This is a genomic window from Pseudomonas sp. KB_15 (genome assembly GCF_052114525.1).
Classification (GTDB): domain Bacteria; phylum Pseudomonadota; class Gammaproteobacteria; order Pseudomonadales; family Pseudomonadaceae; genus Aquipseudomonas.
This window is the reverse complement of record NZ_JBFREX010000002.1, coordinates 1-57,377: the sequence shown is the minus strand read 5'-3', so window position 1 is coordinate 57,377 and position 57,377 is coordinate 1. Positions and strand designations below refer to the sequence as shown.

Genomic DNA, 57,377 nt, shown 5'->3' with positions numbered 1-57,377 from the left:
CGCGAATGGCCGGCAGATCGGCATGCACGGCATCGCGAATGTGGTAAGTCATGGCGCGACCTCAGGCGATGGGTTGGTGGACGGTGACCAGTTTGGTGCCGTCGGGGAAGGTGGCCTCGACCTGGATTTCCGGGATCATTTCCGGGATGCCTTCCATCACCTGTTCGCGGGTCAGCAGGGTGGTGCCCAGGTGCATCAGGTCGGCCACGGTCTGGCCGTCGCGGGCGCCTTCAAGCAGCGCGGCGGAGATGTAGGCCATGGCCTCCGGGTAATTGAGCTTCACACCGCGAGCCAAACGCCGTTCGGCCACCAGGCCGGCAGTGAAGATCAGCAGCTTGTCTTTTTCGCGTGGGGTCAGGTCCATCGTAGACATCCATAATCGGCAGTTAAAAGGTGTTGGATTTGTAAATACAAATCCCCTGTAGGAGCGAGCCTGCTCGCGATGGCGTCGGCACAGTCAACATTCATGGCGCCTGACACACCGCAATCGCGAGCAAGCTCGCTCCCACAAAAAAGCAATTCAGGTGCTCCATATTCTGGGTGATACGGCCTCGCGACCCAGAAGGGCAGGACGTAACAACTTCCAAAGTTCAATCAGCCATCCCCGCGCCAACAACGCTTCACTGGCCAGACACCGTGCAACCAGCAACCCAGGCAGTTGGGTCAGATCCCCGCGCACGTCGTTGGGCAGCGAGCGGCAGGTTTCCAGCAAGTCGCCATCGATTTCCTCGGTCACCAACAATGTCGCAAACACCGGCTGCCCATCCAGCCCGATGGGCGAATCAAGCAAACCGTCCGCCCCGACAATGCGCTGGCGCTCATGCCAGAGCAACTGACCGTTGCGACGGATATCCAGTTGCGCCTGGAAGTGTCCAAGGTCGAAGCGCTCGCCACTGGCCGGACGCCCCAGGGCCACGACGTCCCAGTAGAACAGCCGCGCATCGCCTTCAAGGTCAATAGTGGTGCTGAGTTCAGCCTGGGCAGCGCTGAAAATGATCGTCTCCTGGGGTAGCCATTCCAGTGTCGCACCGGCCGCCACCTTCAACTTTAGTTGCTGCCGGGCGGGGCCGGCGGCGCGATACCACTTGGCCGCACCGGGGCTGGTGATCTGTGCCCAGGCATCGCGTTCGACGCTGGCCGAGATGTCCAGCCGATCACCGCCGGCAATCCCGCCGGGTGGGTGGACGATGATGTGCTGGCAGACTTCCGGTCCTTCGGCATACAGGTGTTTTTGTACCCGCAGCGGACCTTTATGCCGGCGCAGAACCGGGCGCGAGGTCTCGCCGAACCGGGCATAACCCAGTTCGAGCTCGGCATGCCAACTGGGCGTGAACAAAAGGGAGGCAGGTAGATTCATGGTTTCTAATTATCGTTAGGATGCTACAGATTAGATCGAACCTTAGATGGTAACCAGGCCGCGCACACCTTCGGCTTCCATATTCTCGCCGCGACCCTGTTGCACGATTTCGCCCCGGGACATCACCAGGTATTGATCGGCCAGTTCGGCGGCGAAGTCGTAGAACTGCTCGACCAGTAGAATTGCCATGTCGCCCCGGGCGGCGAGTTTTTTGATCACTGCACCGATTTCCTTGATCACCGACGGCTGGATGCCTTCGGTGGGCTCATCGAGGATCAGCAGGCGAGGGCGACTGGCCAACGCACGGCCGATGGCCAGTTGTTGTTGCTGGCCGCCGGACAGGTCGCCCCCCCGGCGTTGCTTCATTTGCAGCAGCACCGGGAACAGCTCGTAGATGAACGCCGGCACTTCCCTGGCTTCGCTACCGGGGAAACGCGACAGCCCCATCAGCAGGTTTTCTTCCACGGTGAGGCGGCCAAAGATCTCCCTACCTTGCGGCACGTAGGCAATGCCGGCATGCACGCGCTGGTGCGGCTTGAACGTGGTGACCGGTTTGCCTTCCCACTTCACCGCACCCTCCTTGGCGGGCAGCAGGCCCATCAGGCATTTGAGCAGGGTGGTCTTGCCCACGCCGTTGCGCCCGAGCAGGCAGGTGACCTCGCCGACCTTCACGTCGAATGTCAGGCCGCGCAGGATGTGGCTACCGCCGTAGTACTGGTGCAGTTTGTCGACTTGCAGCATGTTCAAAATCTCCTCAAGTCCCCTGTGGGAGCGAGCCTGCTCGCGATGACGTCGGCACATTCAACTTTGTTGGTGGCTGACACACCGCTATCGCGAGCAGGCTCGCTCCCACAGGTCATGTATTTGCAGGTTTAGCGACCGAGATACACCTCGATCACCCGCTCGTTGTCCTGCACCTGTTCCAGCGATCCTTCGGCCAGCACGCTGCCCTGATGCAACACGGTGACGTGGTCGGCGATGGAGCCGACGAAACCCATGTCGTGTTCCACCACCATCAGCGAATGCTTGCCGGCCAGGCTCTTGAACAGCTCGGCGGTGAACTCGGTTTCGGCGTCGGTCATGCCCGCCACCGGTTCGTCGAGCAGCAGCAATTGCGGGTCCTGAATCAGCAGCATGCCGATCTCCAGGAACTGCTTCTGGCCGTGGGACAGCAGGCCGGCCGGGCGATTGACCGAGCTGGTCAGGCGAATGGTCTCCAGCACTTCGGCGATGCGATCTCTTTGTTCACCGTTCAAGCGCGCCCGCAGGCTGGCCCATACCGACTTGTCGGTTTTCTGGGCCAGTTCCAGGTTCTCGAACACGCTCAAGGCTTCGAACACCGTCGGCTTCTGGAACTTGCGGCCGATACCGGCCTGGGCTATCTGCACTTCGCTCATCTGCGTCAGGTCCAGGGTTTCGCCGAACCAGGCCTTGCCGTGACTGGGCCTGGTCTTGCCGGTGATCACGTCCATCAGCGTGGTCTTGCCCGCGCCGTTGGGACCGATGATGCAGCGCAACTCACCGACGCCGATGTACAGGTTCAGATTGTTCAGCGCGCGGAAGCCGTCGAAGCTGACGCTGATGTCTTCCAGGGTCAGGATGGTGCCGTGGCGTGTGTTCAGGCCTTTGCCGGCACGTTGGCCGAGACCGATGGCGTCACGGCTGCTGCCGGCGTCCTTGTTTGGTTCTACGGGGAAAAACGCCGGTTCGAGCATGAATTCAGCGGTTGCCGTGACTCTCATGATTCACCTCTTTTCTTCAGCAGACCGATCACGCCTTTGGGCAAATACAGGGTCACGACGATGAACAACGCGCCGAGGAAGAACAGCCAGTACTCGGGGAACGCCACGGTGAACCAGCTCTTCATGCCGTTGACCACACCGGCACCGAGCAATGGGCCGATCAAGGTGCCGCGACCGCCAAGGGCCACCCACACCGCCGCTTCAATCGAGTTGGTCGGCGACATCTCGCTCGGGTTGATGATGCCGACTTGCGGCACGTACAGCGCACCGGCCAGCCCACACAACACCGCGCTCAACACCCAGACGAACAGCTTGAACCCGCGCGGATCGTAGCCGCAGAACATCAGGCGGTTCTCCGCGTCACGCAGGGCGGTCAGCACCCGGCCGAACTTGCTCTGCGCCAGGCGCCAGCCGATGTACAGGCTCGCCACCAGCAACAGCACCGTGGCGAAAAACAGCACCGCGCGGGTGCCCGGTTCGGTGATGCCGAAGCCAAGAATGGTGCGGAAGTTGGTGAAGCCGTTGTTGCCGCCAAAACCGGTTTCATTGCGGAAAAACAGCAGCATGCCGGCGAAGGTCAGGGCCTGGGTCATGATCGAGAAGTACACGCCCTTGATCCGCGAACGGAAGGCGAAGAAGCCGAACACCAGCGCCAGCAGCCCCGGTGCCAGTATCACCAGGCACAGGGTCCAGAGGAAGCTGCTGGTGCCGGTCCAGAACCAGGGCATTTCGGTCCACGACAGGAACGTCATGAACGCCGGCAGGCCATCGCCCGAGGCCTGGCGCATCAGGTACATGCCCATCGCGTAACCGCCGAGGGCGAAGAACAGGCTATGGCCGAGGGACAGCAGACCGGCGTAGCCCCAGACCAGATCGAGCGCCAGGGCGACAATGGCGTAACAGAGAATTTTGCCCACCAGGGTCAGCGTGTAGGCGGAGACGTGCAGCGTGCTGTCCGCCGGCAACAGCGACAGCAGCGGCAATGCCAACAGCAGCGCGAGGATCACCGCACCGACGGCAATCGTGACTTTCGGGCCGGCCTTTTGTGTGGCCTTGAGCATCAGGGGCTGGTTCATCAGTCGATCACCCGTCCTTTGAGTGCGAAGAGACCTTGCGGACGTTTCTGGATGAACAGAATGATCAGCGCGAGGATGAGGATCTTGCCGAGCACGGCACCGATCTGCGGTTCGAGAATCTTGTTGGCTATCCCTAAGCCGAATGCGGCCAAAACACTGCCGGCCAACTGGCCGACACCACCAAGCACCACCACCAGGAACGAATCGATGATGTAGCTCTGGCCAAGGTCCGGGCCGACGTTACCGATCTGGCTCAGGGCCACGCCACCGAGGCCGGCGATGCCCGAGCCGAGGCCGAAGGCGAGCATGTCCACGCGCCCGGTGGGTACGCCGCAGCAGGCGGCCATGTTGCGGTTCTGGGTGACAGCGCGCACGTTCAGGCCCAGGCGTGTCTTGTTCAGCAACAGCCAGGTCAGCACCACCACGAACAGCGCAAAGGCAATGATGACGATGCGGTTGTACGGCAGCACCAGGTTCGGCATCACTTGAATCCCGCCCGACAGCCACGCCGGGTTAGCCACTTCGACGTTCTGCGCGCCGAACAGCAACCGAACCAGCTGAATCAACATGAGGCTGATGCCCCAGGTGGCGAGCAGGGTTTCCAGCGGGCGGCCATAGAGGTGGCGAATCACCGTACGCTCCAGCGCCATGCCGATGGCCGCGGTGACGAAAAACGCCACCGGCAATGCGATCAATGGATAGAACTCGATGGCCTGCGGGGCGAAGCGCTGGAACATCAGTTGCACCACATAGGTCGAGTAGGCGCCGAGCATCAGCATCTCGCCGTGGGCCATGTTGATCACGCCGAGCAGGCCGAAGGTGATCGCCAGACCGAGGGCGGCGAGCAGCAGTATCGATCCCAGTGACATGCCGCTGAATGCCTGGCCGAGTATCTCGCCGACCAGCAGTTTGCGTTTGACTTGAGCGAGGCTGGTTTCAGCGGCGGTACGCACATTCGCGTCGGTTTCAACACCCGGCTCCAGCAGGCTTTCGAGGCGGGTGCGGGCCAGCGGGTCGCCGGTTTCGCCGAGCAAACGCACCGCGGCGAGGCGCACGGCCGGGTCAGCGTCCACCAATTGCAGATTGGCCAGGGCGAGGCTGAGGGCGGCGTGAACGCTCTCGTCCTTTTCGCCCGCCAGTTGCTGGTCGAGGAATTTCAACTGTGCCGGCCTGGCGCTTTTCTGCAATTGCTGCGCGGCGGCCAGACGGGTTTTGGCGTCGGCAGCGAGCAATTGATGGCCGGCCAGGGCCGTGTCGATCAGACCCCGCAGGCGATTGTTCAGGCGCAGGGTTTTCGGTTGGCCGTCGACGGTCAGCTCGCCTTGTTGCAGGGCGTTGATCAGCTCGATGCGGGCCGGATCGGGTTGCGCGGCCCAGGCTTCCAGAAGTTTTGCCTGCTGCACGGGATTGGCGGCGACGAAGTCGTCGGCGTCACCGGCGTGGGCGGCCATCGGCAGCAACAGTGTGATGGCGAGAATGAAGCGGTAAAGGGCGGTGGGCATGTCTTTGGCCTTACGCGATCAATGTGGGAGCGAGCTTGCTCGCGATAGCGGACTGACATTCACCATCAATATCGACTGTCATGGCCCCATCGCGAGCAAGCTCGCTCCCACAGGGAGTTGTGTTGGGCCTGAACAATCGTCAGGCCCAGTGGCTTAGTTGCTCTTCACCGCATACTCCGGTTTCTTGTCGTTGCCCGGGATGAACGGGCTCCACGGCTGGGCGCGGATCGGTCCTTCGGTCTGCCATACCACGTTGAACTGACCGTCAGACTGGATCTCGCCGATCATCACTGGCTTGTGCAGGTGGTGATTGGTCTTGTCCATGGTCAGCGTATAGCCGGACGGTGCGCCAAAGGTCTGGCCGGCCAGGGCTTCGCGGACTTTGTCGACGTCGGTGGATTTGGCTTTTTCCGCGGCTTGCGCCCACATGTGGATGCCGACGTAGGTGGCTTCCATCGGATCATTGGTCACCGCTTTGTCGGCGCCCGGCAGGTTGTGTTTCTTCGCGTAGGCCTTCCAGTCATCGACGAACTTCTTGTTCACCGGGTTCTCGACCGATTCGAAGTAGTTCCACGCCGCCAGGTTACCCACCAGCGGTTTGGTGTCGATGCCACGCAGTTCTTCTTCGCCCACCGAGAACGCCACGACCGGAACGTCGGTGGCTTTCAGGCCCTGGTTGGCCAGCTCTTTATAGAACGGCACGTTGGAGTCGCCGTTGACGGTGGAGATAACGGCAGTCTTGCCGCCCGCCGAGAACTTCTTGATGTTGGCGACGATGGTCTGGTAGTCGCTGTGACCGAACGGGGTGTAGACCTCTTCGATGTCCTTGTCGGCCACGCCTTTGGAGTGCAGGAACGAACGCAGGATCTTGTTGGTGGTGCGCGGGTAGACATAGTCGGTGCCGAGCAGGAAGTAACGCTTGGCGCTGCCGCCCTCTTCGCTCATCAGGTATTCAACGGCAGGGATCGCCTGCTGGTTCGGCGCGGCGCCGGTGTAGAACACGTTCGGCGACATTTCTTCGCCTTCGTACTGCACCGGGTAGAACAGCAGGCCATTGAGCTCTTCGAACACCGGCAATACCGATTTGCGCGACACGGAAGTCCAGCAGCCAAACACCACGGCGACCTTATCCTGGGTCAGCAACTGACGACCCTTCTCGGCGAACAGTGGCCAGTTCGACGCAGGGTCGACGACCACCGGTTCCAGCATCTTGCCGTTCACGCCGCCCTTGGCGTTGATCTCGTCGATGGTCATCAGCGCCATGTCTTTCAACGACGTTTCGGAGATCGCCATGGTCCCGGACAACGAATGCAGAATACCGACCTTGATGGTCTCGGCGGCCTGGACGGTCCAGGTCATGCCCATTGCGGCAATGGATGCCGAGAGAGTGAAAGCCTTGATCAAACTGCGACGCTTCATTGTGCGATCTCCATGAACTTATGAGTTTTCTTGGTTGGCAGATGCGGACTACTGAAGGTGTGTTTTGCAAGGGCTGTGCCCAGTCGGCAAAAGGCAGGGAAATGTCGTTTTAGAGCGGTTGCACGGTTTGATGGCGCACCATGAAGGATCGCGTCTGGTGTGTTGGTGCGAAGAGCTGCGCCAGATTGGGGCGGGTAGCATCGATCAATTGTGGGAGCGAGCCTGCTCGCGATAGCGCTGGGTCAGACAACATCGGTATTAACTGAAATACCGCCATCGCGAGCAGGCTCGCTCCCACAGATTTCAACGATGGCGTATCAGCTTCGTCAACGACAAATGTCAGCTTTTAATGCAGGTTTCAAAACCATGTCCGCCACCTTCGTACTCCGGGCCGTAATAGTACTTGGTGAATGAAGTTTTCCCGTCAGGAGTTGAAGCAATTTTCGCAATCCCGACGCCGTAATCCTTGAGCGACGGATCCGTGTGAGCAAAGTAAATCGCCAGCGAATTCAAGTTGGCGGCAGCAAACCCGTCATATCGTGAATTGTCGAGCAACGTCAGGGTAAAACCGTAGGCTCCATGTTCGCCGGTACTTTGTTCGGCATTGAGCTTCATGTCGACAACACCTTCAAACGCACCGATATGGCTGTCCATGCCGGTACATTGGTATCGGCCGCTGTAGTCAACGCCAGTAAAGGGGGGCTGGGCTGCCCATGCGGGCGCTGAAACAAGTGCAATGGATGCGATGAACTTCTTGAACATGTTTACCTCTTTCCGCTCTTGTAGGGGTTGTGACGATTAAAGTGTAGGAATAATCGCCATTGAAGTTCGCGAGTATTTTTTATTATTCAACTCGCGGGAGCGAAGTATGAGCGTGGTAATGGATTTGTTAAGTGCTAACTCAATACGAGGTTTTTCCAGGCATACATGCAGTTTTGAAGTTTATTTTAATTAAACATGGCGTTAACGACGTCGCATCAAGCCTATGAAGAACAACCCGCCAATCGCCGCCGTGGCAACCCCGATAGGCAAGTCTTCGGGCGCGATCATCGTCCGGGCCGCGACGTCCACCCACACCAGGAAACCGCTGCCGAGCAACACACACACCGGTAGTAACCGGCGATGCTCGGCTCCGACCAGACGTCGCGCAATATGCGGCACCATCAGTCCGACAAAACCGATCGAGCCGCTGATCGACACCAGCACCCCGGTCATCAATGACGCAATCAAAAACACCCGCAGGCGCACGGTGCGCGCATTCAGGCCCAGGGTCACCGCGGTCTGTTCGCCGGCCATCAGCGCATTCAGCGGTCGCGCCATGCCCAGCAGCAAAATCAGCCCGAGCAGTACACTGGCTGTCGGCACCGCCAGCAGTTCCCAGCGTGCCAGCCCAAGTCCGCCGAGCATCCAGAACATCACCGCCGAACTGGCTCGATGATCGCCGAGAAACAGCAGCAAATTGGCAATCGCCATCATCACGAACGACACCGCCACACCACACAGCAGCAAGCGGTCACTGTCGAGTCGACCGTTGCGGTTGGCGATCATCAGCACCACCAGCATGCTCAGCAATGCACCGATGAATGCCGCGATCGGCAAGGTCAGCAGGCCAACGATTTCTCCCACATGCAGCACCACGATCACGGCACCCAACGTCGCGCCGGACGTGACGCCGAGCAAGTGCGGGTCGGCCAACGGGTTGCGCGTCACCGCTTGCAGCACCGCGCCGATCAGTGCCAGCCCGGCGCCCACCAACGCGCCGAGCAGCATGCGCGGAACGCGGATCAGCCAGACGATATGTTCCTGCCCAGGACTCCAGTCCGGTACACCGAAGCCGAACAGTTTGTGCAACAGGATGCGCCACACCACGTCCACCGGCACCCGCGCAGGGCCGAAACCCAGGGACACCACGCACGACACCAGCAACAGCGCACCGAGGGCGATCAGTAACAGGGCATAGCGACGGTTGATCATTCGCCGTGGAAACCCTTGGCCAGGGTTGCGACCGCCAGCACATTGTCGATCCCCGGCGTGGCCTGCACGTACGGGATGACGATGAAGCGCCGGTTCTTGATCGCGTCCACCGATTGCAGGGCTTTGTTGCCCAGCAGGAATTGAATCTTCTGTTCGGCGGTGATTTCGCTGTAGTCGACGATCACGATCACCTGCGGATTGCGCTCGACCACGTTCTCCCAGTTGACCCGGGTCCAGCTCGCGTCGACATCCTCCAGGATATTGCGCCCGCCAGCGGCATCGATCAGCGCTTGCGGCATGCCCAGGCGGCCTGAGGTCATGGCCCGGTCTTCACCGCTGTCGTACAGGAAGACCCGTGGTTTTGCCGCGGGCAGGTCTTTGCGAATGTCCGTCACTTGCGCCTGCATGTTGGCGATCAGGGCATTGGCGCGGTCCTGCACGTCGAAGATCCTGCCGAGGTTACGCAGGTCGTTGTAGGTGTCTTCGAGGCTGGCCGGCGGGCGCTTCATCACGAAGGCGCAGGATTCGGTCAGCTCATACACATTGATGCCCAGCGGTTGCAGGGTTTGCGGCGTGAGGTCGCCGCCCACGCGCATGCCGTAGTCCCATCCGGCGAAGAAGAAGTCGACGTTGGCATCGAGCAGGGTTTCCACCGACGGGTACTTGGCCGCCAGCTCCGGCAGACCATCGAGCAGCGACTGCATGTCGGGTGTCACGGCCTTCCATCCACTGACGCCGCTATAGCCAGCCATTCGTGGCTTGAGGCCGAGGGCGAGCATCATCTGGGTCATGTTGATGTCGTGGCTGAGGGCGTGCTGTGGTGCCTGCCTGAAGGTCACTTCGCGGTTGCAACTGTGGATCGTCAGCGGGTAACGGGTGGCTTCGGCAAACGCCTGGGCGCTGCCCGACAGCATCGCGAGGGAGAGGCTGCAGCGCAGCAGGGAACGCAAAGTCATGGTTGGGTTATCCAGGTGATTCGTGGGTAGCCGTGCAAGGGATGCTCATCGATCAGGGCTTCGACGCCGAACACATTGCGCAGCAGCGCAGCCGTCAGGACTTCTTTCGGCGTGCCGCTGGCGACGATGCGGCCGTGGTTGATCACGTACAGCCGATCACAAAAAGCCGCAGCCAGATTGAGGTCGTGGATGCTCGCCAGGGTGCCGATGTCCAGGCGCTTGACCAACTTCAAAAGCTCAAGCTGATAGCGCGGATCGAGGTGGTTGGTCGGCTCGTCGAGGATCAGCAACTGTGGCTGCTGGACCAGGGCGCGGGCCAGGATGACCCGCTGTTTTTCGCCACCGGAGAGGGTGGCGAACCCGTGGTCTTCGAACCCCTTGAGACCGACCGACACCAGGGCTTGATTGATGAGATTCGAGTCTTCAAGCGTGTCGCCATCGAACAAGCCTTTGTGCGGCGTGCGGCCCATGGCGACCACCTCAAAGACGGTCAGGCCGAAGGTATCCGGGAACTCCTGCAACACCACGGCGATGCGTTGCGCGCACCAGCGCGAGGATTGCTTCCAGACATTCTGATGATCAAGCCTGACCTCGCCGCTTTCCGGTTTGCTGAAGCGCCAGGCACAACGCAACAGGCTGGTCTTGCCACTGCCGTTGGGACCGATCAACCCGACGAACTCACCGGCGGCCACGTGCACAGAGGCATCACGCAGCTGGAATTGGTGATGGCACTGACCGTGACCCAGGGGCGTCCAGGAAATGTTTGCGAGGTTCAGCGAGGTCATGCAGTGGCTCTTGAGGTGATGCTGATGGCCTCTTCGCGAGCAAGCTCGCTCCCACAGAAATTGCGTGAATCCTGTGGGAGCGGGCTTGCTCGCGAAGAGGCCCGAAAGGACACCCTGAATGCGAGAGGGTGACGCGCGGGGGAGTTTACAGCCCATTGAGCCCCGCGCATCTCAGGTGTTTCATGATGAAGATGAGGCGCCCTCAGTCTGCCGGGTAAAACGCGACAGCAGCAGGCGATCCAGCACCCACACCACCACCAGCGAAGCACCCACCAACGGAAAGGCTACGGCCAGGGCAAACATGATCACCATCGCGGTTTTCCATTTCGGCAGATCGTGGCGCAGCGGCGGCACGCCGAGTTTTCCTTGCGGGCGACGCTTCCACCAGATCACTACGCCGCTGACGGCGCTGAGCAAAATCATCAGGCAGATCAGCAACACTACGATCTGGTTGAACATGCCAAACATCTTGCCTTCGTGCAGCATCACGCCGATTTCCGTGGCGCGGGCGACGCTGCCGTAGTGTTCGAAACGCACGTCGGCCAGAACCTTGCCGGTGTATTGGTCGATGTGCAACGTGGCGTCATTACGCGGGTCGTCGGCGAACACCGAGATGGTGAACACCCCGGTCGCGGATTTCGGCAAAGTGATGCTGTAGCCCGGTTCGACCTTACTCTGCGTGGCGATGTTTTGTACGTCTTGCAGGCTGATAGTCGGCGCTGCCGGGCCGGCGTGCGCACCGTCGTGGGCCATGTGTTCGGCATGGTCGCCGGACATCGGCATCGGCGTATTTTCCATGGCCCATGGCACGGTCTGGCGGGTCGCGGTGTTGAGGCTGCGCGCCTCGACATCGGACTTCGGTACGTCATCCCACATCGTCGCCGGAAAGACATTCCATACCGCCGCGTACTGCTGGCCCCAGAACCCGGTCCAGGTCATGCCGCTGAGCAGCATCACCAGCAACAGGGACGCGCCCCAGAATCCGGTGACCGCGTGCAGGTCACGCCACAATACGCGCCCGCGACTGTTCAGACGCGGCCACAAAATGCCTGCCGCCTGACCGCGCGGCCACCACAGGAAAATGCCGGACACCACCAGCACGACGCTCCAACCGGCGGCCAGTTCGATCAGCCGATCGCCAACGGTGCCGATCATCAACTCGCCGTGAATCGCGCGTGCTATGGCTTGCAGATTGTTCTTGGCGTCTTGCTCGCCGAGGATGTCGCCGTGGTACGGGTCGACAAATACATTCAGCTCGTTGCCGCCATTGAGCACGACAAACTGGGCGCTGCGTTCGGCGTTGGCCGGTGGCAGGTACTGCTTGATCGTCGCTTGGGGATACGCGTCTTTCACACGCTTGAGCAGGTCGTCGGCCGGGACGGTGTGATGACCGGCCGGGACGTTGAGCAGGCTGCTGTACATCAGCGAATCGAGCTGCGGTTTGAACAGATAAATGGTGCCGGTCAGGGCCAGCATCACCATGAATGGCGCAACGAACAATCCGGCATAGAAATGCCAGCGCCACGCCAGGTTGTAGAAATTCACTTTGGGCTGTTTCATCACGTGTGCTCCGCTTGGCTGGATCTTTTAGTTGTTTGTTTTGCGGTTGCTGCGCAACCGATCGCGGGCAAGCCCGCTCCCACAGAGGGAGCGGGGCCCTCAAGGGTTAGAAACTCATGTCCACCTTGGTCCAGAGCGTTCGCCCCGGTTCCTTGATGGCTTGCGGGTCATTGGCCGGGTAGCCGAAGCCGGCGTTGCCGGCCAGGTTCAAGTGCTCGGCGTAAGCCTTGCCGAACAGGTTGTCGACGCCGCTGCTGACCTTCCAGTTGCTGTTGATCCGATAGGCACCGTTAAGGGAGAACACGCCGAAGCCCGGCGTCTTGCCGAAATCCTTGCCGACCACGTTGCCCTTGTTCTGGTCGATGCGGTTTTGCGCGGCAACCACTCTCCACAGTGCGCCGGCGCTCCAGTTGTCTTCGCTGTAGGTCAGGCCGAAACGGGCATCCAGCGGCGGCATCTGCGGCAAGGCAGTGTCGTCGCTGCTGTTCTTGCCCCAGGCGTAGGCCAGGGTCGCGTCGGCTTTCCAGTTTTCGGTGAAGTTGTAAGCGGCGCCCAGCTCGCCACCCATGATTCGCGCGTCGATGTTTTCGGCTTGCGAGGTCATGCCCATCATCCCGGGCGTATAGCTGAACAGGATGTAATCGCGCACCTGGCCGACGTAGCCCGAGGCCCAGGCTTCGAGTGCTTCGGTCTTGTATTGCAGGCCGAAATCGAGCTGGGTGGTTTTTTCCGGTTTGATCGAATCGAAGGCATTCACCGAACCGGCGGGGCCGGATTTGGGTGAAAACAGCTCCCAGTAATCCGGGAACCGCTGGGTGTGACCGAGGCCGGCATACAAGGTGGTCGGGCTGTCAGCCAGGTCATGCTCGTAGCGGATGAAACCGCTCGGCAGGCTATCGGCGCGGGTGTCGTCGGCGGTCGGATTCGGGCGGGTCATCATGCCCGAGCCGATGGTCTGCCGATAATCCTTGGCCGAGGCGCGGTCCAGGCGTGCGCCGCTGATCAGGCGGTCGCGGTCGGCGGCGTACCAGGTCAGTTCGCCGAACACACCGTAGTTATGGAAGTCGGCATCCTTGGTGTACGGCAGGTCCTTGTAGGTGTCGACGCCCATGGCGCCGCGCTGGCGATGCTCGTTGGTCTGCGCGTCGATGCCGCTGATCAGTTGCACATCGGCCCAGCGCCAGGTGGCCTTGACCCGGGCGCCGAGGGTACGGCGGTCGACGTTGGAGGCCATCGGGCCGGCCATCTTGCCGGTGCCGGACGGCGTGCGCAGGGTGTAGTTGTCCATCACGTGGTCGGCGTAGTTGTAGTAGACCTGGGCTTCGAGCTTTTCCAGTACGTCGCTGATGTTGGATTTCTCAAAGCGCAAGCCGAGGCTTTCGCGCAGGAATTGCGAGCCGTCCATGCTGCGCCCGGCGTAGCGCGCCTCACCGTCACCCTTGCCAGCGGTCAGCTCCAGCAGGGTATCGGCATCCGGGGTCCAGCCGAGTGCGACGTCGCCGTTCCATTTGTCGTAGCGCGATGGGACGGTGTCGTTGTTGCCATCCTGGTAGTCGTCTGCATGTGCGGTGTTGCCGATCACCCGTACGTAGCCCAGTGAACCGCCGGCAGCGGCGTCCACCAATTTGTCGAAACGCCCGTTGGAGCCGGCCAGCACGCTGGCATTCACCCTCGTGCCGAGTTCGCCGAAGCTTTCCGGTTCGCGGTCGAACAGGATGGTGCCAGCCGAAGCGCCCGGCCCCCAGAGCACGGTTTGCGGGCCTTTGATCACCGTCAGCTTGTCGTAGGTTTCCGGGGAGATGTAGGAGGTCGGCGCATCCATCCGGCCCGGGCAGGCGCCGAGCATCATGCCGCCGTTGGTGAGAATGTTCAGCCGCGAACCGAACATGCCGCGCAGCACCGGGTCGCCATTGGTGCCGCCATTGCGAACCATGGCAAAGCCCGGGATGGTTTTCAGGTAATCGGCGCCATCGCTGGCCGGTACCGGTTGGCGCGGGTCCTTGGGGTTGGTGACGATGGTCAGTGGCGAACTGGGTGCAACGGCGGTAATCACCGTCGGGCTCAGTTCTTCACTGTGACCGGAATGTTCATCGGCGAGCGCAGAGGGCGCCAGCAAAGCACCGCACAGGATCGCGGTGGCGTGCCTGAAACGAATGCAAGACTCGTTCAGGGCAAAAGAGGCTTGGGCAGTGCTCAAGCACGGGACAGCAGAAAACCTGGACATGACAACTTCCATCGAACAGTCGTAAACGACACGGCCGACAGCCTGCGCAATCCCTGTGGGCACACCGCTTTCGCGAGCAAGCCCGCTCCCACAGGTTGCTATGGCTGTCTTGCGAACCGTGTGAAATCAGAAGTGAGTGTTTACGCGACGATGAAGGGCGGGGCGCGGGTGCGGGCGCCGGGGAAGAAGGTTTGCCGGGCATGGCCCAGGCGCGGAGAGGGTGTGGTGAAGGTGTTGACGGGCGGGATGACGAAGTTGGCGAAAGACACGCCACCGGTCAGCGCCGGGCAATTGAACAACAGGCTGCAATAGCCGCACTTTTCCCACAGCACATGCTGACCCGGGGCAGGCGGGCAATGCTCGGCGGAGGTTTGCGTGCCGTGGTCGGCATGCTCCATCGCCGCCATGCTCATGTCCATGCTCATACCCGCAGGCATGCTCATCGACATGGCGCGCGAATCCATCGGCATCGACTGAGAAATCAGCGGACCGATAAAGATCATCAGCATGGCGAACAGGCTGATCCAGCTGCCGCGTGTCAGGCTCGATGCCTGATTGCGTGGCCTGGATGACCTGGCGCTAAGCGGGCGCATGGGCGTTTTCAGCTCGGGCGATTACGGATTGTGCACGTGCGCTTGCATGCTGTCCGGCGCCTGTTTCTGTACCGCGACTTCGACCGTCACGTCACCGGACTTCTCGAAGTGCAGCGTCATGGGGAAGCGTTTGCCGTCTGTGAGCAGGCTGCGGTCCTTGAGGCCCAGCAACATCACGTGATAGGCCATTGGCGCAAAAGTGACCTGGCCACCAGCGGGCACTTCCACGCTCGGTACGTGCTGCATTTTCATCATGTCGCCTTGCATCACGTGCTCATGCAATTGCGCTTCGCCCGCGATGGGGGTGTCGACGCTGAGCAGGCGGTCGGCGGTCTGGCCTTCATTATTGATCACGAAATACGCCGCAACGTTGGGCGCATTGGGTGGCAACTCCTGGGACCACGGATGAGCGATTTCCAGTGCGCCGACCTTGTATTCGTGGGCATTGGCAAAGCAGGCAGGCAGCAGCAACGCGGCCAGAACGATGAGTTTGTTCAACATGGCAGTTCTCCGGAACGATTTAAACGCAGGTCAATTGCGAGAAAAATCACACCAGAGGGGAGGCGCGGGGGTTGAGGCTCGGCCATTGCTGGCGCGGTGACGGGCTTTCGAGAGAGGTGGCAGGCAGGCTTCGGTTGGACTCGAAGTGCGCGAAATACAGCTGTGGCGTATGCCCCGGCAACGCCACCAATGGCGCAGAGCCCGAGCAGCACCAGCAATGCTGCATGTTGGAGTGATCGTCGCTTTGCGGGGCTTTCTGTTCGAGGTCGCCGATGGAAATTGCTACCATCCTGGTGCCGCTGGAGCTGCAGAAACTACCCCACAACAGTTGTTCGGCGGGTGACTTCGCCGTCTGTGCCATCGCTCCGGACATCGGCATGGCGAGCAAATTGAACAGCACTGCGAAGCAGGCTATCCAGGCAATTGCGAGCCGTTGTCGGGACATGGGACAAAATCCGTTTGGGTGGGCGATCAGGCGCGGGCTATTTAGCCTGATCAGGGCCGATAAGTAAAAAAGCGGCGTGCGGTTTGGTGTCGCAGCGCGTTGCGTTCATTGATTTCATCATAGCCGCGAATTCCAGAATGCCAGCACCGCTTAAACATTGTTCAGAATCTCAAGAGAGTCAGTCGTTCCTTAAAGATTTGTACGTAAAGTCTGAGTGACTGGCAGGTTCCAGCCTTTGCGTTACCACTGATGACGCTTTCGCGGGCAAGCCCGCTCCCACAGGTTTCTTTGTCTAGCCCTGGATTTGTGCTCAGTGAGGTCAACTGTGGGAGCGGGCTTGCCCGCGATGGCGTCCTGACGTGTTCGCAAAACTCAGATCAATTGCTGCTCTGCCATTACCTGCAGTATCTCGGCCACCGCCGCAAACTCCCGTTCAACCCCAGGCAACACCGGCCGCTGCAAAACAATCACCGGCACCCCACGCTCACGCGCGACTTCCAGCTTCGGCTCGGTCGCCGTGCTGCCGCTATTCTTGCTGATCAACACGTCGATGTTTCGCCGCTCGAACAACGCACGTTCATCGTCGATCAGGAAGGGCCCACGTGCGCCGATCACTTCGCAGCGCGCGTTGCCCGGATAGACGTCCAGTGCGCGCAGGGTCCAGAATTGCTTCGCAGGAATTTCATCCAGGTGTTGCAGGGGCTCTCGACCGAGGGTGAACAGTGGTCGACGGAAGGGCTTCAGGGCTTCGATCAGTTCGGTCCAATCGGAAACTTCCCGCCAGTCATCACCCGCCCGGGCTTGCCAGGCCGGACGCCGTAGCGCCCAGCAGGGGATGCCGCTCAAGCGCGCTGCGGTCGCGGCGTTCTGGCTGATCCGGGCGGCGTAGGGGTGAGTGGCGTCGAGCAGCAGATCGATGCCTTCATCGCCAATGAATTGCGCCAGGCCTTCGGCGCCGCCGTAGCCACCCACGCGAACCTGACATTGCAGATCCGTCGGTACCCGACCGACACCGGCCAGGCTGTAGATATGTTGCGGTCCCAGCGTGCGGGCAATGGCCAGGGCTTCGGTCACGCCGCCGAGCAACAGAATGCGCTTCATTGAAAAGCTCCTGCATGGCCAACGATCCCGCCCTGGCGATCGATGGCAAAGACTTCCACTTGAACCTGCGCCGGCACCACGCTGCGGGCAAAGTCCAGGGCGTGCTGACAGACGGCATCACCCAGGGCGACTCCGGCTGCGGCGGCCATGGCCAGTGCCTGCTGGCTGGTGTTGGCCTCGCGGATACGCTGCTGCAACGCCGCATCGGCGCCGACCTGCGCCGCCCATAGCGCGAGTTGCGGCAGGTCAATGCTCGAATGACGGCTGTGCAAATCCATGTGCCCGGCCGCCAGTTTGCTGATCTTGCCGAAACCACCGCACAGGCTGAGTTTATCCACCGGTACTTTGCGCAGGTGCTTGAGCACGGCGCCAACGAAGTCGCCCATTTCGATCAGGGCGATTTCCGGCAGGTTGTAGACCCGGCGCATGGTGTCTTCGCTGGCGTTGCCGGTGCAGGCGGCGATGTGCAGGTAACCGTTGGTTTTCGCCACGTCGATGCCCTGGTGGATCGAGGCGATGTAGGCCGCACAGGAAAACGGCCGGACGATGCCGCTGGTGCCGAGGATCGACAGACCGCCAAGAATGCCCAGGCGCGGGTTCATGGTTTTCAGTGCCAGCGCCTCGCCGTTCTCGACATTGACCGTGACCTCGAAACCGCCGTTGTAGCCGAGTTCGTCGGCCAGTCGGGCCAGGTGTTCGCTGATCATTTTGCGTGGCACCGGGTTGATCGCGGGCTCGCCGACACCCAGCACCAACCCGGGCCGGGTCACTGTCCCGACACCGCGACCGGCCTTGAAACGAGTCCCCGGTTCGGCGCTCAGGCGCACCTGGGAGTAGAGCAGGGCGCCGTGGGTCACGTCCGGATCGTCGCCGGCGTCCTTGAGGGTTCCCGATTCGGCGCCGTCCTCGGTGAGGCGGCAGAACTCCAGGCGCATCTGCACCTGCTTGCCCTTGGGCAGCACGATTTCCACCGCATCGGCCGATGTGCCATCCAGCAGCAGACGCGCGGCGGCGAGGCTGGTGGCCGTGGCGCAACTGCCGGTGGTCAGGCCACTGCGCAGTGGTGCGGGTTGTTCGGCGGTTTCGTCACGCATCGAAGGGTTTCGTCACGTCCAGCAAGGTAATCGGAAGGGCCTGGCGCCAGGTGTCGAAATCGCCCAGCGGTTGTGCTTGCGCGATATGGATGCGGGTCAGCTCACCGCCGTGTTGCTCGCGCCAGGCCATCAGGGTCATTTCACTTTGCAGGGTGACCGCGTTGGCAATCAGCCGGCCACCGGGCTTGAGTTCGGCCCAGCAAGTATCGAGCACGCCTTCGCGGGTGACACCGCCGCCAATGAAAACCGCATCCGGTCGCTCCAGCCCGGCCAGGGCCTGCGGCGCACTGCCGCGAATCAATTGCAGGCCGGGAACGCCGAGGGCATCGCGGTTGTGTTCGATCAACGTTTGTCGGCCGTCATCCGCCTCGATGGCCAGGGCGCGGCAACTGGGGTGGGCGCGCATCCATTCGATGCCGATCGAGCCGCTGCCGGCGCCGACGTCCCACAACAGTTCGCCGGGGATCGGGGCCAGGCGTGCGAGGGTGATGGCGCGCACATCGCGTTTGGTCAGTTGGCCGTCATGCTGGAAGGCCGAGTCTGGCAGGCCGGCCAGTCGTGACAGGCGCGGTGTATCCGGCTCTGCGATGCAGTCAATGGCAATCAGGTTCAGGTCGGCGATCGGCGGATCGTTCCAGTCGCTGGCGATACCGTCGACACGCCGCTCGGCTTCACTGCCAAGGTGTTCCAGCACGCTGAGACGGCTGGGGCCGAAGCCACGTTCGCGCAACAGTGCCGCGATGGCGGCGGGGCTGCGGCCATCGTTGCTCAATACCAGCAAGCGCACGCCGCTGAATAATTGCGCGTTGAGTGCGGCGACAGGCCGGGCCACCACCGAGAGTGTGACCACATCCTGCAAGGGCCAACCCATTCGCGCAGCGGCCAGCGAGCAGGAAGACGGCGCAGGAAGCGTCAGCATCTCGGCCGCGGGGAGTTGCCGGGCGAGGCTGGCGCCGACGCCAAAGAACATGGGGTCGCCACTGGCCAGGACGCAAACGGGTTCGCCACGCAGTGACAGCAGCGACTCAAGGCAGAAGGGACTCGGCCACGGCTGGCGCTCGCCGCGTATGCACGGCGGGAGCAGATCCAGATGCCGCTGGCCGCCAAAGATCTTCGATGCGCGCAACAATGCATGCCGGGCGTTCTTGCCCAGGCCCTTGAATCCGTCTTCGCCGATGCCTACTACCGTCAGCCAGGGTGTCATGCCGTTCCTCAATCCCGCGTTCAACGTTGTTGGGCGGCATGATAGCGCGGGTTCCTTGAGCTGACTGCCTTCTCTTCCCGACCGGAGTCTTTTCATGCAGCGAAGTAAAGCAGGCATAATACCGCGCACTTTCGCCGTGAATCGCCTCGCCACCTGAACGGGTCCACCTTGAACGAACGTCCGCTGTCCGCTGCCTTACGCCCCTCGGCTTGCCCGGGGTTGCTGCGTATTGTGTCGGCGCTGGATGGCGGGATCTGCCGGATCAAGTTGAACGGTGGTTCGATCAGCAGCGCTCAAGCCGAGGCCGTGGCGACTGCAGCCGAGCGTTACGCCAGCGGGACGATCGAGGCGACCAATCGGGCCAACCTGCAGATCCGCGGGATTGGCCATGAGCAAACGGCGTTGATCGACAGCCTGCTGGCCGCCGATCTGGGGCCACGCACGGCGGCTGGCGACGATGTGCGCAACCTGATGCTCAGCCCCGGCGCCGGGATCGATCGGTGCATGCTGTTCGACACACGCCCGCTGGCCGGGCAGATCCTCGCCACATTGCAAAACCACGAAAGTTTCCACGATCTCAGTGCCAAGTTCGCCGTGCAACTCGATGGTGGTGAAGACCTGACGATGCTCGAACATCCCCATGACCTGTGGCTGTCGGCGTTTGAGCAAGACGGCGAGCGACGACTGGCGTTCGGTCTGGCGGGATGCCCGACGGACCAGCCCGCCGGTTCGGTAGCACTGGACGACGGGCACGCGCTGGTGGTCGCGGTCCTTGAGTTGTTCCTTGAACTGGCGCGCCCCGAGCAGACGCGGATGCGCCATTTGCTGGCCGACTACTCGGTCGAGGCCGTACGGCTTCGGCTGGCTGAGCGAGTTCCGATGCAAGCCGTTGTCGGTTGGCAGCGGCTTTCTGCTGGCAGTGATTTGCATATGGGCGCCCATCCCCAGGCCGAATCCGGTGTTGTCTATGTGGGGGCTGTCCCACCGCTGGGGCGGCTCGATCCGGCGATGCTGCGGGGTGTGGCACAACTGGCACGGGAGTCCGGTGATGGCTGTCTGCGCTTCACGCCCTGGCAAAGCCTGCTATTGCCCAATGTCCTCGCGGAAAACGCCGCTGAGGTCATTCGGCAATTGCAATGTCTGGGCTTGCACTGCGAAGCCGATCAGCCATTGTCCCGGTTGATCGCCTGCACCGGCTCAAACGGCTGCGGTAAAAGCCTGGCCGAGACCAAGGGCGATGCCCTGCAACTGGCTGCATTGCTGCAACGTCACGGACAAACGCCGAGTGTGCATTTGAGCGGGTGCGCGCGTTCCTGCGCCGCGGCACATACGGCGCCCGTCACATTGCTGGCCGTCGCCCCCGGTTACTACGATCTCTATTTTCGCGATGCAGAGCAGCCGGGTTTCGGCGCGCTGCACGCACGCAACCTTACTATTGAAGCGGTCGCGACCCTGCTCGACGCCCGCTCACGGAGCCCCATTGATGCTTGATTACATCCGCGACGGTCAGGAGATCTATCGCAACTCCTTCGCGATCATTCGCGCCGAGGCCAACCTCGACAGGATTCCGGCCGATCTGGAGAAACTTGCGGTTCGGGTGATTCACGCCTGCGGCATGGTCGAGGCCATCGACGGTTTGCAGTTTTCCGAAGGCGCAGGCAAGGCCGGGCGTGATGCGCTGGCGGCCGGCGCGCCGATCCTGTGTGATGCGCGAATGGTCTCCGAGGGCGTGACCCGCGCGCGGTTGCCTGCGAACAATCAGGTGATCTGCACTCTGCGCGATGAAAGCGTTCCGGACCTCGCCCGTGAGTTGGGCAACACCCGTTCCGCTGCCGCACTGGAGCTGTGGCGCCCGCATCTGGAAGGCAGCGTGGTGGTGATCGGCAACGCGCCGACTGCGCTGTTTTACCTGCTGGAAATGCTGGATGCCGGCGCACCGAAACCGGCACTGATCCTCGGCTTCCCGGTAGGCTTCGTTGGTGCCGCAGAATCCAAGGCAGCGTTGGCGGCGGATAGCCGTGGCGTGCCTTTCGTCATCATGCAGGGTCGGCTGGGCGGTAGCGCCATGGCCGCCGCCGCCGTCAATGCACTCGCCACGGAGATCGAATGATGCAGCAACCTGGACGTTTGATCGGCCTCGGCGTCGGTCCCGGTGATCCGGAACTGATTACCGTCAAGGCCCTGCGTTTGCTGCGCGAATCCCCGGTGGTGGCGTACTTCGTGGCCAAGGGCAAGAAGGGCAATGCCTTCGGCATCATCGAAGCGCACCTGCAGGCTGCCCAGAATTTGTTGCCGCTGGTGTACCCGGTGACCACTGAAGCCTTGCCGGCGCCGTTGTCCTACGAGCAAGTGATCAGCGACTTTTACGATGACGCTGCCGAAGAACTGGCCACGCATCTCGATGCGGGTCGTGATGTGGCGGTGATCTGTGAAGGTGATCCGTTTTTCTACGGCTCCTACATGTACCTGCATGACCGGCTCGCCGAACGCTATCAGGCCGAAGTCGTGCCCGGTGTGTGCTCGATGCTCGGCGGTGCCTCGGTGCTCGGTGCACCGCTGGTGTATCGCAATCAGAGTCTGTCGGTGTTGTCCGGTGTGCTGCCGCACGACGAACTCAAGCGTCGCCTGGCCGATGCCGATGCAGCGGTGATCATGAAACTGGGGCGCAACTTTCCCAAGGTTCGCCAGGTGCTGGAAGAACTCGGTCTGGCCGAGCGTGCGTTGTACGTCGAGCGGGCGACCATGGCCAATCAGAAGATCGTGCCGCTGGATCAGGTCGAGCCGATGTCCTCGCCGTACTTCTCGTTGATCATCGTTCCCGGTGAAAGGTGGCAAGGCTGATGACCCGTCCAGTTCCGGCGATTGTCATTCTTGGCAATGGCAGCCTCGCTACCGCACGCAGCATTCAGCAAGTGTACCCCGAAGCCCTGATCCATGGCCTGGCCGAACGGGTCGAAGGCGCGGATCGGGTTTATCACGAGTTCGGTGCGACCCTGCGCGAGCTTTATCAACGGGGCACTCCGATCATTGCCCTGTGCGCGGCCGGGATCGTGATCCGCACGCTGGCACCCTTGTTGCTGGAAAAGGGCGCCGAGCCACCGGTTTTGGTGGTGGCCGAAGACGGCAGTGCCGTGGTTCCACTGCTGGGCGGTCTCGGCGGGGTGAATGTAATGGCGCGGGAGATTGCCGCCGCGCTTGAAGTCGCGGCGGCGATCACCACCAGCGGCGAGTTGCGTTTTGGCACTTGCCTGCTCAACCCGCCCAGCGGTTATGCCCTTGGCGATCTGGAACTGGGCAAGCGTTTCGTTTCCGATTTGCTCGCCGGTGAAACGGTGCGCATTGAGGGTGAGGCCCCGTGGCTGGCGCAGGCGCAGTTGCCCGAAGATGCACAGGCCCGATTGGCGGTGCATGTCAGTCATGCCGAGCGGACACCTGCGGCCAACGAATTGTTGATCTACCCGCGCAATGTGGTGGTCGCTGTGGACGCTGGTCTGGTGAACGTCGCGGGAGCGGTGCGCGAGGCGTTGCATCAGGCAAGAATCGCCCTGCAGTCGCTGGCCTGCCTGTTGGCTCCCGACACCGAAATTGCCTGCCCGGGGTTGCGCGAAGCGGCGCTTGAATTGGGCGTGCCGCTGCGTTTTGCCAGCGCTGAGAAGGTGCTTGGCGAACGTCTGGGTACTGCCATAGGCCAGCCCGTTTCCATGCTGGGTAGCGACACCGTTGCCATTGCAGTGGCAGAGCAGCCGCTGGACCCGTTGCAGATCGGCCGCCCGCGTGGACGGCTGGCGGTGATCGGCCTCGGGCCGGGCGCCGCCGAATTGATGGTGCCGGCCGTGAAGGCGGAACTGGCCCGCGCAACCGACGTGCTGGGTTACGAAACCTACGTGCGCATGGCCGGGCCGTTTCGCGCCGATCAGGTGCTGCATTGCACCGACAACCGCGAAGAGATGCAACGCGCCCGCCACGCCTTCGAACTGGCAGCCCAGGGGCGTTCGGTGGTGGTGGTTTCTTCGGGGGATCCGGGGGTTTTTGCCATGGCTGCGGCGGTGCTGGAAGCGCTGCATGAATCCACCGACGTCCATTGGCATAACGTTGATCTCGAGATTCTGCCGGGGGTTTCCGCCTCGCTGGCGACGGCCGCCCAGGCCGGCGCACCGCTGGGGCATGATTTCTGCGTGCTGTCGCTGTCGGATAACCTCAAGCCTTGGGCAATCATCGAAAAACGCCTGGACCTGGCCGCTCAAGCCGATCTGGCCCTGGCGTTCTACAACCCGATTTCCCGTTCGCGGCCATGGCAACTGGGCCAGGCGCTTGAAATCGTCGCCCGGCACCGTATGCCGCAAACACCTGTCGTGTTGGGGCGGGACATTGGCCGGCCGGGTCAGAAACTGCGCGTCACGACCCTCGGCCAATTGACCCCAGACCAGGTCGATATGCGCACGATGGTATTGATCGGCTCATCCCTGACCTGTGTTTTTCCGCGGGTCGGCGGCGGTGATTGGGTTTACACGCCGCGCTGGTACCCAAGCAAGCCAGCCACCTGAGTGAAAGCGGCTTTGTTCAAAGGTCGCTGATGTTCAAGGCAATAACTGACGATAGGGCCTGCGATTGACGAAAGTTGTCGCGGGCCTTTTTATTTTCTAATAACTCCTGAAATAAGTTCTGAGTGTTTTTATTTTGACCGACTCAACTCCGCGCTTTAGTTTTCAGCTGGTCGCATGAGGCGGCTTATTGATTAAATGGAGGTTTAAATGGTCGATATAAAAGATTGCTCAGTAGCTCAAGTCGCATTTGATGATGCCATGCAGGATAAGTATTTCGAAGGCATTGCGGCAGAACTTAAAAACGTTGTGCCACGGGCGCGAACCAAGCGTTCCACCTCGATCCTGGGCGCAGTATCGAGTGATTCGTCAGCGCAAGGTGTGGGGGATTCGGTAGTAGGGCCCTCGCTGGTGGTGTTCGACCAGGCGCTTTCGGAGGACGACAGGCAGGATGCGCTGGACTGCCAGCAGTTTGCCGAAGCGGTGGTCCGGCGCCTGCCCAACGGAACCAGCAACGAAGACCGCTACTTGAAGTACAACGAGGCATTGTTGGCGGTGGGCTGGGTGACGGGAAGCTTCACCTACAAGAAATACGTCAGCAAACAGCTCACCATCACGATGAATGAAGCGATTTTGCAAGTGCTTGAGACGGTTGTTTCCGGTGGAGCAAGCAGCGTCCTGAACCTGGTGGCGTCGGGTTTCAGCAAGCTCAAGGGCGATAAGGACGCACTGAAGATTGTCGATGCCGGCAGCAAGAAAAACGACGTCGTCAGCTTCAAGGCTGTGCCTTGCATTACGACGCCAAGCGGCGGCATGTCCATGTTGATGGGAGGCCTGGACTTGGTGGACAAGGAATACAACGGCAACTTTCTATTTGTGACTTACAAGACCCAGGGTTTGCAGATTTTCCAGGGTGCCGGTGTGCGCAATTTCAATCGACGTGCATTCGAACGAAAGAAAAATATGATGTATGCCTACAACGACCAATTTGCCGATGGTCTTTTCAAGCAATTGACTGGTCAATAAGGCGGGCAGGCTTTGATCGATGTAACCGATTAAAGCACTGACTGTATGGGGTAAATATGCCTGCGTCTGTTAATGCTGTTGTAGTGGGTGGTTGTCTGTTGTCCTTTACCCAACAGGTAAACTCGCAAGACCAAGAGGATATACAGGACTGCCTGTTGTACGCGGAACTGGCGGCCAATGAGAAATACCCGGACCAAGTGTCGAGGAAGGTCTGGTTCGATTATTTTCAAGGGCGATTGCTCAAGGCGGGATGCAGGCTCAAGACCATCGTTCCGGCCGAGCCGATCCGGGTCACGAGTGTCCGACAATTGCTTGGCGCCAGTTACAGCGTGATTGGCCGCTTGGGCGTGGAGCGCTTGAGCCAGCTCCTCGAGGACACCTATCAGGCGTTGCGGCTGGATGAGTTTGCCTGGGACTTCTTTCGCGGCAATGTTGCCAATGGCGGCTCGGGTATCCTCAAGTGCGCGCCTTGCGAGCGGCTCGCTTCGGGTGAGGTGGTCGTCTGCCTGCTGGGCTTGCGCTACAGCGCGACCGTGATTGAAAGCGACTTTTTCCTGTGGCGCGAATTCGATCGAGAGCTGGCGATCATTCCCGATGGCGGGGTGTTTGTGTTCGACCGACGGGCGTTTGAAAACTACCGTAAACGGGTCCACGAGAAAATCGAAGCTTATTCAAACAAGGTGTTCGTGCGCAAACTCCAGTCCTGACTGAAAGGCTTTGCACGCCATAAACGACAAGGCCCTGTGATCGATGCGCAGGGCCTTGTTTTCGGGTTCGGACAAGCCGCCGCTTCAAGGCACCAGGTAGCCCCTGACCCCGGTGAAGATAATCTGCGCCGCCAGTGCACACACGAACAGCCCCATCAAGCGGCTGACAATCTGCAAGCCCTGGTCGCCGAGTATGCGTTCGATGCGGCTGGACAGATAAAGCACCACCCCCACGGTGAAGCTGGCCAGGGCAATGCTGACAATGGCGGTGAGCTTGTCGTCCCAGTGCGGCTGGCTCACGCCCATCACGAGCAAGGCACCTATGGTGCCGGGGCCGACGGTCAGCGGGATGGTCAGCGGGACGATAGTGACATCCTGCTGCACGTTGTCGGTCTGTACCGCCGATTTGCCTTGTGCCATCCCCAGCGCCGAGATGAACAGGACGCTACCGGCGCCAATGCGGAATGCGTCCACGGTAATGCCGAAAACACTGAAAATCACTCGGCCGAACAAGTACAGCAGAACGCTGGAGACCAGGGTGGCGACCGCTACTTTCCAGGCCAGCCGCCGCTGTTCCTTGCGCGAATAACCACGGGTCAGGCTGATGAAGCAGGACAACACGAAGAATGGGCTGTAGAGCACCAGCATCTTCAGGTAAACGCTGAACAACTCATGGAGCATGGTGCCGGGCTCACTGGCGAGGGAAGTCGAGGGGGAGTCTATCAGGGGTTGCGCAGTCTGTCGGCTCAGGACGTTTGGGTCGTTGCGCGATTCTGCTGGTCACGCTGGGCGACCCAGTGTTCGATCAATTCGCGCAACTGCGACAGTTCGACCGGCTTGGCCATGTGTCCGTCCATGCCGGCCTGACGCGCACGCTCTTTGTGTTCGGCCAGGATATGGGCGGTCAATGCCACCACGGGGGTACGGACCCGCTGGTTGCTGACTTCCCAGGCACGCAATTGCTGGGTGGCCGAGAAGCCGTCGAGGATCGGCATTTCGCAGTCCATCAGCACCAGGTCGTAGCGCTGGGCCTTCATCGCCTGCAAGGCTTCTTCGCCGTTGCAGGCGGTATCCGGTTGCAGGTTGAGCTTGCTCAGCATGCCGCGGATCACCTTGGTCGAAATGCTGTTGTCTTCGGCCACCAGAATGCGGAAGTCGCAGGGGACCTTGATCGGCAGAGCCGGGCCGCTTTGCACTGGGTGGGTGGCGACGAGACCTTTGTTGCGTTGGGTCAGTTCGTCGGCCAGGGTGGTCTTGAGGGTGTAGCCGGCCACCGGTTTGGCGAGGATGCGCTTGATCCCGGAGTTGCGCGCGATGATCTTGCTCGGCGCATTGCTGATGCCGGTGAGCATGATCAGCAGGATGTCATGGTTCAGGCTCGGATCTTCCTTGATTTTGGCCGCCAGTTGCATGCCGGTCATGCCGGGCATGTTCTGGTCCAGCAGGACCACATCGAAGTAATCGCGCAAATGAGCCTTGGTGCGCAGCAGTGCCAGCGCTTCCTTGCCGGAAGGCGCGGCGCTGACGTTCAGGCCCCAGGCGCTGCATTGCTGCACCAGCACCTTGCGGCAGGTGTCGTTGTCGTCCACCACCAATACCCGAGCACCTTGCAGCGGGCCGTCGAGATCGGAGGTCGGGTGTTCGAGGCGATCCGGGTCCAGTGGCAGGGTCAACCACAGAGTGCTGCCCTGGTTGCTGCCACTCTTGATCCCGAATTCTCCCTGCATCAAGCGGATCAGTTGGCGGGCAATCACCAGCCCCAGGTTGCCGCCCAGGTGGGTGGCCGAAAGAAAATGCCGGCTGTGCAGTTCGGCGTGCATCAGGGCGTCGCGCTCTTCAGCTTCCATGGGCTCGCCACTGTCCTGCACGGCGATACGCAGGCGTGGTTTGGTGTCGCGCTCGTCGAGCGCCACGACGATCAGGATTTCGCCTTCATCGGTTTTTTTCAGGGCGTTTTCAAGCAGGCTCAACAGCGTCTGGCGCAGACGTGTCGGATCACCGCTGATCACCCGCGGCACCTGTGGCTGGATGAAGCTGATCAACTCGACGTTTTGCTGCTCGGCCTTGGCGCGGAAGATACTCAGGCAGTCTTCGATCAGCGCGTTGAGGTCGAACTGCACATCGTCCAGTTCGATCTGCCCGGACTCGAGTCTGGAAATGTCGAGAATTTCGTTGATCAGTGTCAGCAGCTCGTTGCCGGCGCTGTGGATTGTCTGCACATAGTCGCGTTGCTTGACCGAAAGCGGCGTGCCCAGCAGCAGCTCGGTCATGCCGAGGACGCCGTTCATCGGGGTGCGGATCTCATGGCTGATCTTTGCCAGGAACTCGGCCTTGGCGTTGATCTCGGCGTTGCTGGCCGCCAGGTCGCGACTGATGCTGAAACGGTCTTCCATGATGCGGCGCTGGCGCTCGCTCAACGCAATGCTCATCAGCAGGCCGCTGATGCAGATGAGCACCAGCAATGTAGTGATCAGACCATGGGGTTCGATCAGGGTCAGCCCCAACAGGGCGGGCAGGATGACCAGTGTCCCGAGGTTGAACACCACCATGGCTGCCACGAAGAGGCGAGCCGGGCGATAACCTTTTTGCCAGTGATAGGCGCTGATGAACAGCATGGTCAGGCCTGCCAGGGCCACCAGGCCGTAGGTAATGAAGTTCAGCGGCAAGGTATTGACGAACAGCAGCATCAGGCCGCAAGCGGTGATGAGCAGGACCTCGCCGAGCAGCAACCGGTTCAGCGGATGTGGCCCGAGCGGGGAGAAGAAGCGATAGGCAAGCATCAGGCCGCCGGGCGCAGTCAGCAGCAATGCCAGGTAAGCCCCCGGCGTTTGCACTGCGTGCCAGTCCGGTAGCAAAGGGCCGGCGAGGTTCAGCAACAGCAGCAGGCTGAGCATCAACAGCCCTTCGCACGCTGCCAGCCAGAGGGCGCTGTGCGAGCGGGTGTAGGCGTAGCGGATGAGATTGTGCAGGATCAGCATGGCGATGCAACCGAACAGCAGGCCATAGATCAGCGTCTGGTTCTGGTTGGCAGCCGCGATGACCGCCGATTGCAGGGTGATGTAGGGCCGTAACTGGTGGTCGGAGGCCAGTCGCAGGTAGACGTCCAGGGGGCTGTCGCTTTGCGGCAGGGCCAGCATGAGGTCGCTGCCGGGTAATGGACGCTCGGATTGGGGCTGTTCGTTGCCTGTGCTGGATTGCTCGATCAGCCTGTCGCCGTCCAGTACGTACATGTTGAACTGGCGCAGGTCAGGCGCGAACACCCGCAGCAATTGTTCGTGTTTGCCGGGTGCAAGCCTGAATCGCAGCCATAACGCGCCATCGGGTTCGGCCGCGGTAATGCGGTCGAGTTCGATGGGGCTGAATTGATTGGTGTAACGAGCGGAACGGATATCGCTCAGTTGCAGGTCGCCCTGTTCGTCAAGCAATACCGCCCAGCCACTGCCTTGCGCGGCCTGGGCCGGTAGCATGCAGAGCAAGGTCAACAGCGTGACGGTTAAGCTTATGGCAATCCTGAGCCAGCGCACGGCGAAATCCCTTCTTAGGTTGATGCCAGAATATAACGATGCGCGGCGCCGGAATAGCCAGGCAAGGAATCGCGATCCCTGCCTGGCGTGGTGTTTACCTTATTCCTGACTTTCGCCGCGCTCGCGGGCAATGGCGCGGTAGCCAATGTCCTTGCGATAGAAACAGCCTTCCCAGTCAATCGTAGCCGCCAGCTTGTAGGCCTGCTGCTGTGCAGCGTCGACGCTGGCACCCATGGCTGTGGCGCACAACACCCGACCACCGGCCGTTACGACTTGACCGTCCTTGAGCGCAGTGCCGGCGTGGAAAACCTTGCCTTCCAGTGCGGCGGCTGCATCCAGCCCCTTGATGGCTGCGCCTTTGGCGTAGTCACCAGGATAGCCGCCAGCGGCCAGGACGATACCGACGCTAGGGCGTGGATCCCATTGTGCTTCTACTTTGTCCAGCGCCTGGGCCAGGGCGGCCTCGACCAGCAGCACCAGGCTCGACTGCAGGCGCAGCATTACCGGCTGGGTCTCAGGGTCGCCGAAGCGGCAGTTGAACTCGATGACTTTTGGGTTACCAGCCTTGTCGATCATCAGGCCGGCGTACAGGAAACCAGTATAGACGTTGCCTTCCTCGGCCATGCCGCGCACGGTCGGCCAGATCACCAGGTCCATGACGCGCTTGTGCACTTCGGCGGTGACCACTGGCGCCGGGGAGTAAGCACCCATGCCGCCGGTGTTCGGGCCGGTGTCGCCGTCACCGACGCGTTTGTGGTCCTGGCTGGTGGCCATCGGCAGCACGTTCTTGCCGTCGACCATGACGATGAAGCTGGCTTCTTCGCCGTCCAGGAACTCTTCGATGACCACACGCGAACCCGCATCGCCAAAGGCATTGCCCGCCAGCATGTCGCGCACGGCGTCTTCGGCTTCGGCCAGGGTCATGGCGACGATCACGCCTTTACCGGCGGCCAGGCCATCGGCCTTGATCACGATCGGAGCGCCTTTTTCACGCAGGTAAGCGAGGGCCGGTTCGATTTCGGTGAAATTCTGGTAGTCGGCAGTCGGGATCTTGTGGCGAGCCAGGAAGTCCTTGGTGAAGGCTTTCGAACCTTCAAGCTGTGCCGCGCCAGCGGTCGGACCGAAGCAATCGAGGCCACGGCTGCGGAACAGATCCACAACACCGGCAACCAGCGGCACTTCAGGGCCAACGATGGTCAGGGAAACGTTTTTCTCGGCAAAGTCTGCCAGTTGCTCAAGCGCCAGTACGTCGATGGCGACGTTCTCGCACTTGGCTTCGATGGCGGTACCGGCGTTGCCCGGAGCCACGAACACCTTCTGTACGCGCGGATCCTGAGCCACTTTCCAGGCCAGTGCGTGTTCACGGCCACCGCTGCCAATGATCAAAACATTCATTTCAAAAACCTCGGATGACGCTAATTCTGTTTTAGAGCCTAAAGCGCTTCACGCTATAGGAGGTCGCAATGAAGCCGGTAGATGCAAGGCGGAGTCGGCCTCGATGAGCGGAGTTGCCTTTTGGCAATGAGCATCATCGAGGTCGGCTCCAACGCAGCAGATGCCGGTTTCAGTGCGACCGTTGTCGGATCAGTGACGGAAGTGGCGCATGCCCGTAAAGACCATTGCGATACCGGCTTCGTCGGCAGCAGCAATCACTTCAGCATCACGCATCGAACCGCCTGGCTGGATCACGGCAGTCACGCCGGCCTTGGCCGCATTGTCCAGACCGTCGCGAAACGGGAAGAATGCGTCGGAAGCCATCACCGAACCGGCTACCTGCAAGCCGGCATGTTCTGCCTTGATCGCGGCGATACGCGCCGAGTTCACGCGGCTCATCTGGCCGGCGCCGACACCGATGGTCTGGCGATTCTTGGCGTAGACGATGGCGTTGGACTTCACGTACTTGGCGACTTTCCAGGCGAAGATCAGGTCGTTGATTTCCTGTTCGGTCGGTGCGCGCCTGGTCACCACTTTCAGGTCGTCGGCGCCGATCATGCCGATGTCGCGGCTCTGCACCAGCAGGCCACCGTTGACGCGTTTGTAGTCCCAGGCAGCGGCGCGGTCAGCCGACCACTCGCCGCAGGCCAGCAGGCGTACGTTGGCTTTGGCGGCGACAATGGCGCGGGCTTCTTCGCTGACGCTCGGGGCAATGATCACTTCGACGAACTGGCGTTCGACGATGGCCTTGGCGGTCTCGGCGTCCAGTTCGCGGTTGAAGGCGATGATGCCGCCGAACGCGGATTCGGTGTCGGTGGCGTAGGCCAGGTCGTAGGCCTTGCGGATGCCGCCTTCGGCGTCAGGGCTGACAGCCACGCCGCACGGGTTGGCGTGCTTGACGATCACGCAAGCCGGCTTGACGAAGCTCTTCACGCATTCCAGCGCGGCATCGGTGTCGGCCACGTTGTTGTACGACAGTTCCTTGCCTTGCAGTTGGGTCGCGGTGGCGATGCCGACTTCGGCAGGCTTGGCTTCCACGTAGAACGCCGCGCTCTGGTGCGGGTTCTCGCCGTAGCGCATTTCCTGGGCCTTGATGAACTGGCTGTTGAAGGTGCGCGGGAACTCGTTGCGACCTTCTGTGCTGAGGGTATCGGCAGCCTGGTTCACGGTGCCCATGTAGTTGGCGATCATGCCGTCGTAGGCGGCGGTGTGCTCGAAGGCCTTGAGCATCAGGTCGAAACGCTGAGCGTAGGTCAGGCCGCCGGCCTTGAGGTTTTCCAGGACGCTGGCGTAATCGCTGGCGTTGACCACGATGGCCACGTCCTTGTGGTTCTTGGCTGCGGAACGGACCATGGTCGGGCCGCCGATGTCGATGTTCTCGATGGCGGTCGGCAGGTCGCAGCCCGGCTTGCTGATGGTGGCTTCGAACGGGTACAGGTTGACCGCTACCAGGTCGATCGGCTTGATGCCGTGTTCGTTCATGATCGCGTCGTCGATACCGCGACGACCGAGGATCCCGCCGTGGATTTTCGGGTGCAGGGTCTTCACCCGGCCGTCCATCATTTCTGCGAAACCGGTGTAATCCGCGACTTCCACTGCGGCAACGCCGTTGTCCTGCAGCAGCTTGAACGTCCCGCCGGTGGAGAGGATCTCGACGCCCAGGGCTTCAAGCTCCTTGGCGAATTCGAGGATCCCGGTCTTGTCGGAAACGCTGATCAAAGCGCGGCGGATCGGCAGGCGGGTAGTCTGGTCGGTCATTTCAATTTCCATCAAAAGCAAAGGAGTCAGCAAAAAAGGCGACCGGTTTTACGCGGGCGCCTTTCTGGTTTGATTGAATGCTTACAGCAAATCGTACTGCTTGAGTTTCTTGCGCAGCGTGCCCCGGTTCAGCCCGAGCAGCTCGCTGGCCTTGGTCTGGTTGCCCTTGACGTAATTCATCACGCACTCGAGCAGGGGAGCCTCGACTTCGGAGAGCACCAGGTTGTACACATCCGTGACGGCAGCGCCCTCAAGGTGGGCGAAATAATTGTGCAGCGCCTTCTCGACACTCCCGCGAAGGGTCTGGCCTTCTTCGCTTGGCGTATTGAGGTGCTGTTTCAAATTCACGTTGTCGCTCACGGGTGTTGTTCCACTCACTAAAGTCTCGGTCATCATCGTCATGCGGCCACCCACTCTCCGTCCCCTGTCAGGCTCTTGTAACGCTCGGCGAAAAACGCCCGAACGTTGGCGCATTGTGTATCCGTACCATCCAAACGATTGAAGTGGGCGCGAAACTCCCTGGCGCCCGGCAGGGTTGCGAGATACCAGCCCACATGCTTTCGAGCAATGCGTACACCCATGACATCACCATAGAAGGCGTGCAGGGCAGCCAGATGCTCTAGCAGAATGCGTTCCACCTCGATCAGTTCCAGCACCGGGAGTTTCTCGCCGGTACGCAGGAAATGGTCGATCTCGCGAAAAATCCATGGCCGCCCCTGGGCAGCCCGGCCAATCAACAAACCATCGGCACCGGTCGCGTCGAGCACGTACCGGGCTTTTTCCGGCGAATCGATATCGCCGTTGGCGAAGACCGGAATCGACACCGCCTGCTTGATTGCGGCAATGGTGTCGTACTCGGCCTCACCGGTGTACAGGTCGGCACGGGTGCGGCCATGCACCGCCAGCGCCGTAATGCCTGCCTGTTCGGCAATCTTCGCCACCGTCAGGCCGTTCTTGTTGTCCCGGTCCCAGCCGGTCCGGATCTTCAGGGTAACCGGCACATCGACCGCAGCCACGACGGCCTGCAGGATCTCGGTTACCAGGGCTTCATCTTTCAACAGTGCGGAACCGGCAGCCTTGTTGCAGACTTTTTTGGCCGGACAGCCCATGTTGATATCAATAATCTGCGCGCCCATTTCAACGTTGGCACGGGCGGCGTCCGCCAGCATCTGCGCGTCTCCACCGGCGATCTGTACCGAGCGTGGCTCGGGATCACCTTCGTGGATCATGCGCATGCGCGATTTGCGGGTGTTCCACAAACTCATGTCGCTGGTGACCATTTCCGAGACGACCAGTCCCGCGCCCAAGCGCTTGCACAGCTGACGAAAGGGCTGGTCGGTGACACCCGCCATGGGGGCGAGAATCAAGCTGTTATGTAATGTGTATGGGCCGATGCGTACCGCCGACATAGGACTTCCCTGTTGTGGGGCCGGATCATTAGAGTTCGAAAAAGGGTTGGCATGATACCCGCTCTCGATGACTGGATAAAGGCTGAATTGAACAAATTCTGAACAGTTATTCTGTTATTACCCGTGGTTTGGTTTGCCAGGGGGAGTCAGAAAGCCGACGTTAATCCGGGAGCGATCAAGCGTTTCACTCCGGAGAGTGAAAGCTCAGACTGTAGTTCACGGCCTTGGCACCAGGGTCGAGAATGTCCAGGGCGATGTGGATCGGCGTTTGCGGAGGCATTTCCGCCATGCCTTCGAGATCGCCATTGAGGTACTCGCCGGGTTTGAAGCGGCGACTGGCGATCAGGTGGCCATTGAGGTCGGCGAAGCGCAGTTCCAGCAGCGGGAAGGGCTGGGAGAAGGGCGCGCGGTTATAGATGATCGCATCGACCACCAGTGCGCCATTGAAGTCGGGATGGCTGCGCACCACCAGGTTGCTGCTTTTGATTTTCGCGATGTCGACCTTGGAGGGCACGGTGCAGCCGATTTGCGGGCACAGTTGCTGGAACCACGGACGATATTGATCCTGTCGCGCCAGTTCGTCGAAATGGTAGGCAATGTACTGGCCGGCGAGGGCGCCAGCGGCAATCAGCACCAGCAGCAACCACAGCAGCCGCCGGCCCCAGGGCGAGCGGCGTTTTTGCCAGTCCAGTTGCAGCGGGTCGTCGGTCAGGTCTTGCAGCACTTCGGCACGCACGCCCGGCTCACTGCGTTCGCGCCGCTTGCGCAGCGGTTCGATCGAGGGCAGGTTGTCGTCGGATTCGCTCTCGTCGGCCGCCGACAGGCGTTCGTGGCTCAGTGGCGCATCGAGTGGGTCGTGCAGGCGTAAATGGGGTGGTTGCGGCTCGTCGTCGAGATCAACCGGTTCCAGAGACAGCGAAGGTTCGGTGCGTGAGGCTTTGCCCGGTTCGACCGTCGGCTCTGGCGATTCAAGGCTGTCGAACGGTTCGTCGACTTGCGCACGATCGGCCGCCGACTCACTGAACAGGCTGTCGGACCACGGCTCCTCGTCATCCTGCCCGGTGCTGTCGCGACGGGCGCTCAGCGAGTCGTCGCGATGGCGGCCGAGCTCGGTGGCCGGCTGGATTTCCCGCTGTTCGAGCCGGGCGAGTTCTTCGTCGAGGTCGAGACTGTCCAGATCCAGCTCGGTCGCGCTCCATTGCTTTTGGCTGATGGCGCGCGGCGGCGATGGTTCGAGGGGCTGGGCAGGCTGTACAGGCGGGAGCGGCGTCGCAACCGCTGGTTCCTTGCCGGCCTGCTCGAGCAACTGCCTGGCGGCATTGAACACCTGCAGACAGGAGCCGCAGCGAACCACCCCGCGAGCCACGCTCAACTGGGCATGGCTGACGCGGAAGCTGGTTTGGCAATGCGGGCACTGGGTGACGAAGCTATCGGTCATGCGGCGATCCGGATTATGCAGGCAGCCATTCTAGCGCCGACGGCCAGTGATGCGCACCCAACCATCGCGATTGGCGATCGGATCCAGATCGAAGTCCTTGGCGTAGGCGGCAGCGACTTCGTCACCTTGTTCGGCGAGGATGCCCGACAGCGCCAGGCGCCCGCCGGACTTGACCAGGCCGGACAGCTGCGGCGCCAGGGAAACCAGCGGGCCGGCGAGAATGTTGGCCACCAGCACGTCGGCCTGCACTTGCGGCAAATCTTCCGGCAGGTACAGCGGGAACAGGTGTTCGGCGATGTTGTTGCGCCCGGCATTGTCGCGGGAGGCTTCCAGCGCCTGCACGTCGATGTCGGTGCCCACGGCTTCCCTGGCGCCCAGCAACAGCGCGGCGATCGCCAGGATCCCCGAACCGCAGCCGAAGTCCAGCACGTTGCAGTCCTTCAGGTCCTGGCCGTCAAGCCATTCCAGGCACAACGCGGTGGTCGGGTGGGTGCCGGTGCCGAACGCCAGGCCCGGGTCCAGCAGCAAATTCACGGCATCCGGTTCCGGCGCGGCGTGCCAGCTCGGCACGATCCACAGGCGCTGGCCGAAACGCATTGGCTGGAAATTGTCCATCCAGCTGCGTTCCCAGTCCTGGTCTTCGATCACTTCGCTGTGGTGCTCGGGCAGCGGGCTGCCGGTCAACAGCTCCAGATGGGCCAGTACCGGGCCGGGCTCGGTGCCACCTTCGAACAGGGCCAGCAGGTGAGTGTGGGACCACAGCGGCGTGGTGTTGAGTTCCGGCTCGAAGATCGGCTGATCTTCGGCGTCCATGAAGGTCACCGACACGGCGCCCACTTCAAGGAAAGCGTCTTCATAGGTTTCGGCTTGTTCTGGGCTGATGGCGAGACGTACTTGCAGCCAAGGCATGGCGGGCACCTTTGAAAAATGTTGATTGCAGCCTAGCGGGCTGCGAGAAGCGCGCAAGTTTACGCGAGCGCGGGGCTTTTGTGGGATTGGCTCGCTGTGATGCCGCTTGTAGCAGCTGGCGAAGCCTGCGTTCGGCTGCGCAGCAGTCGTGAATTCAGGTAGACCTCGCACTCAGGTTTTACGACTGCTGCGCAGCCGAACGCAGGCTTCGCCAGCTGCTACATGGGTTGTTGCAATGTCCAGAAACAACAAAGCCGCCCGAAGGCGGCTTTGTTTTGTGCCAGCTAAAGCTTAGTGCTTTTCGCCAGCCAGCTTGTGCTCGAGGTAGTGAATGTTCACGCCCCCTTTGCAGAAGCCTTCATCGCGGGTCAGGTCGCGGTGCAGCGGGATGTTGGTCTTGATCCCGTCGACCACGATTTCGTCCAGCGCATTGCGCATGCGCGCCATGGCTTCGTCGCGGGTTGCGCCGTAGGTGATCAGCTTGCCGATCAACGAATCGTAGTTCGGCGGAACGGCATAGCCACTGTACAGGTGCGAGTCGACGCGAACGCCGTTGCCGCCTGGGGCGTGGAAATGCTTGACCGTGCCCGGGCTCGGCATGAAGGTTTTCGGGTCTTCGGCGTTGATCCGGCATTCCAGCGCGTGACCACGGATGACCACGTCATCCTGGGTGAACGACAGCTTGTTGCCGGCGGCGATGCTGAGCATCTCCTTGACGATGTCGATGCCGGTGACCATTTCCGAAACCGGGTGCTCTACCTGGACACGAGTGTTCATCTCGATGAAGTAGAAGCGACCGTTTTCGTACAGGAACTCGAAAGTACCTGCGCCACGGTAGCCGATGTCGATGCACGCCTTGACGCAGCGTGCGAGGACTTCCTCACGTGCGTTCTCGTCGATGCCCGGTGCCGGCGCTTCTTCAAGAACCTTCTGGTGACGGCGCTGCAGCGAGCAGTCGCGGTCGCCCAGATGGATAGCGTGGCCCTGGCCATCGGAAAGTACCTGGACTTCCACGTGACGTGGGTTGGTCAGGAATTTTTCCAGATAAACCATCGGGTTGCCGAACGCTGCGCCCGCTTCGGAGCGGGTCAGTTTCGCCGAGGAAATCAGGTCTTCTTCCTTGTGTACAACGCGCATGCCACGACCACCGCCGCCGCCAGCGGCTTTGATGATCACCGGGTAGCCAACTTCGCGACCAATGCGCAGAGCGGTTTCTTCGTCTTCCGGCAACGGGCCGTCAGAGCCCGGAACGGTCGGTACGCCAGCAGCGATCATGGCGTGCTTGGCCGATACCTTGTCGCCCATCAGGCGAATGGTTTCGGCTTTCGGGCCAATGAACGCGAAGCCGGATTTCTCGACCTGTTCGGCGAAGTCGGCGTTTTCCGCAAGGAAGCCGTAGCCCGGGTGAATGGCGGTGGCGCCAGTCACTTCGGCCGCGGCGATGATTGCCGGAATGTGCAGGTAGGAGTGGGCGGCCGATGCCGGACCGATGCAGACGGATTCGTCTGCCAGGCCCAGGTGCATCAGTTCCTTGTCAGCCTTGGAGTAAACGGCGACGGTCTTGATGCCCATCTCTTTGCAGGCGCGCAGGATCCGCAGGGCGATCTCACCGCGGTTGGCGATCAGAACTTTTTCCAACTTCGCAGTCATCAAAGGCTCTCCGCGGTTCAAACGATGGTGAACAGCGGTTGGTCGTACTCAACCGGCTGGCCGTCTTCGACGAGGATGGATTCGATCACACCGCTGGTTTCAGCTTCGATGTGGTTCATCATCTTCATGGCTTCAACGATGCACAGGGTGTCGCCTTTCTTCACGGTCTGGCCGACTTCTACGAAGGACGGCGAGGTTGGCGAAGACTTGCGATAGAACGTACCGACCATCGGCGAACGGGCAACGGCACCGTTCAGTGCTGGAGCGGCGGCGGCAGGTGCAGCAGCGGCAGCCGGAGCGGCGGCAGCGGCAGGCGCGGCAACCGGAGCAGGCATTGGAGCCGGCGCGTAGTACTGCTGAGCCGGGGTCTTGCTATGACGGCTGATGCGTACGGACTCTTCGCCTTCCTTGATCTCGAGCTCGTCGATGCCGGACTCTTCCAGCAATTCGATCAGTTTCTTAACTTTACGGATATCCATGAATCATCAACTCCCAAGGGTCGGTCAGGGGCGTTTAACGCTTGTTGTTCAAGCTGTTGCCTGTCTTTCAAGCTGCTCTAGGGCGGCCTCCAGGGCCAGTCGATAACCGCTGGCGCCAAGGCCGCAGATCACTCCCACCGCTACGTCGGAGAAGTAAGAGTGATGGCGGAAAGGTTCGCGTTTGTGCACGTTAGACAAATGCACTTCGATGAATGGGATGCTCACAGCCAGCAGCGCGTCACGTAATGCGACACTTGTATGTGTAAAAGCTGCTGGGTTGATCAGAATGAAGTCCACGCCTTCGCTGCTGGCAGCGTGGATGCGGTCGATCAATTCGTACTCGGCATTGCTTTGCAGGTGCAGCAAATGGTGACCGGCTTCGCGGGCACGGCGTTCCAGATCCTGGTTGATCTGCGCCAGCGTCGTGGCGCCGTAGGTGCCCGGTTCGCGAGTGCCGAGCAAGTTCAGGTTGGGTCCGTGCAGAACCAGTAGGGTCGCCATCGGCTGTTCCTTTATTTTCCGTGAGCAATTGTCAGAACCCGGCGACTATGCCGCAAAGCCTTTGTGACTGTCCAGTTCTCTGCAATAGCCAGCACGATGACCGATGTTTGCGCGAAATATATGACTGCTTGATTAAATTTGGTCATTCGCCCTGGTAACACGTTCGGCGAAGTCTTTGGCATTGATCTCACCGATCACCCGCACCTCGGCACGTTCGACGCCGTCCTTGCCAAAAAACATCAGCGCTGGAGGACCGAACAAGTGGTAGCGGTCGAGCAGGGCGCGTTGTTCGGCATTGCTGGCGGTGATGTCGAAGCGGATCAGTCGGTAACCCTTGAGGCGTTCGACGACGATCGGGTCGTCCAGCACCTCATGCTCGATGACTTTGCAGCTGATGCACCAGTCGGCGTACCAGTCGAGCAGCAGCGGTGTGCCGGATGATCGGGCGTCGGCGAGTGCGCGGTCCAGATCGGCCGGCGTGCTGACGGTTTGCCAGGCGCTGGTGTTTTGCACGGGTCCGCTGTTGTCGACGGTGCGGGGCTGGCCAATCGGGTTGAGCGGGTCGGTCTGGCCGCTGAAGGCGCCATACCAGCAAGCCAGCGCGTAAAACAGCAAAAACATGCCGAGCAATTGGCCCAGGCGTTTGCGCGGTGGTTTATAGACGAACTCCAGCGCCCCCATGAACAAGCCGACACCGCCGGCCAGCAAACCGATCAGCAGCAAGGTGACCTGACCCGGAAGGACGCGGCCGAGCAGCCCGACGGCCAACCCGAGCAACAACACACCTATCGCGTTTTTCACGTAGACCAGCCACGGACCGCTTTTCGGCAGCCAGGCTGCGCCACCGGTGGCCACCAGCAACAGCGGAGCACCCATGCCGAGGCCGAGCATGAACAGTTTCAGGCCACCGCCCAGCGCATCGCCACTGGCACTGATGTACAGCAGCGCACCGGCCAATGGCGCCGAAACACAGGGTGAAACCAGCAAGCTGGAGACCACGCCCAACACCGCGGCGCCCCACAGTGATCCGCCTTTGGTACGACCGGCGATGCGGTCCAGGCGACTGCTGATGGCGTGCGGCAATTTGAGTTCGAATACACCGAACATCGCCAATGCAAACACGGCGAAAAACATCGCGAACGGCACCAGCACCCAGGCCGATTGCAGCCGCGCCTGTAGATTGAGCTGGGCACCGAACAGCCCCATCAGCGCACCGAGCAGGGCAAAGCAGGCAGCCATCGGCAGCACATAGGCCAGAGACAGATTGAAACCGCGCCAGCCACCCACCTGGCCGCGTAGCACCACGCCGGACAGGATCGGCAGCATGGGCAGCACGCAGGGCGTGAACGTCAGGCCCAGGCCCGCGAGGAAAAACAACGCCAGTTCGCGCCAGCTCCATGGATAAACCGGCGCCGGAGCGCCGCTGCCGTCGATGCTCAGGCGCTCGGTTTCCGGCGGATAGCACAGGCCTTTGTCGGCGCAACCCTGATAGGTCACGGCCAGGGTGAAGGCGCGTTGATCGGTGCGCGGCAACTCGACGTCGAGAATGCCGTGGTAGACCTCGACGTCGCCGAAGTATTCATCGTGCTTTTTCTGACCGTCGGGCAGTTTTGCCGGGCCGAGGACAACATCGGCTGGATCGGCGTGAAACTGAAAACGGTGGCGGTAGAGGTAATAACCTTCGGTGGCGACGAAGCGCAGCTTGATCGATTGGGGCGTGCTTTCTACCAGACTCAGTTGGAAGGCTTCGCGCACCGGCAGGAAATCGGCGCTGTTGTTGATCGAGCCCAAGGTGGAGCTGGGGCGGTTCTCCAGCAAGCCGGTGGCGCTGGCCGGCAGGGCGAACACTAAAAACAGCAGGCAGAGCAGACGGCGCATGACGATCTCGCGTATCGGAATTGGGGGGATGATAGCGGACAGTGGCCAGGCGTGCAGAGCAGGAGTCTTGCTGTGAATGTTCTGACGCCATCGCGAGCAGGCTCGCTCCCACAGGGACAACATTCCAATGTGGGAGCGAGCTTGCTCGCGATGGCGGTGTGTCAGACGCGAAAAGCTTGAACGGCGGTGTGCAATCGCCCACCCAGCACCAGCAAATTCTCCCCTTGCTCACGGCCTTCGCCAATGCGCAGCAGGTTATCCCCGCCCAACTGATGAATTCGCTCACTGTGGTCACGGATCTCGCTGACAGCGCCGCTTTGCTGGGCGGTGACATCGGCGATGCGCACTGCCGTGTCGGAAATGGTCTGGATCGCCCCGACGATTTTATCCAGCGCGCCATCGGCGGCCTGGGCCTGGTTGGCCGTGGCTTCGGCGTGTTCGACCTGGGCACGCATGCCTTCCACCGATTGCCGCGCAGCGGTTTGCAGTCCTGCGATCAGCGTCTGGATTTCTGCGGTGGCCCCGGCAGTACGTTGCGCCAGTGAGCGAACCTCTTCCGCCACCACCGCAAAGCCTCGTCCCATTTCCCCGGCGCGGGCCGCTTCGATGGCCGCGTTCAAGGCCAGCAGATTGGTCTGGTCGGCAATTGAGCGGATCACCGTCAACACGCCGCCAATGGTGGCCGACTCTTCGGCCAGGTGTTCGATCATCTGCGCATTGCCTTGCACTTCTCCCACCAGTGCATGCAGGCCGGTGAGGCTCAGGCCGATGACTTTCTGTCCGTGCTCCACGGCCAGGCCGGCGTGGCGGCTGGCGTCGGCAGCCTGGCTGGCATCGCCGGCGACTTGCTGAATGGTCGCTTCCAGCTCGCTGAGGGAGTCGCGGATCAGCGCCGTATCGCCGGCCTGATGCTCGGCGCCGCTATGCAGGTCGTTGCTCAGATCGGCCAGGGTGCGGCTGCTGCCGGCCACTTGCTCGGCATTGAGGCGAATGGTCCCCACCAGGTCCACCAGATACGCGCGCAAGCGGTTGAGCGAGGCTTCAATGTCATGCAATTCGCGGTTGGTGTTGCCCAGTTGAATGTCGCGGCTGAAGTCACCTTCGGCCCAGGTCGACAGGGCCGGGGCAAGGTTGGTCAGGGTCCGGGCCAGTTTGCGTTGCAGGGTGTCGATCAGCAGCGCGATCAACAGGATCAAGCCGATCATCACGCCTTGCATCAGCCGCACTTCACCCTGGATCTGCCCGTGCTGGGCGCGTACCACCGGTTCCAGTCCGGCGATGGCCTGTTGCACGTCGGCGATTTTCAAGTGCGTCGCGGAGCTGAGGTCGGCGCGTTTGCGGATTTGATCGCGGGTGCGCGAGAGTTCGGCCGGGTAGCGGGTGAGCAGGCTGTTGAGCTCGCGCTTGAGGCCGACGCCAGCATCTTCGGCGACGGTTTTTTCCTTGTTCTCAAGGCCCATCATCGAGGCGAAGTCATCGGTGTTCGATTCGCTGCTGGTGGTCACGCCCAGCAACGGCAGGGCGTCCAGTTTTTCGGCCTGGGTACGGATGTTGGCGACTTCGCGTTCGACATCGGCGGCCAGTTCACTGCGGCCGCTGCTGACCAATTTGTCCCGCGCCAGCGACAATTTGCCCAAGTGCTGCGACGCGGTGAGCAGCGGCGTCAGGTAGGTCGCATTACCGCTGGCGTACTGGCTGAGCTGATCGAGGCTGGCACTCAGTTCCCGTTCGGCCTGCAGCAGCAAGGCCTGCGGGTCGCCTGCCAGTTTGCCGGCGGCCAGCAGGTCGGTTTTGCTGAATTCTTCAAGGGTCGACAGGCTGGGACGCAACGTCTCGGCCAAGGCCGGTGGCAATTCGCCGAGCTGTTTTTGCAGGCTGTCGATGCCTTGGGCGGCACTGCTCAGGCGCAGTGCATCGCCGCTGCCAAGATAATCCTCGATGCTGCGGGCGACTTCATTCTGAAATTGCTGCGACAGGCCCAGGTAGCGCTCCATTAATAGATACGGACGCTCAAGGGCTTTCTGCGACCACCACAGCGTAGCGCCGAGGGCCACGCACACGGCCACCAGAAGGAGGGTATTGAGATTGGTCAGCAGCTTCAGGCGCATTACGGACTACCAACGGCAGAAATGGTAAGTGCCTGAAGTTATTGCGTTTCTGTTACAGGGTTATGACCGTATCGGTCGATTCCGATAAAAAAGTGGCACTTTGCTTTGATGTGCGAGCGGCCTGTACGCGATTGCGTCCGCCACCCTTGGCACGGTACAGCGCCTCGTCTGCCTGGCTGGCCATCATCAGGCTGTCAGAGCTTTCGCATAACTCCACCACCCCGGCACTGAAGGTGCACCACAGATCCTGGGGTTGCGCGGGGTAGTGAATCTCGGCAAAACGCTGACGGATTTCATCGAGCACGTTGTAGGCCGCTTCGATATCGGTGTCCGGCATGACGATGGCGAATTCTTCGCCACCGTATCGGCCGATGAAGTCGGTTTTGCGCAGGCGTTGCTTGAGAAACAGCGCCAGGCTCTTGATCACCCGGTCGCCCATGGGGTGGCCGTGGCTGTCATTGACCCGTTTGAAGTGGTCGATGTCGAGCATGGCAAAGCTCAGCGGCTTGCTTTCGCGGCGGGCGCGGAACGAGCAGTCTTCGAGCAATTGCAGGATATGCGTGTGGTTGTACAGGCCGGTGAGGCTGTCGCGGACCATCCGTGCCTTGAGATTGCGGGCCCTTGCTGCGCGGTTGCGCACGGTGGTGATCAGGTGCCGGGGCTTGATCGGTTTGGTCAGGAAGTCATCGCCGCCCTCGCTCATGGCGTCGAGCTGCTTGTCCAGGTCGTCTTCGGCCGACAGGTAAATGATCGGCACGCTGACATAGCGGTCGTTGTGACGGATCACTTTGGCCAATTCCGTACCGGTGCAGGCCGGCATGTACATGTCGAGGATGATCAGGTCCGGCTGGAAGTCCGCCAGTTCGGCCATGGCCTGGATCGGTTCGATCAATGTCCGGGTGACGATCCCGGCGCTGTTGAGCAGGCGCTCGGTATGCAGGGCCTGGGCGCGGGAGTCGTCGATGATCAGCACTTTATAAGGTTCGTACTGGGCGACGCAGGTCAGGACTTCGATTTTCTCCAGCAGGCTCGACGCTTCGAGGGTGCCGGTGAGGAACTCCTGGCCACCGGCACGCACGGCGGCGAGGCGGGTCGGTGTGTCGGTTTCGTGCAGGCTGAAGAACAGCAGCGGCAAGCGGTGGTCCAGGCCGTCCTGGGCTTCGGCGGCCAGTTTCAGGCCGACACCGGGGCCGCTGAAATCCACGTCCATGACAATCGCCGCCGGCAGGCGCTCGACCATCGATGAGCGAAACGCGTCTACGCTGTCCAGGGACTGGGCGCTGAGCCCGAAGAATTCCAGTTGCTTGGCCAGGCGTTCGGCACGGTCGTGATCCTGCAGCATTATGTAGATGGGCTTGCGCAGCGGTGGCAGGAAGGTTTGATCTAGCTGATCGCCATGGCGCAGGCCGGTGCGCGACAGGCGCTGCATCAAGCGATTGAGGTCGGTGATCAGGCCGCTGCTCAGGCGTCCGCGATTGGCGTCGACAGCCTCCAGGGACTGACCGATGTGGTGGGCCAGTTGTGTGTGTTCCGGTTGCTCGAAACGCTCGGCGAAACGCAGCAGGCGCAGATTGGCCTCGCTCAGTTCCGACAGGTCGGCGGTGGACCACTCACTGCGTTGCAGGCGCTGCCATATCTCAAGAATCTGACGAGCCTGATGAATTACCCGCTGGGCAAAGTGGTGCTTGAGGCGCTCGCGGCTGGGGTCTTCTGGCTCGGTCATATCCTGACTACTAGTTAGGGTGCACACTGAGGTCGACTGGTGGCTCTATGCTAGCACCACTTTTCCGTTACATGAGTGTTGTACGTCAATAATCTGCAATGTGAGTTCATTCAGTTTGTGACTGGGCGGTCAGGCTTCGGCCTTTAAAGTCGCGCTGTGCCGGGGGCAAAGTGCTTGAATCAGGGCACTTGAGGGAAGTGGGGTGGCAATTGGCGAGTGGCTGACATTGGGCCGTTCATGGTTTTTTGCCAGTGCTGGTCGGCCCGGTTTCTTTCCCCTCAGGGGATCGGGGATTCCCTGAGGGGGCAATCCAAACCATAAGGGGGATTTCGATGGCCGCAGGGGCGTCAGGTGCGCAGGAACTCTTTTCATTCGCAAGCCCGGTAATTTTCCCCATCGATGCAATGGCGGGTGCCGGGCCAAGGCACGTTGTTGTATGGTTGTGGTCGAACCGTGAACTCAAGAGCTTGAAAGGATATCGCCATGCTGGACTGGAAGAACCGCACAGGCAGTGCGCCTGAACGTGCCCCTGAACCGAAGTCGGAGACCCGCAGTTACCTGGGCGGTCTGTTGTTCAGCCGGGCGCTGGCCACTCTGCTGGGCATCTACCTGTTGGTGGCGAGTGTCCTGGGCTGGTACTGGAGCCAGGAACCGGCACTGTTCCCGGTCCAGCAAACCGCCCAACTGGCCGCCGAGAAAGAAGGCAAGCAGATGGTCGTCGGCTACACCACGGTGGAAACCCTCAAGACCGTCGCCGGTACCTTGCTGACCAAGCCGGGTGGCTATATTTCCAACGACCGATTCCCGCCAGGCCTGTGGATGGACAACATGCCGAGCTGGGAATACGGCGTGCTGGTGCAGGTCCGCGACCTGAGCCGTGCACTGCGTAAAGACTTCGCCCGTTCGCAGTCGCAGTCCGCCGAAGACGCCGACCTGGCCAAGGCCGAGCCGCGTTTCAACTTCGACAACAAGAGCTGGGTGCTGCCGTCCAGTGAGTCCGAGTACCAGGAAGGCATCAACTCCCTGAGCCGCTATCAGGCGCGCCTGTCCGATCCGAACCAGAAGAGCGCGCTGTTCTATGCCCGCGCCGACAACCTGAACAACTGGCTGGGTGACGTCGGCACTCGTCTGGGTTCGCTGTCGCAACGGCTGTCGGCCAGTGTGGGCCGGGTCAAGCTCAACACTGCGCTGAAGACCGAGGTCGTGGCACCGGGCGTGGCGCCGCAGGTCGACGAGGAAATCGTCGAGACTCCATGGTTGCAGATCGACAACGTGTTCTATGAAGCCCGCGGTCAGGCCTGGGCCTTGTCGCACTTGCTGCGCGCCATCGAAGTCGACTTCGCCGATGTGCTGGCCAAGAAAAACGCCACGGTCAGCGTGCGCCAGATCATTCGTGAACTGGAAGCGTCGCAGGAGCCGGTGTGGAGCCCGATGATCCTCAATGGCAGCGGCTTCGGTGTGCTGGCCAACCACTCGCTGGTCATGGCCAACTACATTTCCCGGGCCAACGCCGCGGTGATCGATTTGCGTCAATTGCTCAATCAGGGCTGAGTCATGGTTGATAACTCTGTCGATGGAATGCGAGAGGCCGCACACCGTGCGGCTTCCGATGCCGAACAGATCGCCTGGGTCGACGAGCAGGACAACCTGCTCGGCGCCCTGGTCCGTTCTGATTTGCGCGAGCGCGGGCTGATCGGGCGCGGCACCTACATTATGTTGTTCAACTCCGCTGGCGAGCTGTGCGTGCATCGCCGCACCCTGAGCAAGGCGATCTATCCCGGTTACTGGGACGTGGCGGCGGGGGGCATGGTGCTCGCCAGCGAAACCTACGCCGAGTCGGCGGCCCGGGAGCTGGAAGAAGAGCTGGGCGTGAGTGGCGTGGAGCTGACGGCCCATGACCATTTCTTCTTCGAGGACACTGGCAATCGCCTGTGGTGCTCGGCGTTCTCGGCGGTGTGGGACGGCCCGTTGACCCTGCAACCGGAAGAGGTGCTGGAAGCGCGCTTTATCCCCATCGATCAGGTCATGCTGGAGATCGAGCAAAAGCCTTACTGCCCGGACTCTCTGGCGGCGTTGAAGCGCTATCTGAAGGCTCAACAAAGCAACGTCGCAAAACAGCTATAAATTGGCGCCGATTGGCTCTTAGCAATCGGCGTTTTTGCCGTTACACTGCGCGACCTTTTTAAACTGAACCGGTATTGCTGGTTGTTGCTGTAGGAGCGAGCTCGCTCGCGATGGACGTCAACGATAACGCGGGCATCCAGAATGAACGCGTCGCTTTTGAGTTCATCGCGAGCGAGCTCGCTCCTACAGTGAAATGAATGTCGTACCGTTTCAGTAGCGCTGCCCCTGCCTGAGTGGGGCTTCGCGGTCGATAGCCTTCCCAAGTGCTGCGACCAGTCTTTGTCCTCCGAAGAGGATTGCCGGTGGCCAAAAAAGCCGCATCCTTCGCCGCCCTGGGCGGCCTGGTATTTTCCACCGACGCAGGTCGTCATTGCCCGGAATGCAGTAAACCGGTGGACGCCTGCATCTGCAAACAGACCGTTATCCCGGCCGGCGACGGCATCGCGCGCGTGCGTCGCGAAAGCAAGGGCCGTGGCGGCAAGACGGTGACCACCATCACTGGCGTGCCATTGGCTGAAGACGCGCTCAAGGAACTGGCCACGACGTTGAAGAAACGCTGTGGGACCGGTGGGGCGTTGAAAGACGGTGTCATCGAAATCCAGGGCGATCATGTCGAGCTACTCTTGGCAGAACTGATCAAGCTCGGTTTCAAAGCGAAGAAGTCCGGCGGCTAGCAGCCTCTGTGAAAACCACCCTCGGCTTGATCCGGTCCTGATGGCATTCAGGTCTGGCGTCGTCCACATGGTTTTCACAGAGCCTGTTCATGACCGGTTTCTAAACTCACTGCGGTCGGCGGGGTCTATTGCCTCGTTGACGAACCGTCATTTTCATTCTTTAGACTGCGCCGGCCTGAACCCAGGCGACGCACTATGACTTCTTTATAGGGGACTTCGATGTCCGTACGACGCACACGCAAAGACGATGGCAGCCAATGGACAGTTGCGGACAGCCGCAGTGTTTACGGGATTCGCCATTGGGGGGCCGGGTATTTCGCGATCAATGACGCCGGTCGCGTCGAAGTTCGTCCGAACGGTCCGAGCAGCTCGCCTATCGACCTGTTCGAGCAAGTCGACCAGCTGCGCAAAAGCGGCCTGTCCTTGCCGTTGCTGGTCCGTTTTCCGGACATCCTGCAAGACCGCGTGCGTCAGCTGACGGGCGCATTCGACGCCAACATCGAGCGTCTGGAATACCAGAGCAAGTACACCGCGCTGTACCCGATCAAGGTGAACCAGCAGGAAGCGGTGATCGAAAACATCATCGCCACCCAGAACGTTTCCATCGGTCTGGAAGCCGGCTCCAAGCCTGAACTGCTGGCCGTGCTGGCGCTGGCGCCGAAGGGCGGCACCATCGTTTGCAACGGCTATAAGGATCGTGAGTTCATTCGCCTGGCGTTGATGGGCCAGAAGCTCGGCCACAACGTGTTCATCGTGATCGAGAAAGAATCCGAAGTCGGCCTGGTGATCGAAGAAGCGGCCTCGCTCAAGGTCAAGCCACAAGTCGGCCTGCGCGTGCGGCTGTCGTCCCTGGCATCGAGCAAGTGGGCGGACACCGGCGGCGAGAAATCCAAGTTCGGTCTGTCGGCGGCGCAACTGCTGTCGGTGGTCGAGCGTTTCCGCGCGGCCGGCCTGGACCAGGGCGTTCGCCTGCTGCACTTCCATATGGGTTCGCAGATCGCCAACCTCGCTGACTACCAGCACGGCTTCAAGGAAGCGATCCGTTACTACGGCGAATTGCGTAACCTCGGCCTGCCGGTGGACCACATCGACGTCGGCGGTGGCCTGGGCGTGGACTACGACGGTACGCACTCGCGTAACGCCAGTTCGATCAACTACGACATGGACGATTACGCCGGCGTCGTGGTCGGGATGCTCAAGGAATTCTGCGATGCGCAGAGCCTGCCGCACCCGCACATCTTCTCCGAAAGCGGCCGCTCCCTGACCGCGCACCACGCCATGCTGGTGGTGCAGGTGACCGACGTCGAGAAGCACAACGACGACGTGCCGCAGATCGAAAACAAGGAATCGCTGCCGGAAACCGTGCAGTGGCTGGTGGACCTGCTGGGCCCGACCGACATCGAGATGGTCACCGAAACCTACTGGCGCGCCACGCACTACATGAGCGATGTCGCCGCCCAGTACGCCGACGGCAAGCTGACCCTGGCCGAGAAGGCCCTGGCCGAGCAATGCTACTTCGCCGTGTGCCGTCGCCTGCACAACTCGTTGAAGGCGCGTCAGCGTTCCCACCGTCAGGTGCTGGACGAACTCAACGACAAACTGGCCGACAAGTACATCTGCAACTTCTCGGTGTTCCAGAGCCTGCCGGACACCTGGGCCATCGACCAGGTCCTGCCGATCATCCCGCTGCATCGCCTCGACGAAGAGCCGCTGCGTCGTGCGGTACTGCAGGACCTGACCTGTGACTCCGACGGCAAGATCAACCAGTACGTCGACGAGCAGAGCATCGAAACCAGTTTGCCGGTGCACGCCCTGAACGAAGGTGAGGATTACTTGCTGGGTGTGTTCCTGGTCGGTGCCTACCAGGAAATTCTTGGCGACATGCACAACCTGTTCGGTGACACCGACTCGGTGAACATCTACCAGAACGCCGACGGCAGCGTGTACCACGCCGGTATCGAAACCCACGACACCATCGAAGACATGCTGCGTTATGTGCACTTGTCGCCGGAGGAACTGATGACTCACTACCGCGACAAGTGCGCCAGTGCCCGCATCAGCGCAACCGAGCGCACGCAGTTCCTCGATGCCTTGCGTCTGGGGCTGACCCGTTCGTCTTACCTGTCTTCCTGAGGTAAGCCTCACGCTCATCAGGTTGTCTGAAAATGTTCCGTTCGCTGCGGAAATTTCAGATGACCTGGTGCGGCAATTCTCCTATTCCAGACGAAATTTCCCGCGTCTCGACGACCCAACGCATTTGGTCTTCTTTTCACGTAGGTTATTTCCTAATTTGTATTTCGGCACTCTACTCGGCCATGTCTCTCAGCGAGAATCCCCGGCCGCCCCTCCTGTAGAGAAACCCCGATGTTCAATCCAGTCAGCGAACCGTCATTTCGTCTGGATGTAGCAGGTCTGCCCGACTCCTTTGAGGTCCTGGCCTTTACCGGTAGAGAAGCCATCAGCGAGCCGTTCGTGTTCGACCTGGAACTGCTGATCGATGACCCGGTGCTTGACCTCGCCAGTTTGCTGTACCGCCCGGCCTCGTTGCATTTCGGACCAGCCGGAAGTCACGTGCATGGACAATTGCATGAACTCGTCCAGCGTGACCATGCCTCGGGACCCCGACTCTGCCAGGTGCGTCTGGGGCCAAAACTGGCTTGCCTGGCCCAGCGCTTCAGCCAACGAATCTTCAGCGCCCGTTCAGTGCCGCAAATCCTCGACCAGGTGCTCAAGGAGCACGGCATTACCGGCAAAGATCGACGCCTGGCGCTGAGCGGCGAATACCCGCCCCGGGATTTTTGCACGCAATATCGAGAGTCAGACCTGCAGTTTCTCCAGCGACTGTGCGCCCAGGAACGGCTTCACTACCACTTTGAACACCGGGCCCGCGGGCACTGTGTGGTATTTGGGGATGATCAGCAGCATTTTCCATCCGGCGAACCTGCGGTATTGCGCAGTGAGGGCGACCGGCCGGCGGTGCGGCAGTTCGAACGTCAGCGTTGCGGTGGGACAGCGGCGCAGTGTGCCGAATGCCGGACGGACCTGGCGACCTTGCGTAGCGGTCGGCTGATGCCGCTGTCCGGTCATCCGGTTGCCGATTGCAATCGGCTCTGGCTGCTGACCCACGTTGAGCATTGGGGCAGCCAGGATGCGACGACGCCATATTACAATCAGGCCCGTGCGCTGCACTGGCCGACACTCTTCGAACCGCCCTGCATGACGGTCAAACCACAGATGCATAGCCTGCAACGGGCGTGGGTCGTCGAGGTCGATGAACCAGGCCCTGACCCGGCAAGGCCGGTCGCGGTGCAATTCGAGTGGCTGTATCAGGGCGAAGGGGCAGCGCCCAGCCATTGCTGGTTACCCCTGGCCAGGCAGTTGCAGGCCTCGACGTTCTCGCCATTGCGGGAAGGGACCGAACTGGTCGTGGGTTTTGTCGAGGGCGATCCCGATCAACCGCAGATAACCGGGTTGCTGCATGCGCCGACAACGGTCGAAGTGACGGACGCTGACACCCCCCAGCCCAGTTGCACCCATGATGAGGGCCTGGAGCAATGGTTGCGGTCGGGGGAGCCATTGCTGGTGTTGTGCCTGCTGCCCGGCGGTGGCAGTTTCAACCATTGCGCACAGGCGTTGTGCACCTGTCGTCTGGCGACACAGCTTGGCCAGAGCTCTGGAGCATGATCGCCACACGCATGCCCGAGGCACCCCCGCAGTGGCTGTTGCTGGATGTGCCGGGCACGCCACAGGCGGGTGTCGCACTTCGGCAGATGTTTGCGCAAGCCCGGTGCTCCGGGTTGTTCGAAGGTACGGAGTGGCATGCGCTGCATGAGCTGGGGCCGGTCCTGGTCGATCTGCGCACCTGCCCGGCACTGGCCGATCTGTGCATCGTCGACGGACAACGCTGGCCCGGATTGCTGATGGCCAGCGAGGCCAGCTCTTCGTCGTTGCTCGCGCATTTGCGGCGCATGCTCACGGTAACGCTTGGCCTGCATCGGGCCCTTTTGAGCTACTACAACCCGATCACGGCCAGCTATTTTTTCGATGCCTGCGATGCCGCTGAACTGAGTCGCTGGCTAGGACCCATCCACCAGTTACGCTGGTTCGGCGGCAGTTGGGCCGACCGCGCGACGGGATCTGAAGGCTGGCAACGCTTGTCCAACCCGGGGCTGGCGGTCAGCCCGTTGGCAGTCGAGGAGAGCCTCAGCGCCGCGCAACAGGGAAAACTGCAAACCTGCCTGCTCGAACAGTATGCCTGGCGCTGGAACCAATCCACCGGTGCCGATTTCTCCCGTCTGTGGGCCTATGTGCAGGAGGGGGTGGCGCTGGGTTTCAGCGAGCGCCCGGTGCTTGATGGCTGGATATGGCTACGCTTGCAGTATCCCGACGCCGTCCCCGTGCAGCCATTGCCGGGCAGGACTCAGCAGGAGCGCTTCGAAAGCCTGCGTCGCCTGTGGCAGAACAACCCACCCTGGCCATGAGGTCGAAATTGATGACGCGGCCTGTTCGCCGGCTGTTACGCCTGGCATTCGCTGGCCTGATGTTGGCCATGATGAGCGCCTGTTCGCCGCTGAAAATACTCAATGCCTTGACCCCCGGCGGTTCCTTTGACGAGACCGAGGGCATTGCCTATGGCAGCGATCCACGGCAAAAGCTGGATGTGTATGTGCCACGCAAACCCCGACCGAATACCCCGGTGGTGGTGTTTTTCTACGGTGGTAGCTGGAACAGCGGTTCACGCAGCGACTACAGCTTTGTCGGCGAGGCATTGGCTTCGCGGGGCATCGTCGCGGTGCTGGCGGACTATCGTTTGTATCCACAGGTGCGCTATCCGTTGTTCCTCGAAGACTGCGCCAAAGCGGTGGCCTGGACTCATGAACACATTCGCCAGTATTCCGGTGACCCGCAACAGCTGTACCTGATGGGCCACAGTTCCGGGGCCTACAACGCCGCAATGCTGGCACTGGACCCCGGCCTGCTGGCGGCAGTGGGCATGTCGCCCCATGATCTGCGCGGCTGGATAGGCCTGGCCGGGCCTTATGATTTTCTGCCGATCAAGAATCCGGAGGTGCGCCCGGTGTTTTTCTGGCCGGACTCACCACCGCGCTCACAGCCGATCAACCATGTCAGCCGAGGGGCTCCGCCGGCATTGCTGATGGCATCAACAGACGATGAGCTGGTCAACCCGACCCGCAACACTGGCGGTCTAGCCATCAAGTTGCGTGAGGCAGGGGTGCCGGTGCAGGACCTGTACTTCTCCCGTACCAGTCACGCCTCGCTGGTGGCCACGTTGTCCCGTCCGTTGCGTGGACTGGCGCCGGTCCTGGATGAAGTCTCGGCGTTTGTCGGGGCCACGCCCGTTCAGTGAATGCCGCCGGCGAACCAGCCATCATTGCGGCGCAGGCGCCAGGCGATCACGCCGAGGGTCAGGCTGCGCAGCAGCATGAACAACAGAAAGGTTATCCACAGGCCATGGTTGCCCCCGCCTTGCAGTGCCCAGCCGAAAGGCAGCACCAGCGCCACGGTCAGCAGCATGCCGTTGCGCATTTCCCTGGCGCGGGTGGCGCCGATGAAAAGACCGTCGAGCAGGTAACTCCAGACGGCAATCAGCGGCAGTACGGCGAGATAGGGCAGGTAGATGAACGCGGTGTCGCGCACACTCTGAATGTCGGTCTGCATCTCGATGAACAGATGCCCGGCGAACAGAAACAGTGCGGCAAAACCCAGGCTCGCCAGCAACGACCAGCCGCCAGCCACCACCAATGAACGGCGCAGGGCATCGCGGTCGCGGGCGCCGAGAGCATGTCCGCACAGGGCTTCGACGGCGTGGGCCAGGCCATCGAGGGCGTGGGCGGTCAGCAGCAAACCGTTGAGCAGCAAGGCATTGGCAGCGACCGTGGCGTCGCCCAGCCGCGCGCCTTGCACGGTGATCAGGAAAAACACCGATTGCAGCGCCAGGCTGCGGATGAAGATGTCGCGGTTGACCGCCAGCAATGGCCGCCAACTCTGCCACAGCGTCAATGCCGCCCAGGCGATATGCCCGGGATAGGCGCGCAGGGCTTTGCGGGTCATCAGCAAGCCGATCAGCGCCCCCGTCCATTCGGCAATGACCGAAGCCCGGGCCGCACCGACCACGCCCCATTCCAGGCCGAGAACGAACCACAGGTTCAGGGCAATGTTAACCAGGTTGGTGCTCAGCAAAATCGCCAGCGGCGCCCGGGCATTCTGGGTGCCGAGGAACCAGCCGACCAGTGCATAACTGGCGAGCGCCGCCGGCAGGCCAAACAGGCGGGTGTGGAAGAACTCGCGGGTCAGATGATCGAGCTCCGCCGACGGTTGCATGAAATGCAGCGCGACCCCGCTCAACGGCACGCCCACCGCACCCAACACCACGGCCAGGCCGATGGCGAGCAACAGGCCTTGCAACAGGATCTGCCGCAAGGCCGCGCCATCCCCGCGCCCGGCCGCCTGGGCGGCGAACCCGGTGGAGCCCATGCGTAGAAACCCCATGGCCCAGGCCAGGAAGGTGTACAGACTGGCGCCGACCGCGACGGCGCCGAGTTGATGGGCGTGGGGCAGGTGACCGATGACGGTACTGTCGACCAGCGCCACCAGCGGTACGGAGATGTTCGAAAGAATCATCGGCGCGGCCAGCGCCCAGACCCGGCGATGGGTAGGGCGATCGCGCCAGTCGGTGGTCAGGTTGGACATGCAGGCTCCTTGGGAGCGGGCATTGTAGCGGCACATCGAGAGCAAACCGCGATCAATTGTGGGAGCGAGCCTGCTCGCGATAGCGGTCTTTCAGTTGAATCAATTTTTGATTTGCCGCCGCCATCGCGAGCAAGCTCGCTCCCACAGGTGTTCGGTGGTGTCAGTGAATAATCCAGCTGAGCAACCAAAGCCCCAGCATCAACCAGATGATTCCCATGATGAATGACGCATTGAGAAAGGCGCGGATCGCCGACCACAGCAGTATCAGCCCGAGGATCAAGGTCACGATGCTGACGATCGAGGTGTCCATGCCCAGCGCCTGGGACAAGCCTTCGACAAAATTGCTGCTGGCGTTGCTCATCAGATTGAACAGCCCACTGAGGCCATCAACGATGAAGCGGATGATCGAGCCGAGTACCTGGCCGAGCCATTCGAAAAAACCTTCTACCTGCATGGAATGGGAATCCTGATTAATGAGAATTGAGTCTTGGGCTGTCGATCATGCTGCCGAGTTCCCACAAGCATAGAGCGTTGCACCGCAACTGTGGGAGCGAGCTTGCTCCGGGCGGCGTTCCGACGAAGGCGGCGGCACATCCAACATTGATGTGTCTGATCCAATGCTTTCGCGAGCAGGCTCGCTCCCACAAAAAACAAACGGGACACTGAGCCGTTGTCACTTGCCATCCTCGGTCATCCCCCCGAAGCTATACGCCTTCAGGAGAGCCCGATGAACCTTGTTGAACTGACCGAACGCCTGCACGCCATCCGTGACCGCAATGACTGGCGGCAATTTCACAGCCCGAAAAACCTGGCCATGGCTGCGAGTGTGGAAATGTCCGAGCTGGTGGAGATTTTCCAGTGGCTGACCGAAGACCAGTCACGCCAGTTACCGGCGGACAAGCTCGCCCACGCCGGGCAGGAAGTCGGTGACATCGTGCTTTATCTGCTGCTGTTGTGCAGCGAGCTGGGCCTGGACATGGAAGCCGTGGTGCGCAGCAAACTGGCGGACAGCGAACGGAGGTTCAGCTGATGAGCGACCGTCATTTCGATCAACTGGCGACCCGTTTCGCCGAAAAAATCTACGGCGGTGCCAAAGGTGCCATCCGTCTGGCGGTGTTGCAGGCCGATCTGGCCGAAATCTTGCCCGACCGGCCGCTGCGTGTTCTGGATATCGGCGCCGGACTTGGCCACATGTCGTTGTGGCTGGCCCAGCGCGGCCATCAGGTGACCCTCGCCGAGCCTGCCGAGCCGATGCTCGAAGGCGCCCGTCAACGCTTTGCCGAAGCCGGGCAGAGCGCCACGTTCATTCAGGCACCGTGGCAGGAACTGCTCGGGCAGCTCACCGAGCCCTACGACCTGGTGCTGTGTCATGCCGTGCTGGAATGGCTGGCCGAACCCCACGCCATCCTGCCGGTGCTGCATCAACTGACCAAGGCGGACGGCTGGCTGTCCCTGGCGTTCTACAACCGCGACGCGCTGATTTATCGCAACTTGCTCAAGGGCCATTTCCGCAAGATGCGCAAGAACGACATGGCCGGCGAAAAGCAGAGCCTGACCCCGCAACAGCCCCTGGATCCGCGCGAGCTGGCGGCGCAACTTGAAGGCCTGTGGCAGGTCGAAAGTCAGAGTGGAGTGCGGGTTTTTCACGATTACATGCCGGTGGAGTTCCAGGCCCGCGCCGAGCTGGTGGACCTGCTGGAAATGGAACTGGCCCACCGTCGTCATCCAAGCTTTGCCGGGCTTGGGCGTTACTTGCACTGGATCTGTCGGCCTGTCTGATCGGAGCACGAAATGAAAAATCATTCAGGTGTACTGGTGTTCTGCCTGGGACTGGCCGCTTGTCAGGGCAGCAACCCTTATGTCGCCACGTCCAACCCTTTGCCACCGGCGCCACCCCAGGCCGCCACCACCTTTGACCGCAGCGCTTACCCGGCAGCCCCGCGTGACTATGGACGCTACCGCAGTTGGGCATGGCTCAATGGGCATCTGCCAGCGGGCACCGCCTGGGCCGACTCGGCGCAGGTCGCTGAAGCGGTCAGCAATGCGCTGGATCAACGCGGCTTGCGCCCGTTGCACGACAATCGTCCGGCCGACCTGTTTGTCAGTGCCGACCTGCGGATGGAAACCCGCTTGCGTCAGGTTCGGGACGACTATTACGGCGGCGGTTATGGCGGCTACAACGGCTACGGCCCTGGATATGGCGGATACGCCACCGTGCCGATCATCCGTACCTATCAGGAACAGGTCGTGGTTGTGCAGGTGGACATGTTTGACGCCAAAAGCGGTCAGCCGATATGGAGCTCCAGCGCTGAAACCGGCAACCGGGGCAGCGAAAGCGAGCGGGCCGATGCCATACGGGAGGCTGTGGAAAAGGCAATGTCGGCGTATCCTCCTAGTTAGCTTCTTGTAGATAAGAAGCGTTCCACGGGATCATGTCTTCAACCGGAGAATCATCATGTTCCGCCGTTTTGTTTTACTGGCAGTGGCCGCGCTGCTCAGTGCCTGCGCCGCCAACCAGGTCAATCATGACTTCGACGCCAGCCGCGACTTTGCTGCCTATCGCAGCTGGAGCTGGAAAGAACCCGCCCTGCAATACCGTCCCGATGATCCACGGATCAAGAGCGACCTGACCGAACAGCGCGTCCGCCAGGCAGTTGCCGATCAACTGGATCAGCGCGGTTTGCGCCCGGCCGCCGCGGGTGCCAAGGGTGACTTGAATGTACAGACCTACCTGATCGTCGAAGAGCGGCAACAACAGGTGACCACCAATTACGGCGGTGGGTGGGGCAACCCGTGGTATGGCTACTACGGCGCACCGATGTACAACGAAACCCGCAATGTCAGCTACAAAGTGGCGACCATCCAGATCGACTTGCTCGATGGCAAGGACGGCAAACTGGTGTGGCGCGGCAGTGACGAACAGATACTCAGCCGCACGCCGAACCCGACGGATCGTCGCGATGCCATCTGGGAAACGGTTACGCGGATATTGGCCAACTATCCACCGCACTTATCCTAGAATCAGCCTGCCATTCAACCCCTGTGCGCCCACAGGGGTTTTTTTTGGATGGTGTACATATCCATTGCTGCGGTGACGGCGGCTGGCGGTTTCGCCCTTACGGCGACTCACTTTTTTTACAAGCGCCTAAAAAAAGTAAGCAAAAAAACGCTCGCCCCTGACGTACGGCCCCTCGCTTAGGCTCGGGGTTCCTTCGCTCCGGCATTCATCCGGGGGCATCGCCTCCGGTCG

Annotated in this window: 53 protein-coding genes (1 of these 53 running past the window's edge); 17 read left to right on the top strand and 36 right to left on the bottom strand. The window is 61.3% G+C overall.

All coding sequences use genetic code 11. The features are described from left to right. The 20 genes from AB4Z35_RS02735 to cbiE all read right to left on the bottom strand — a co-directional run. On the bottom strand, positions 1–52 hold the start of the coding sequence (locus tag AB4Z35_RS02735) for a GNAT family N-acetyltransferase (RefSeq protein ID WP_442095946.1). It extends 482 nt beyond the left edge of the window; only the first 52 of its 534 coding nucleotides appear in the window; the start codon lies at positions 50–52; the stop codon falls past the left edge of the window. Between the two features lie 9 nt (positions 53–61). Next, complete coding sequence (locus tag AB4Z35_RS02730; RefSeq protein ID WP_007999380.1) at positions 62–364, bottom strand: urease subunit gamma; 303 nt, start codon at positions 362–364, stop codon at positions 62–64. 156 nt (positions 365–520) lie between these two features. After that, positions 521–1,357: an urease accessory protein UreD gene (locus AB4Z35_RS02725; protein WP_442095945.1), complete on the bottom strand. Its 837-nt coding sequence runs from the start codon at positions 1,355–1,357 to the stop codon at positions 521–523. A 42-nt stretch (positions 1,358–1,399) separates the two neighbouring features. Further along, positions 1,400–2,098, bottom strand: a complete 699-nt coding sequence (gene urtE, locus AB4Z35_RS02720; protein ID WP_442095944.1) for an urea ABC transporter ATP-binding subunit UrtE — start codon at positions 2,096–2,098, stop codon at positions 1,400–1,402. 131 nt (positions 2,099–2,229) lie between these two features. Further along, the gene (gene urtD / locus AB4Z35_RS02715; protein WP_442095943.1) at positions 2,230–3,099 is read right to left on the bottom strand and encodes an urea ABC transporter ATP-binding protein UrtD; all 870 of its coding nucleotides are present in this window, start codon (positions 3,097–3,099) and stop codon (positions 2,230–2,232) included. Beyond that, a complete protein-coding gene (urtC, locus tag AB4Z35_RS02710; RefSeq protein WP_442095942.1) occupies positions 3,096–4,175 on the bottom strand; it encodes an urea ABC transporter permease subunit UrtC in 1,080 nt (359 codons plus the stop codon). Before urtC ends, urtD begins: the two co-directional genes overlap by 4 nt. Beyond that, positions 4,175–5,677, bottom strand: coding sequence for an urea ABC transporter permease subunit UrtB (urtB, locus tag AB4Z35_RS02705; protein ID WP_442095941.1), 1,503 nt, complete (start codon positions 5,675–5,677; stop codon positions 4,175–4,177). Before urtB ends, urtC begins: the two co-directional genes overlap by 1 nt. A 153-nt stretch (positions 5,678–5,830) precedes the next feature. Further along, positions 5,831–7,096, bottom strand: a complete 1,266-nt coding sequence (urtA, locus tag AB4Z35_RS02700) for an urea ABC transporter substrate-binding protein (protein ID WP_442095940.1) — start codon at positions 7,094–7,096, stop codon at positions 5,831–5,833. Positions 7,097–7,435: 339 nt separating this feature from the next. Beyond that, positions 7,436–7,858 (bottom strand): hypothetical protein, encoded by a 423-nt coding sequence (locus AB4Z35_RS02695; protein ID WP_442095939.1) that lies wholly within the window; start codon positions 7,856–7,858, stop codon positions 7,436–7,438. A 201-nt stretch (positions 7,859–8,059) separates the two neighbouring features. Further along, on the bottom strand, positions 8,060–9,070 hold the full coding sequence (locus AB4Z35_RS02690; RefSeq protein WP_442095938.1) for a FecCD family ABC transporter permease: 1,011 nt from the start codon (positions 9,068–9,070) through the stop codon (positions 8,060–8,062). Beyond that, positions 9,067–10,026, bottom strand: a complete 960-nt coding sequence (locus AB4Z35_RS02685; protein WP_442095937.1) for an ABC transporter substrate-binding protein — start codon at positions 10,024–10,026, stop codon at positions 9,067–9,069. Before AB4Z35_RS02685 ends, AB4Z35_RS02690 begins: the two co-directional genes overlap by 4 nt. Then, on the bottom strand, positions 10,023–10,811 hold the full coding sequence (locus AB4Z35_RS02680) for an ABC transporter ATP-binding protein (protein WP_442095936.1): 789 nt from the start codon (positions 10,809–10,811) through the stop codon (positions 10,023–10,025). The genes AB4Z35_RS02685 and AB4Z35_RS02680 overlap by 4 nt, the downstream gene beginning before the upstream one ends. A gap of 180 nt (positions 10,812–10,991) precedes the next feature. Then, on the bottom strand, positions 10,992–12,371 hold the full coding sequence (locus tag AB4Z35_RS02675) for a PepSY-associated TM helix domain-containing protein (protein WP_442095935.1): 1,380 nt from the start codon (positions 12,369–12,371) through the stop codon (positions 10,992–10,994). Between the two features lie 106 nt (positions 12,372–12,477). Continuing rightward, positions 12,478–14,595, bottom strand: a complete 2,118-nt coding sequence (locus tag AB4Z35_RS02670) for a TonB-dependent copper receptor (protein WP_442095934.1) — start codon at positions 14,593–14,595, stop codon at positions 12,478–12,480. 140 nt (positions 14,596–14,735) lie between these two features. After that, the gene (locus AB4Z35_RS02665) at positions 14,736–15,188 is read right to left on the bottom strand and encodes a DUF2946 domain-containing protein (RefSeq protein WP_442095933.1); all 453 of its coding nucleotides are present in this window, start codon (positions 15,186–15,188) and stop codon (positions 14,736–14,738) included. Positions 15,189–15,209: 21 nt separating this feature from the next. Beyond that, positions 15,210–15,689, bottom strand: coding sequence for a copper chaperone PCu(A)C (locus AB4Z35_RS02660; protein WP_442095932.1), 480 nt, complete (start codon positions 15,687–15,689; stop codon positions 15,210–15,212). 46 nt (positions 15,690–15,735) lie between these two features. Further along, positions 15,736–16,134, bottom strand: coding sequence for a DUF2946 domain-containing protein (locus tag AB4Z35_RS02655; RefSeq protein WP_442095931.1), 399 nt, complete (start codon positions 16,132–16,134; stop codon positions 15,736–15,738). A 372-nt stretch (positions 16,135–16,506) separates the two neighbouring features. Continuing rightward, positions 16,507–17,235, bottom strand: coding sequence for a cobalt-precorrin-6A reductase (locus tag AB4Z35_RS02650; protein ID WP_442095930.1), 729 nt, complete (start codon positions 17,233–17,235; stop codon positions 16,507–16,509). After that, on the bottom strand, positions 17,232–18,329 hold the full coding sequence (locus AB4Z35_RS02645) for a cobalt-precorrin-5B (C(1))-methyltransferase (RefSeq protein ID WP_442095929.1): 1,098 nt from the start codon (positions 18,327–18,329) through the stop codon (positions 17,232–17,234). Before AB4Z35_RS02645 ends, AB4Z35_RS02650 begins: the two co-directional genes overlap by 4 nt. Next, entirely contained in the window at positions 18,322–19,533 is a 1,212-nt protein-coding gene (gene cbiE, locus AB4Z35_RS02640; RefSeq protein WP_442095928.1) for a precorrin-6y C5,15-methyltransferase (decarboxylating) subunit CbiE, read from the bottom strand. Before cbiE ends, AB4Z35_RS02645 begins: the two co-directional genes overlap by 8 nt. A 168-nt stretch (positions 19,534–19,701) precedes the next feature. Here cbiE and cobG point away from each other — a divergent pair, with 168 nt between their 5' ends. The 6 genes from cobG (at position 19,702) to AB4Z35_RS02610 (ending at position 25,807) form a co-directional block, all read left to right on the top strand. Beyond that, entirely contained in the window at positions 19,702–21,024 is a 1,323-nt protein-coding gene (gene cobG / locus AB4Z35_RS02635; protein ID WP_442095927.1) for a precorrin-3B synthase, read from the top strand. Beyond that, positions 21,017–21,643: a precorrin-8X methylmutase gene (locus AB4Z35_RS02630; protein ID WP_007994246.1), complete on the top strand. Its 627-nt coding sequence runs from the start codon at positions 21,017–21,019 to the stop codon at positions 21,641–21,643. The genes cobG and AB4Z35_RS02630 overlap by 8 nt, the downstream gene beginning before the upstream one ends. Beyond that, on the top strand, positions 21,643–22,374 hold the full coding sequence (locus AB4Z35_RS02625; RefSeq protein ID WP_033051980.1) for a precorrin-2 C(20)-methyltransferase: 732 nt from the start codon (positions 21,643–21,645) through the stop codon (positions 22,372–22,374). The genes AB4Z35_RS02630 and AB4Z35_RS02625 overlap by 1 nt, the downstream gene beginning before the upstream one ends. After that, positions 22,374–24,077, top strand: a complete 1,704-nt coding sequence (cobJ, locus tag AB4Z35_RS02620; RefSeq protein ID WP_442095926.1) for a precorrin-3B C(17)-methyltransferase — start codon at positions 22,374–22,376, stop codon at positions 24,075–24,077. The genes AB4Z35_RS02625 and cobJ overlap by 1 nt, the downstream gene beginning before the upstream one ends. A gap of 207 nt (positions 24,078–24,284) precedes the next feature. Beyond that, positions 24,285–25,100: a hypothetical protein gene (locus AB4Z35_RS02615; RefSeq protein WP_442095925.1), complete on the top strand. Its 816-nt coding sequence runs from the start codon at positions 24,285–24,287 to the stop codon at positions 25,098–25,100. A gap of 155 nt (positions 25,101–25,255) precedes the next feature. Continuing rightward, a complete protein-coding gene (locus AB4Z35_RS02610; protein ID WP_442095924.1) occupies positions 25,256–25,807 on the top strand; it encodes a hypothetical protein in 552 nt (183 codons plus the stop codon). An 84-nt stretch (positions 25,808–25,891) separates the two neighbouring features. Here the strand turns inward: AB4Z35_RS02610 and AB4Z35_RS02605 are convergent, their stop codons facing one another. From AB4Z35_RS02605 to gcbA, 14 genes are all read right to left on the bottom strand, one after another. Beyond that, complete coding sequence (locus AB4Z35_RS02605; RefSeq protein ID WP_007994238.1) at positions 25,892–26,488, bottom strand: MarC family protein; 597 nt, start codon at positions 26,486–26,488, stop codon at positions 25,892–25,894. Positions 26,489–26,553: 65 nt separating this feature from the next. Next, entirely contained in the window at positions 26,554–29,331 is a 2,778-nt protein-coding gene (locus tag AB4Z35_RS02600) for a response regulator (RefSeq protein WP_442095923.1), read from the bottom strand. 99 nt (positions 29,332–29,430) lie between these two features. Next, a complete protein-coding gene (purD, locus tag AB4Z35_RS02595; RefSeq protein WP_108230359.1) occupies positions 29,431–30,726 on the bottom strand; it encodes a phosphoribosylamine--glycine ligase in 1,296 nt (431 codons plus the stop codon). A 189-nt stretch (positions 30,727–30,915) separates the two neighbouring features. Continuing rightward, the gene (purH, locus tag AB4Z35_RS02590) at positions 30,916–32,523 is read right to left on the bottom strand and encodes a bifunctional phosphoribosylaminoimidazolecarboxamide formyltransferase/IMP cyclohydrolase (protein WP_442095922.1); all 1,608 of its coding nucleotides are present in this window, start codon (positions 32,521–32,523) and stop codon (positions 30,916–30,918) included. A gap of 81 nt (positions 32,524–32,604) precedes the next feature. After that, positions 32,605–32,925, bottom strand: a complete 321-nt coding sequence (gene fis / locus AB4Z35_RS02585) for a DNA-binding transcriptional regulator Fis (RefSeq protein WP_007907419.1) — start codon at positions 32,923–32,925, stop codon at positions 32,605–32,607. Next, positions 32,922–33,932, bottom strand: a complete 1,011-nt coding sequence (gene dusB / locus AB4Z35_RS02580; RefSeq protein ID WP_442095921.1) for a tRNA dihydrouridine synthase DusB — start codon at positions 33,930–33,932, stop codon at positions 32,922–32,924. Before dusB ends, fis begins: the two co-directional genes overlap by 4 nt. 184 nt (positions 33,933–34,116) lie before the next feature. Continuing rightward, complete coding sequence (locus AB4Z35_RS02575) at positions 34,117–35,370, bottom strand: DUF3426 domain-containing protein (protein ID WP_442095920.1); 1,254 nt, start codon at positions 35,368–35,370, stop codon at positions 34,117–34,119. Positions 35,371–35,400: 30 nt separating this feature from the next. After that, positions 35,401–36,279: a 50S ribosomal protein L11 methyltransferase gene (prmA, locus tag AB4Z35_RS02570; RefSeq protein ID WP_442095919.1), complete on the bottom strand. Its 879-nt coding sequence runs from the start codon at positions 36,277–36,279 to the stop codon at positions 35,401–35,403. Positions 36,280–36,570: 291 nt separating this feature from the next. Further along, positions 36,571–37,929 carry an acetyl-CoA carboxylase biotin carboxylase subunit gene (accC, locus tag AB4Z35_RS02565; RefSeq protein ID WP_429366255.1) on the bottom strand — a complete coding sequence of 453 codons (1,359 nt, stop codon included), beginning with the start codon at positions 37,927–37,929 and terminating at the stop codon, positions 36,571–36,573. A 17-nt stretch (positions 37,930–37,946) separates the two neighbouring features. Then, entirely contained in the window at positions 37,947–38,408 is a 462-nt protein-coding gene (gene accB, locus AB4Z35_RS02560; protein WP_322615668.1) for an acetyl-CoA carboxylase biotin carboxyl carrier protein, read from the bottom strand. A 48-nt stretch (positions 38,409–38,456) separates the two neighbouring features. Continuing rightward, positions 38,457–38,909: a type II 3-dehydroquinate dehydratase gene (aroQ, locus tag AB4Z35_RS02555; RefSeq protein ID WP_007994226.1), complete on the bottom strand. Its 453-nt coding sequence runs from the start codon at positions 38,907–38,909 to the stop codon at positions 38,457–38,459. Positions 38,910–39,041: 132 nt separating this feature from the next. Further along, positions 39,042–40,787 (bottom strand): protein-disulfide reductase DsbD, encoded by a 1,746-nt coding sequence (locus tag AB4Z35_RS02550; protein WP_442095918.1) that lies wholly within the window; start codon positions 40,785–40,787, stop codon positions 39,042–39,044. A gap of 161 nt (positions 40,788–40,948) precedes the next feature. Continuing rightward, positions 40,949–41,992, bottom strand: a complete 1,044-nt coding sequence (locus AB4Z35_RS02545) for a methyl-accepting chemotaxis protein (protein WP_442096124.1) — start codon at positions 41,990–41,992, stop codon at positions 40,949–40,951. Between the two features lie 955 nt (positions 41,993–42,947). Continuing rightward, on the bottom strand, positions 42,948–44,618 hold the full coding sequence (gene gcbA, locus AB4Z35_RS02540; protein WP_442095917.1) for a diguanylate cyclase GcbA: 1,671 nt from the start codon (positions 44,616–44,618) through the stop codon (positions 42,948–42,950). Positions 44,619–45,101: 483 nt separating this feature from the next. Here gcbA and AB4Z35_RS02535 point away from each other — a divergent pair, with 483 nt between their 5' ends. From AB4Z35_RS02535 to AB4Z35_RS02505, 7 genes are all read left to right on the top strand, one after another. Further along, positions 45,102–46,169: a DUF2333 family protein gene (locus AB4Z35_RS02535; protein WP_442095916.1), complete on the top strand. Its 1,068-nt coding sequence runs from the start codon at positions 45,102–45,104 to the stop codon at positions 46,167–46,169. Positions 46,170–46,172: 3 nt separating this feature from the next. After that, positions 46,173–46,742: an NUDIX hydrolase gene (locus AB4Z35_RS02530; protein ID WP_007994219.1), complete on the top strand. Its 570-nt coding sequence runs from the start codon at positions 46,173–46,175 to the stop codon at positions 46,740–46,742. Positions 46,743–47,044: 302 nt separating this feature from the next. After that, positions 47,045–47,416, top strand: a complete 372-nt coding sequence (locus AB4Z35_RS02525; RefSeq protein ID WP_007991289.1) for a translation initiation factor Sui1 — start codon at positions 47,045–47,047, stop codon at positions 47,414–47,416. 219 nt (positions 47,417–47,635) lie between these two features. After that, positions 47,636–49,549, top strand: coding sequence for an arginine decarboxylase (speA, locus tag AB4Z35_RS02520; RefSeq protein ID WP_007994217.1), 1,914 nt, complete (start codon positions 47,636–47,638; stop codon positions 49,547–49,549). Between the two features lie 231 nt (positions 49,550–49,780). Continuing rightward, entirely contained in the window at positions 49,781–51,100 is a 1,320-nt protein-coding gene (locus AB4Z35_RS02515) for a type VI secretion system Vgr family protein (protein ID WP_442095915.1), read from the top strand. Further along, positions 51,097–51,897 (top strand): DUF4123 domain-containing protein, encoded by an 801-nt coding sequence (locus AB4Z35_RS02510; RefSeq protein WP_442095914.1) that lies wholly within the window; start codon positions 51,097–51,099, stop codon positions 51,895–51,897. Before AB4Z35_RS02515 ends, AB4Z35_RS02510 begins: the two co-directional genes overlap by 4 nt. Positions 51,898–51,908: 11 nt before the next feature. Beyond that, positions 51,909–52,784, top strand: a complete 876-nt coding sequence (locus AB4Z35_RS02505) for an alpha/beta hydrolase (RefSeq protein WP_442095913.1) — start codon at positions 51,909–51,911, stop codon at positions 52,782–52,784. Here the strand turns inward: AB4Z35_RS02505 and AB4Z35_RS02500 are convergent. Together AB4Z35_RS02500 and AB4Z35_RS02495 are read right to left on the bottom strand one after the other, a co-directional pair. Then, positions 52,778–54,127 carry an MATE family efflux transporter gene (locus AB4Z35_RS02500; RefSeq protein ID WP_442095912.1) on the bottom strand — a complete coding sequence of 450 codons (1,350 nt, stop codon included), beginning with the start codon at positions 54,125–54,127 and terminating at the stop codon, positions 52,778–52,780. The genes AB4Z35_RS02505 and AB4Z35_RS02500 overlap by 7 nt on opposite strands. Before the next feature lie 160 nt (positions 54,128–54,287). After that, entirely contained in the window at positions 54,288–54,581 is a 294-nt protein-coding gene (locus AB4Z35_RS02495; protein WP_007994207.1) for a hypothetical protein, read from the bottom strand. Between the two features lie 273 nt (positions 54,582–54,854). Here AB4Z35_RS02495 and AB4Z35_RS02490 point away from each other — a divergent pair, with 273 nt between their 5' ends. From AB4Z35_RS02490 to AB4Z35_RS02475, 4 genes are read left to right on the top strand one after another with little or no spacing between them, the layout of a single operon-like run. Beyond that, on the top strand, positions 54,855–55,157 hold the full coding sequence (locus AB4Z35_RS02490; protein ID WP_007971343.1) for a MazG-like family protein: 303 nt from the start codon (positions 54,855–54,857) through the stop codon (positions 55,155–55,157). Continuing rightward, complete coding sequence (locus AB4Z35_RS02485; protein ID WP_007994202.1) at positions 55,157–55,906, top strand: methyltransferase domain-containing protein; 750 nt, start codon at positions 55,157–55,159, stop codon at positions 55,904–55,906. Before AB4Z35_RS02490 ends, AB4Z35_RS02485 begins: the two co-directional genes overlap by 1 nt. Positions 55,907–55,918: 12 nt before the next feature. Next, positions 55,919–56,527, top strand: a complete 609-nt coding sequence (locus AB4Z35_RS02480; protein WP_007994199.1) for a DUF4136 domain-containing protein — start codon at positions 55,919–55,921, stop codon at positions 56,525–56,527. Between the two features lie 55 nt (positions 56,528–56,582). Beyond that, positions 56,583–57,146 (top strand): DUF4136 domain-containing protein, encoded by a 564-nt coding sequence (locus tag AB4Z35_RS02475; protein WP_007994198.1) that lies wholly within the window; start codon positions 56,583–56,585, stop codon positions 57,144–57,146. The last annotated feature ends 231 nt before the right edge of the window (positions 57,147–57,377 follow it).

Coding starts and splice junctions, on each gene's coding strand:
- AB4Z35_RS02730 (WP_007999380.1), bottom strand. CDS start 364: ATGGACCTGACCCCACGCGAAAAAGACAAGCTGCTGATCTTCACTGCC.
- AB4Z35_RS02725 (WP_442095945.1), bottom strand. CDS start 1,357: ATGAATCTACCTGCCTCCCTTTTGTTCACGCCCAGTTGGCATGCCGAG.
- urtE (WP_442095944.1), bottom strand. CDS start 2,098: ATGCTGCAAGTCGACAAACTGCACCAGTACTACGGCGGTAGCCACATC.
- urtD (WP_442095943.1), bottom strand. CDS start 3,099: ATGAGAGTCACGGCAACCGCTGAATTCATGCTCGAACCGGCGTTTTTC.
- urtC (WP_442095942.1), bottom strand. CDS start 4,175: ATGAACCAGCCCCTGATGCTCAAGGCCACACAAAAGGCCGGCCCGAAA.
- urtB (WP_442095941.1), bottom strand. CDS start 5,677: ATGCCCACCGCCCTTTACCGCTTCATTCTCGCCATCACACTGTTGCTG.
- urtA (WP_442095940.1), bottom strand. CDS start 7,096: ATGAAGCGTCGCAGTTTGATCAAGGCTTTCACTCTCTCGGCATCCATT.
- AB4Z35_RS02695 (WP_442095939.1), bottom strand. CDS start 7,858: ATGTTCAAGAAGTTCATCGCATCCATTGCACTTGTTTCAGCGCCCGCA.
- AB4Z35_RS02690 (WP_442095938.1), bottom strand. CDS start 9,070: ATGATCAACCGTCGCTATGCCCTGTTACTGATCGCCCTCGGTGCGCTG.
- AB4Z35_RS02685 (WP_442095937.1), bottom strand. CDS start 10,026: ATGACTTTGCGTTCCCTGCTGCGCTGCAGCCTCTCCCTCGCGATGCTG.
- AB4Z35_RS02680 (WP_442095936.1), bottom strand. CDS start 10,811: ATGACCTCGCTGAACCTCGCAAACATTTCCTGGACGCCCCTGGGTCAC.
- AB4Z35_RS02675 (WP_442095935.1), bottom strand. CDS start 12,371: ATGAAACAGCCCAAAGTGAATTTCTACAACCTGGCGTGGCGCTGGCAT.
- AB4Z35_RS02670 (WP_442095934.1), bottom strand. CDS start 14,595: ATGTCCAGGTTTTCTGCTGTCCCGTGCTTGAGCACTGCCCAAGCCTCT.
- AB4Z35_RS02665 (WP_442095933.1), bottom strand. CDS start 15,188: ATGCGCCCGCTTAGCGCCAGGTCATCCAGGCCACGCAATCAGGCATCG.
- AB4Z35_RS02660 (WP_442095932.1), bottom strand. CDS start 15,689: ATGTTGAACAAACTCATCGTTCTGGCCGCGTTGCTGCTGCCTGCCTGC.
- AB4Z35_RS02655 (WP_442095931.1), bottom strand. CDS start 16,134: ATGTCCCGACAACGGCTCGCAATTGCCTGGATAGCCTGCTTCGCAGTG.
- AB4Z35_RS02650 (WP_442095930.1), bottom strand. CDS start 17,235: ATGAAGCGCATTCTGTTGCTCGGCGGCGTGACCGAAGCCCTGGCCATT.
- AB4Z35_RS02645 (WP_442095929.1), bottom strand. CDS start 18,329: ATGCGTGACGAAACCGCCGAACAACCCGCACCACTGCGCAGTGGCCTG.
- cbiE (WP_442095928.1), bottom strand. CDS start 19,533: ATGACACCCTGGCTGACGGTAGTAGGCATCGGCGAAGACGGATTCAAG.
- AB4Z35_RS02630 (WP_007994246.1), top strand. CDS start 21,017: ATGCTTGATTACATCCGCGACGGTCAGGAGATCTATCGCAACTCCTTC.
- AB4Z35_RS02625 (WP_033051980.1), top strand. CDS start 21,643: ATGCAGCAACCTGGACGTTTGATCGGCCTCGGCGTCGGTCCCGGTGAT.
- cobJ (WP_442095926.1), top strand. CDS start 22,374: ATGACCCGTCCAGTTCCGGCGATTGTCATTCTTGGCAATGGCAGCCTC.
- AB4Z35_RS02615 (WP_442095925.1), top strand. CDS start 24,285: ATGGTCGATATAAAAGATTGCTCAGTAGCTCAAGTCGCATTTGATGAT.
- AB4Z35_RS02605 (WP_007994238.1), bottom strand. CDS start 26,488: ATGCTCCATGAGTTGTTCAGCGTTTACCTGAAGATGCTGGTGCTCTAC.
- purD (WP_108230359.1), bottom strand. CDS start 30,726: ATGAATGTTTTGATCATTGGCAGCGGTGGCCGTGAACACGCACTGGCC.
- purH (WP_442095922.1), bottom strand. CDS start 32,523: ATGACCGACCAGACTACCCGCCTGCCGATCCGCCGCGCTTTGATCAGC.
- fis (WP_007907419.1), bottom strand. CDS start 32,925: ATGACGATGATGACCGAGACTTTAGTGAGTGGAACAACACCCGTGAGC.
- dusB (WP_442095921.1), bottom strand. CDS start 33,932: ATGTCGGCGGTACGCATCGGCCCATACACATTACATAACAGCTTGATT.
- AB4Z35_RS02575 (WP_442095920.1), bottom strand. CDS start 35,370: ATGACCGATAGCTTCGTCACCCAGTGCCCGCATTGCCAAACCAGCTTC.
- prmA (WP_442095919.1), bottom strand. CDS start 36,279: ATGCCTTGGCTGCAAGTACGTCTCGCCATCAGCCCAGAACAAGCCGAA.
- accC (WP_429366255.1), bottom strand. CDS start 37,929: ATGACTGCGAAGTTGGAAAAAGTTCTGATCGCCAACCGCGGTGAGATC.
- accB (WP_322615668.1), bottom strand. CDS start 38,408: ATGGATATCCGTAAAGTTAAGAAACTGATCGAATTGCTGGAAGAGTCC.
- aroQ (WP_007994226.1), bottom strand. CDS start 38,909: ATGGCGACCCTACTGGTTCTGCACGGACCCAACCTGAACTTGCTCGGC.
- AB4Z35_RS02550 (WP_442095918.1), bottom strand. CDS start 40,787: ATGCGCCGTCTGCTCTGCCTGCTGTTTTTAGTGTTCGCCCTGCCGGCC.
- AB4Z35_RS02545 (WP_442096124.1), bottom strand. CDS start 41,992: ATGATCGGCTTGATCCTGTTGATCGCGCTGCTGATCGACACCCTGCAA.
- gcbA (WP_442095917.1), bottom strand. CDS start 44,618: ATGACCGAGCCAGAAGACCCCAGCCGCGAGCGCCTCAAGCACCACTTT.
- AB4Z35_RS02535 (WP_442095916.1), top strand. CDS start 45,102: ATGCTGGACTGGAAGAACCGCACAGGCAGTGCGCCTGAACGTGCCCCT.
- AB4Z35_RS02530 (WP_007994219.1), top strand. CDS start 46,173: ATGGTTGATAACTCTGTCGATGGAATGCGAGAGGCCGCACACCGTGCG.
- speA (WP_007994217.1), top strand. CDS start 47,636: ATGTCCGTACGACGCACACGCAAAGACGATGGCAGCCAATGGACAGTT.
- AB4Z35_RS02515 (WP_442095915.1), top strand. CDS start 49,781: ATGTTCAATCCAGTCAGCGAACCGTCATTTCGTCTGGATGTAGCAGGT.
- AB4Z35_RS02510 (WP_442095914.1), top strand. CDS start 51,097: ATGATCGCCACACGCATGCCCGAGGCACCCCCGCAGTGGCTGTTGCTG.
- AB4Z35_RS02505 (WP_442095913.1), top strand. CDS start 51,909: ATGACGCGGCCTGTTCGCCGGCTGTTACGCCTGGCATTCGCTGGCCTG.
- AB4Z35_RS02500 (WP_442095912.1), bottom strand. CDS start 54,127: ATGTCCAACCTGACCACCGACTGGCGCGATCGCCCTACCCATCGCCGG.
- AB4Z35_RS02495 (WP_007994207.1), bottom strand. CDS start 54,581: ATGCAGGTAGAAGGTTTTTTCGAATGGCTCGGCCAGGTACTCGGCTCG.
- AB4Z35_RS02490 (WP_007971343.1), top strand. CDS start 54,855: ATGAACCTTGTTGAACTGACCGAACGCCTGCACGCCATCCGTGACCGC.
- AB4Z35_RS02485 (WP_007994202.1), top strand. CDS start 55,157: ATGAGCGACCGTCATTTCGATCAACTGGCGACCCGTTTCGCCGAAAAA.
- AB4Z35_RS02480 (WP_007994199.1), top strand. CDS start 55,919: ATGAAAAATCATTCAGGTGTACTGGTGTTCTGCCTGGGACTGGCCGCT.
- AB4Z35_RS02475 (WP_007994198.1), top strand. CDS start 56,583: ATGTTCCGCCGTTTTGTTTTACTGGCAGTGGCCGCGCTGCTCAGTGCC.